This window comes from Streptomyces sp. NPDC006544, assembly GCF_040611715.1.
Classification (GTDB): domain Bacteria; phylum Actinomycetota; class Actinomycetes; order Streptomycetales; family Streptomycetaceae; genus Streptomyces.
This window is the reverse complement of sequence record NZ_JBEXOV010000011.1, coordinates 1-57,302: the sequence shown is the minus strand read 5'-3', so window position 1 is coordinate 57,302 and position 57,302 is coordinate 1. Positions and strand designations below refer to the sequence as shown.

Genomic DNA, 57,302 nt, shown 5'->3' with positions numbered 1-57,302 from the left:
AGAGGGTCGCCTTGCTGGACTTCGTACGGGCGGCGACCGCGTCCATGGTCAGCGCCTCGTAGCCGACCTCGCGGAGGAGGTCGAGGACCGCCCCGTGGAGTTCGGCTTCCCGCTCGGGGGTGATCCGGCTGCGGCGCGACATGACTTCTTCGACCATCTCGGCGCTCCTCCCGGCCTGCCATCCGAACGAAACCGTTTCGTACGGATAAGACGATACCCCCGCACTCAGCGAAACGAAACCGTTCCGTTTCGTTTCGGCAGTGGCGTCGGTCACGCCCCCGCCGCTCCGGGCCGCGGCTCCGGCGGGTCCGGCCGGCACGCACAGGGACACCTGTACGAGTTGCCAGCCCCCCTCCCCGCGGAAAGCATTGGGGGGTGAGTCACGACGCGGCGTACCTCCGGTTCCCCCATCTCCACGACGATCTGCTCTGCTTCGCCACGGAGGACGACCTCTGGGTCGCACCCCTGGTTCCCGCCGGCGAGCCCGCGGGCCGGGCCTGGCGGATCACCGTCGACCGGACCCGGGTGGGCCACCCGCGGTTCTCCCCCGACGGCACGCACATCGCCTTCACCACATGGCGCAGCCTCGACCCCGAGATCCACCTGGCCCCCGTCGCGGGCGGCCCGGCCCGGCGCCTCAGCTACTGGGGCTCCACCGACACCCGGGTCTGCGGCTGGACCCCGCCCGACAAGGACGGCCGCAGCGACATCCTGGCGGTCTCCTCCCACGCCCAGCCCTTCTCCTACTTCTCCTGGGCCTACATCCTGCCCACCGACGGCAGCCCCGGCGGCAAGCTCCCGTGGGGGCCCGTCTCCGACATCGCCGTGCACGAGGAGACCCACGGCGGTGAGGGGAACGGAGAGGGCAACGGCGAGCGGCGCACGCTGCTGCTGACCGGCAAGCCCCCGCACGAGCCCGCCGCCTGGAAGCGCTACCGCGGCGGCGCCACCGGCCGGCTGTGGCTGCACGGCGAGCGGCTGCTGGAGGACATCGAGGGCCACCTGGACTCCCCGATGTTCGTGGACGGCCGGATCGCCTTCCTCTCCGACCACGAGGGCATCGGGAACGTGTACTCCTGCCTGCCCGACGGCACGGACCTGCGCCGGCACACCGACCACGCGGAGTTCTACGCCCGGCACGCCTCCAGTGACGGCTCCCGGATCGTCTACCAGTGCGCCGGCGACCTGTGGATCGTCGAGTCGCTGGCCCCCGGCGCCGTCCCGCGCAAGCTGGAGGTCCGCCTCGGCGGCCCCCGCGCGGGGCGCCGTACCTACCAGGTCTCCGCCGCCAGCAACGTCGACTCGATCTCCGTCGACGCCACCGGGCGCGCCAGCGCCGTCGTGGTGCGCGGCAGCCTGTACTGGCTCACGCACCGCGACGGGCCCGCCCGCACCATCGCCGACACCCCGGGAGTGCGGGTCAGGCTGCCCGAGATGCTCGGCAGCGGCGGGCAGGTGGCGTACGTGACGGACGCGGAGGGCGAGGACGCGGTCGAGATCGCCTACCTGCCCCGGGCCTCGGGGGACCGGGCGCCGCGCCGGCTCGCGTCGGGCGAGCTGGGCCGCGTACTGGAGCTGGTCTCGGACCCGGAGGGCGAGCGGCTCGCCATCGCCTCCAACGACGGCCGGCTGCTGCTCATCACGGTGCCCGACGACGAGGCCGACGTCCCCGGCGCCGAGGAGTCCGCCGGGCATGCCGTCGAGCTGATCCGGTCCGAGAACGGGCCCGTCACCGACCTCGCCTTCTCCCCCGACGGCTGCTGGCTGACCTGGTCGCACCCGGGCATCGGCCGCTCGCTGCGCCAGATCAAGATGGCCCGGATCGCCGGGCCCGGCGCGCACACGGTCGTGGACGTCACGAGCGGCCGCTTCGAGGACGAGAACCCGGTCTTCACGTCGGACGGGCGCTACCTCGCCTTCCTGTCGTGGCGCGGTTTCGACCCCGTCTACGACGTGCACACCGGCGACCTGTCCTTCCCCCTCGGCTGCCGCCCCTACCTGGTGCCGCTCTCCTCGGCGACACCCTCCCCCTTCGCGTTCTCCCCGGACGGCCGCCCGGCGGCCGGCGGGCTCGACCCGGCCGAGGGCGACTCCGGCGACGGCACGGTCACCGTCGAGGCGGAGGGACTGGAGAGCCGGGTCACCCCCTTCCCGGTGTCGGCGTCCAAGTACTCGGCCCTGTACCCGGTCAGCGGCGGCGGGCTGGTGTGGCTGCGCTGGCCCATCTCGGGCGCGCTGGGCGAGACCTTCGCGAACCCGGCCGACACCAGCGGCAAGCCGACCCTGGAGCACTTCGACCTCGTCAAGGCCCGCAAGACGGAACTGGCCGCCGGACTGGACTGGTTCGCGGTCAGCGGCGACGCCACCCGCCTCGTCGTCAACGACGACGGGGACCTGAGGGCGGTCCCGGCGACCGAGTCGGGCGACAGCGACTCCACCGTCTACATCGACCTGCGGCGCATCCTGCACGAGGTGGACCCGGCGGCCGAGTGGCGCCAGGCCTTCGAGGAGGCCGGGCGGCTCATCCGCGCGTACTTCTGGGAACCGGACATGTGCGGCATCGACTGGGACGGGGTGCTGCGCCAGTACCGTCCCCTGGTCGAACGGGTCGCCTCACCCGACGAGTTCGCCGACCTCATGCGCGAGGTCCTCGGCGAGCTCGGCACCTCGCACGCCTACGTGTCCCCGGCCCGCCGCAACGAAGGGCCGCCGCACTACCAGCGGGCCATCGGCCTGCTCGGTGCCAACCTCTTCCCCCGCGACGGGGCCTGGGTCGTCGGCCGGATCCTGCCCGGCGAGTCCTCCGACTCCAAGGCCCGCTCCCCGCTCGCCGGCACGGGAATCCGGGAGGGCGCGGTCCTCACCCACGTCGACGGCCGGCCGGTGGACCCGGTCGCCGGGCCCTACCCCCTGCTGTCGGCGGCGGGCGGCACCACCGTGGAGCTCACCTTCGAGCCCGCGCAGGGCCAGGGGCGTGCCCGCCGGGTCGCCGTCGTGCCGCTGATCGACGAGCGGCCGCTGCGCTACCAGGACTGGGTGGCCAAACGCCGCGCGGTGGCCCGCGAGATCAGCGGCGGCCGGTGCGGCTACCTGCACATCCCCGACATGGGCGGCTCGGGCTGGGCGCAGTTCAACCGCGACCTGCGGGCGGAGATGTCGAAGCCGGCCGTGATCGTGGACGTGCGCGGCAACGCGGGCGGGCACATCAGCGAGCTGGTGGTGGAGAAGCTGACGCGCTCGATCCTGGGCTGGGACCTGACGCGCAACGCCCAGCCGGTCTCCTACGCCTCCAACGCGCCCCGGGGTCCGATCGTGGCGCTGGCCGACGAGGCCACCTCCTCCGACGGCGACATGATCACGGCGGCCTTCAAGCTGCTGGGGCTCGGCCCGGTCGTCGGCCAGCGCACGTGGGGCGGGGTGGTCGGCATGACCGGCCGGCACACCCTCGGCGACGGCACGGTGATCACGGTGCCGATGAACGCGGCGTGGTTCCCCGAGTACGGCTGGTCGGTGGAGAACCAGGGCGTGGAGCCCGACCTGCCGATCCTGCGGACCCCGCTGGACTGGGCGGAAGGGCGCCACGCGCAGATGGACGACGCCGTGCACCTGGCGCTGGAGCTGCTGGAACAGGATCCGGCGGCGGTGCCGCCCGGGTACACGGACGTACCGGACCGGCGGCGGCCGGAGCTGCCTCCGCGGGAGTAGGACCCGGGGCGCGGGCGGAGCACGCGAAGGGGCGCGGCCCGGGAACGGGTCGCGCCCCTCGACGCCTCACGTCAGTCAGCGCGTCAACGGCCTACTTGTCGAAATTCTCGTCGAAGGCGTCCCGGGCCCTGTCCTCGCCCCGGTCACCCGTCCGCGTGGCGCGCTCGGAGGTCTCGTCCTGCGGGCCGGCGGCCGCCGCCGCCCGCGCCTTCTCCTCGAGGCTCTTCGCCTTGTCCTGGAACTGCTCCTTGATGCCCATGCTTCTTCACTCCTGGAGGGGGTCCGGGGATGGGGTCCCGACCAGGCTTGCACAGGCGGATATACCTCGCATTCCGATCACCGGCCGGGTGTGCGCGCCTGTTCGTCCGCCGCCCCGCCGGCCCCCACAAGCCCCTTGGAGACGCTGGCCAGTCGCGGCTCGAACCGCTTCATCTCCCGCTGTCCGACCGTCGCGATGATCCCCGGCAGGTACCCGCGCACCCCCTGCATGCCGCGCAGCCACCCCTGGGCGTACACGTGCGCGGAGCGCCGCTCGATGCCCGCCACGATCCGGTCGACGGCCGGCCCCAGCGGGTACGTCCGGTTCGACGGCCACGGCAGCCGCTGGCGCAGCTCGCGCATGACCTCGTTCTCGTCGGCGCCGCGCACCATGTCGGTGTCGGTCCACGACAGGTAGCCGACGCCGACCTTGACGCCCTTGTAGCCGACCTCGGCGCGCAGGCAGTGCGCGAAGGCCTCGACGCCCGACTTGGAGGCGCAGTACGCCGTCATCATCGGCGCCGGGGTGATCGCGGCGAGCGAGGCGATCTGGAGGAAGTAGCCGCGGCTCTCCATGAGTACGGGCAGGAAGGCGCGGGCGGTGACGGCCCCGCCGATGAGGTTGACCTCGATGACCCGGCGCCAGGCGTCGGGGTCGGAGTCCACGAAGGGCCCGCCGGCCGCGACGCCCGCGTTGGCGACGACGACGTCCACCTTGCCGAAGCGGCGTTTGACCTCCTGCGCGACCCGGGCCATGGCCTCGTGGTCGGTGACGTCCGCGTACCAGTGGTCGCTCTCGGTGTGCAGGCGCTCGGAGACCTCCTTGAGGGCTTCCGGCTCGAGGCCGACGAGGGCGACCTTGGCGCCGCGCGCGGACAGTTTGCGGGCGAGCAGCTCGCCGACCCCGCGGGCGGCGCCCGTGACGACGGCGACCTGGCCTTCCAGACTCCTGCGAGCACTCACGGCGTCTTCTCCTTCGCGTCGTTGTGGTTCTGTGCGACGTACAGCCGGGCGAGCTCGCGCACGGCGGCGGTGACGGCTTCCGGGGCCTCGACGGGGGTCATGTGCCCCATCCCGGTCAGTTCGGTGAGGCCCACGCAGTGCGGCAGCGCGGCCGCGAGTCCCCGGGCGTGCACGAGCGGCGTCAGCCGGTCGTCCGTGCCCGCGATGACCGCGGTGGGCACGGTGAGCGCGGCCAGCTGGGCGTCGAGGTCCAGCCCGGCCAGCACTCCGGACCAGGCGTGGCGCACCCTGGCGGGGCAGGCGTGGACGATCCGGGCGCAGGCCTCGACCGCGTCGGGCGCCGATCCGGGGCCCATCGTGGCGTACTTCAGCACCGCCCTGGCGACGGGGGTGACGGGCCCCAGCGGGGCGCGGGCGCCGAGCACGGCCCCGGTGAGGCGGGTCCTCGCGCGGCCGGGACGCCACGGCAGGACCAGCGACTGAGCGACGAGCCGACCGCTGCCGGTGCTGCACAGCAGCGCGGCGGCGGCGTGTTCGGCGAACTCCGGCCGGCCGGCGGCGGCCATGACCGTCATCCCGCCCATGGAATGGCCCGCGACGAGCGCCTTCTCGCCGGGGGCGAGCGTGGCCTTCAGGACCGCGACCAGGTCGTCGGCCAGTGCGGTGGTGCTGTAGCCGGCGGCGTGGGCGGCGGCCGGGCTGCGGCCGTGGCCGCGCTGGTCGTAGGCGATGACCCGGTGGTCGGCGGCCAGGGCCCGTATCTGTGCGGCCCAGAACGCGGTGGAACACGTCCAGCCGTGCGCGAGCACGACGGCCGGCGCCCCGTCCTCGCCGTGCACCTCGGCGTGCAGGCGGGAGCCGTCGGCGGAGGTGACGACCAGCTCGTGGCGGGCGGGCGGCGGGGCGTAGCGCCCGGCGGTGACGTGCGTCAGGCGGCTCACGCGGCGCTCTCCCCGGCCGGGGCGGGGACACGTTCGCGCTCCCGATGGCGGACGACCTCGTACTCGCCCAGGTCCACGCCGAGCGTCTCCTTGCGGAACTCGCCGGTGGTCCCCGGCCAGACGGTGGTGTTGCGTCCCTGGGCGTCCAGGTACCAGCTGGTGCAGCCGCCGGTGTTCCACACCGTCCGCTCCATCCGCGCCTGGACGTGCCGGTTCCAGGTGTTGACCGCCGAGGGCCTGGCGGCGAGGGCGACCCGTCCGGCCGAGCCCCGTCCCCCGAGCACGTCCAGCTGCCGCAGGTAGTCCGCCATGTAGTTCAGCTGCGACTCGATCATGAGGATCATCGAGCTGTTCCCGAGCCCGGTGTTCGGCCCGATGATCGTCATCCAGTTCGGGAAGCCGGCCGCGGTGGCTCCGCGCAGCGACTGCATCCCGTCCTTCCAGACCTCCGCGAGGGTCTTGCCCTCCGCGCCCACGACCCGGTCGGCGATCGGCATGTCGGTGACGTGGAAGCCGGTGCCGAAGACGATCGCGTCGGCCTCGGTCTCGGTCCCGTCGGCGGCGACCAGGACGGAGCCGCGGATCTCCTTCAGCCCGGAGGCGACGAGGTCCACGTTCGGCCGGGCCAGCGCCGGGTAGTACTCGCTCGACAGCAGGATGCGCTTGCAGCCGATGCGGTACGAGGGCGTGAGCTTGGCCCGCAGCGCGGGATCCTTGATGGAGCGCGCCATGTTGGCCTTGGCGAGGGATTCCACCAGTCCGAGCTGGCCCGGCCGCTTGGTGAAGGCGCTGACCTGGAGCTCGCGGATCCCCCAGAGCAGCCCGCGGCGCGCCGCCCGGGTGAAGGGGAGCTGGCGGTGGAGCCAGCGCTCCACGGAGGTGATGGCCCGGTCGGTGCGCGGCATCACCCACGGCGGGGTGCGCTGGAAGAGGGTGAGCCGCTCCACGTCGGGCGCGATGGCCGGGACGATCTGGATGGCGGAGGCGCCCGTACCGATCATGGCGACGCGCTTGCCGCGCAGGTCGTAGTCGTGGTCCCAGCGGGCGGAGTGGAAGACCTTGCCGGGGAAGCCGGCGAGTCCGGGGACCTCCGGCATCTTCGGGTCGGACAGCGGGCCGGTGGCGGAGACGACCACGTCGGCGGTGAACTCCCCGCCGGAGGTCTCGATCTCCCAGCGCAGCGCGTCCGCGTCCCAGCGCATCATCCGGACCTCGTGGTTCAGCCGGATGTGGCGACGCAGCCCGAAGGTGTCGGCCACGTGCTCCAGGTACTCCCGGATGGCCGGCTGGCCGGAGAAGGTCCGGGGCCAGTCCGGATTGGGCGCGAAGGAGAAGGAGTAGAGGTGCGAGGGCACGTCGCAGGCGCACCCGGGGTAGTTGTTGTCGCGCCAGGTCCCGCCGACGGAGTCGGCCCGCTCCAGTACGACGAAGTCGGTGATCCCCTCCCGTCGCAGCCGCACGGCGGCGCCCAGTCCGCCGAATCCGGACCCGATCACCGCCACTCGTACGTGCTCGCGCCCGTCCATGCCACCACCCATGCCCGCCGCCTTCGGATTCCCATGCTGCCAGCAATCACTGGCACAATCGGGAGAGTAGAGCAGGCCCGTACTCATGGGTAGGGGTCGCGCCGGGAAAGTTACCGCGAGTACGGCCTAGGCTGCGCACGTGCCGGACAATGCGACGCACGACGCAGCACGGAACGCACCACACGACGCGGCGCAGGACGCAGCGCGAACGACGGAGGCAAGGACCACAGTGCGCGAATACCGCACGGAGGAGTTGGCCGAGGCCGCCGGCATCCCCGTACGCACCCTGCGCTTCTACCGGGAGCGCAAGCTCCTGCCGCCGCCGCGCCGCGAGGGCCGCATCGCCTGGTACGACGAACACCACCTGGCCCGGCTGCGCACCGTCGCCGCCCTGCTGGAGCGCGGCCACACCCTCGGCGGCATAGCGGAGCTGACCGTCGCCTTCGAGAAGGGCCGCGACGTCGGGCAGCTCGGAGAGCTGCTCGGCATGGGCTGGTCCGAGGAGACCCCGGTCCGTCTGACGCCCGAGGCCCTCGCCGACTACTTCGAGGGCGAGGTCACCCCCGAGAACCTGGCGGCCTCGCTCGACCTCGGCTACCTCGCCACCGACGGGGAGGAGATCGTCCACGTCAGCCGCCGGCTGCTGGACGTCTCCTCGGCACTGGTCCGCGAGGGCGTGCCCCTGGCCGCCGTGCTGGAGACGGGCCGACGGGTGCGCGAGCACGCGGACGCGATGGCGGCCCTGTTCGCCGAGCTCATCTCCACGCACATCTCGCAGGAGGCGGTCCCGCGCCTGCGCCCGCTGGCGAAGAGCGTGGTCGACGCCGAGCTCACGATGGCGATGGACCGCCTGCGCCCGCCGGCGTCCGGTCAGACCCCGAGCTCGTAGACCACGGTCACGGGCGCGTGGTCGGACCACCGCTCGGGGTGGGTCTCGGCCCGCTCCACGAACGCCTTGACGGCCTTGGCGGCCAGCCCGGGGGTCGCCACCTGGAGGTCGATGCGCCAGCCGGCGTCGTTGTCGAAGGCCCGCCCGCGGTAGGACCACCATGAGTACGGGCCCTCGGTGTCGGGGTGCAGGGCGCGCACGACGTCCACGTACCCGGCGCCCTCGTAGACCTCACCGAGCCACTCGCGCTCCTCGGGCAGGAAGCCGGCGTTCTTCCGGTTCGTCTTCCAGTTCTTCAGGTCGGCTTCCCGGTGGCAGATGTTCCAGTCGCCGCACACGAGGACCTCGCGCCCGTCCGCGGCCGCCCGGGCCTTCAGCTCCTTCAGATGGGCGAGGAACTCACCCATGAACCGGTACTTCTCGTCCTGCTTCTCGGTCCCGGCCTCCCCGGAGGGCAGGTAGAGACTGGCCACGGTCACACCGGGCAGGTCGATCTCCAGGTACCGCCCGGCGCCGTCGAACTCCGCGCTCCCGAATCCGACGCGCACCCGCTCGGGCTCCCGGCGCGTGTACAGCGCGACCCCGGCGCGGCCCTTGGCGGCGGCCGGCGCGAAGACGGTGTGCCACCCCTCGGGGGTGCGCGCCTCGTCCGGAATCTGCCCCTCCTCGGCCCGCACTTCCTGCAGGCAGACGACGTCGGCGTCCGACCCGGCGAGCCACGGGGAGAACCCCTTCTTGGCCGCGGCGCGGATCCCATTCACATTCACGGAGGTCACGGTCAGCATCCCTGCACGATAGCCGGAGCGTTCCGTAGGCTGTCCGGATGTCTCAGGAGATCCAGCTCCGCGTCACGTCGTACGACCACCCCGACGCGGTCAAGCTCAACGACCAGGTGCAGATCGAATACCAGGAGCGCTACGACGGTGAGGGCGACGTCACGTTCCTCGACCCGGCGATGTTCGCCCCGCCGAGGGGCCTCTACCTCCTGGCCTACGACGCTTCGGGCACGGCGATAGCCAGCGGCGGGTGGCGCGCGCAGGAGGCGAACGACGAGGGCTACGCGGACGGCGACGCCGAGCTCAAGCGCATGTACGTGGTCCCCGAGGCCCGCGGCCTCGGCCTGGCCCGCCGCATCCTCGCCGCGCTCGAGGCCGACGCCCGCGCGGCCGGCCGCCGGCGCATGGCCCTGGAGACGGGCGACCAGCAGCCGGAGGCCATCGCCCTCTACCTCTCCTCGGGCTACGCCCTGTCGGCCAAGTTCGGCCACTACCGCTTCCACGACTCCAGCCGCTGCATGACGAAGTCCCTGACCCCCGCGTGACCCACGGCTCCTCCCGAAACGGCTGACGCGGCCCGAAACGGCCCGAAGCGCCCCTTCCGGCCCCGCCCCCGGCCCCGCCCCCACTCCCGGCCCCGCCCGGGCCCCGAACGCCGCGCCGAACCACGGGCGCCCGCAGGCGACTTCGCCCGCGTCCGCCCCCGCGGGGACCGGCCGCGGGCGCCCCCGGGCATCCGGCGCGGACGCTTTCACGGTGAGATAGGGCACATCACGTGCGCTCACCGCGCGTCAAGTCACTGCTGATCAGCGGCGAAACGCCCCGGGCGGGCCCGGCGCGCGGGCCGCCCACCCCGGCCCCCACGGTTCGGACCGCTACCATCTGCACCCGCACAGCCTTTCGCATCACTCGCGCGTCCGTGTGATTCCTGGCAGTGGGTACGTACGGACATCAAGGGGCAGGGAGGGCGTGGGGTGAGGCGCCGTACGGCGATTCTGAGCGGCGGCGCCGCCGTGATCGGAGCTCTCGGCTACACGGGCCTGCGGGCTTCGCAGGACGCCGACGCCTTCTCCGCCCGGCAACTCGTCGACCGCGACCTGACGCTGCGCGACCCCGCGGCCTCGCCCTCGGCCCGCGCCGTGTTCCGCCTGCTCGCCGACCTGGAGAACGCCGCCCGGACCGGACGCCCCCGCGCCACCGTCATCGGACAGCACGTCGAGCTCCAGAACGAACTCAACAATCCCGAGTACGGCGACTACCGGGGACTGAAACAGCCCGGCTACTACTACCGGAAGTCCGCCGACATCGCCGGCAAGTACCCGGGGTTCGTCGAGCTCGACCTCGGCCCCGGTTACGAGGCGGAGGGCTGGGGCGTGGACCGGCAGCGTTCCTACTCCTCCGCCTGGCCCTCCGGCCGCAAGGAATGGGCGTACGTCGACGACGTCGTCGACCTCGCCGTCGGCGTGTGGTCGGGGCTGCCGCGCGGCGACGACGGCACGTACAACCGGGACGGCAAGGAGAACCGCAGCGACGGCTCCGCCTCCGAGATCCCCGGCAACGGCGGCAAGCCGGCCGGCCTCGTCGGCATGTCCTTCCATCAGCCGTGGCCCGGCAGCAGGCTCAAGGGCTACCAGGAGACGCTGCGCCGCAATTCGCCGGCCGCCGAGGACTCCGGCTGGATCGACCGGCTGCTGACCCCGGGCACGAGCGAGCACCGGGCGCTCCTCCTCGACTTCTCCTTCCTCGCCGACCACCTCGGCTACCTCGCCTCGCACGACGTGCCCGTACTGCTGCGCCCGTACCACGAGATGAACGCCGGGGCCAAGGACGGCTTCTGGTGGTCCGCTCTGGCACCCGAGCAGTACAAGAGGCTCTGGCGGACGCTGTACGCGTACCTGGTCAAGGACCGCGCACTGCACAACCTGATCTTCGTCTGGTCCCCGAACGCCTGGGACCACGTGCACGGCCACGAGCCGTGGGACTACTACCCGGGCGAGCAGTACGTGGACGTCGTCGGCGTCGACGACTACAGCGGCAGCCCGCAGAAACCCTTCGGCGGCGGCGCGTGGACCGAGAAGTGGTACGACGGCCTGGCCGACTACCGCAAGCCGCGGATGATGGCCGAGTCCTTCCACGTACCGGTCGCCGGCAACCGGCCCCGGACGCTGGAGAAGACCCCCTGGGTGATCTGGACGGTGTGGGGCCAGGGCCTCACGCAGAAGAACCTGTCGGGTCCCCAGGACACGAACACCACCGCTGACGTGGCGGCCACGTACGACTCTCCGCGCGTCCTGACCGGAGGACCGAATTCGGGCGGTTCAGGCCGGATTTGGGAGTCGCTGCGGCCGACGTGACAGGGGCCGTCCCGGCTGGTTTCGTGCCCTGGGACACCTGAACTCCACACTGCGCTGCGACAATGCGAACGGTTGCGCCGGGAGAACCGCGCGACCGACCGTCCAGCTCCTGCTTCCCATCCAGTTACTCCAGACGAGGTGAGAGTCATATCCGGCACCACGGGTTCGGCCTCCGGCCGAGCTTCCCTCGAAGTACCGCGCATGCACCGGGTCGCCGCCTACATGGCCCTGGCCTGGGCGGTCGTACTGCTCTGCTGGGCCTCGTACAGCTGCTTCTGGCAGGTCGGCATCGCCGACTTCGCCAAGGGGATCGTGTACTACGGCCTCGGTGACGGCTCCGGCCGTGCGGACACCGGCAACCTGAACTGGGCCGTGGTGTACGTCATAGCCGGCCTGCTGATCCTGCGGGCCAACTCCTGGGCCCGCGGCCTCGCCTGCGGCGCCGCGCTCATCGAGGGCTACAACCGGCTGCGCAGCCTCACCGGCGCCCTGTTCGACAGCCGCCAGCAGGGCTGGTTCCTGGACACCACCGAGGGCAACCTGAAGCTGGCGACGTTCAGCGCCGGGGTCGTCATCACCACGACGCTGGTCATCCTGCTGATCAAGGAAGCCGCCGTGTACGAGCCGTGGGTGCCGCCGACCAACCGCTGGACCCAGCAGGCCCAGGAAGCCCAGCTGGCCCACCAGGCGCAGCAGGCGCAGCAGGCACAGCAGCAGCCGCAGGCTCAGCAGCCGCCCCAGGTGGCCCAGCAACTGCCGCCGCAGGCGCAGCAGCTCCCGCCGCAGGGCCCGTACGGCTCTCCGCCGCCGCAGGGCACCTACGGATACCCGCAGCAGGGCCATTACGGCTACCCGCAGCCGGGTCAGCAGACCCCTCCGGGCCCCCAGGCGCCGCAGGCCCCTCAGGCGCCCCAGCCGTTCCCGAACCCCTATCAGCAGCCGCAGCAGCCCGCCGCCCCCCACCCCGGAGCGCAGCCGCCGCAGTCACCGCAGTCCGGCAACTAGCCGCCGGTCCGTTCCATGTCGCCTCACTCGGAGAACCGTCCAATGACCGCCACCACCCGCGCGGACATTCCCACCACCCGGCACGGGGCCAGGATGGTGCAGCGCCACGCCTCGTGGAAGCCCGGCATCCTGCCCTTCCTCGTCCCGTTCCTGGTGCTGCTCGGTTTCGGCATGTGGTCGTACCTGCCGAACAGCACTCCGATGGCGTGGGTGCTGACGATCGTCTGGTCGCTGCCCGTGGTCGGCGTGATGGTCGGGCTCCAGGGTGCGCTCCTGATCCGGCGCCGGGTGAGGCGCTCCGACGAGATGGTCCCGGCGGCGCCCGCCGAGGAGGACTTCCTCATCGCCCTGGTCCCGACCATCGGGCGGCACGACACCTACCCGGCGCTGGAGCGGTCGGTCCTGTCGTACGTGGAGCACCTGCCGCACTACTTCCCGCACTTGCGGATCGACGTGCTCACCGAAGAGGGCTGCGAGGCGGCGGAGCGGATCCGGCAACTGGAGGACCGGAGCCCGCTGGTCCGCGTCGTGACCGTGCCGAAGGCGTACGTCACCGCCAACGGCACCCGCTTCAAGGCCCGTGCGAACCACTACTCGCACGAGCTGCGCATCGCCGAGGAGGAGGCCCTGGAGAACGTCTGGGTCCTCCACATGGACGACGACACCGCGGTCGGGCCGGACACCGCCGCCGCCGTCGCCCAGTTCATCAACCGGCAGCGCAGGGCGCACCCGGACGAGACCAAGCACATGGCGCAGGGCATCCTGACCTACCCGCGTGAGAACGCGGTCAACATGTTCACCTGGCTCGCCGACGCGGTGCGCCCCGCCGACGACATCGCCCGCTTCCGGGCGCTGACCGGCACGGGCACCCCCGTGGCGGGCGTGCACGGCGAGCTGCTCCTGTTGCGCGCCAGCATCGAGGCGACCATCGGCTGGGACTTCGGCCCGAAGGCCATCGTCGAGGACGCCCAGCTGGCGCTGAACTTCTGCCGCTTGTACCCCGGGCGCAGCGACTGGTTCAACGGCCGCTGCTACGGCGCCTCCCCGGCCACCGCCCGCGACTTCATCAAGCAGCGCGAGCGCTGGGCCTGGGGCCTGGTGGCCCTCTGCTTCAACCGGACCATTCCGCTGCGCTACCGCTGGTTCCTCGCGATCTGTGTGACCACCTGGATCCTCGGCCCGCTCCAGCACATCGGCGCGGTCCTGCTGATCGCCTGGTTCACCGGCAACATGAACACCTCACCGGTGGCCCAGTCCGTCGTCGTGCTGTGGTCGCTCAACTTCGCCTACGTGGTCTGGACGTACTGGGAGGGCCTGCGGCTGAACGCCCTGGTCTCCATCAGCGGCCGGCGCAAGTGGTGGGAGCCGATGGTCGTCGTCGGCCTCATACCCCTGTTCTCGATTCTGGAAGGGCTCGGCGGATTCCGCGGATTCATCAAATTCGTGCGGCGTGAAGAGAACAAGTTCGTCGTCATCGCCAAGCCCGCCTGACCCTTCCCCCAGGAACCCCACTTCGATGAAACGCTCCCGCATCCCCCTCCTCGCGGTCTTCCCGGTCACCGTCATCACCGGCGTGATCATCGCGCCGCTGCTGTTCGGCAACCATCCCCTGCGGTGGTCGGCCGGGTCCGCCCTGCCCCATCTGGTCGTGAGCAACGAGCAGATCCGCGCCGAGGCGGCGCGCAAGGCGGCGAGCGACAACAAGCCGTCGGCCGAGACCAAGGCCGCCGACGCGGCCGCGGCCGTGATCGCGTCCGCCCCGACCGCCACGGTGGAGAAGCCGTGGAAGGCCGGCATGCCGCAATGGGGCGTGCAGATCTACTGGGAGGACGACCCCGAGCAGACCACCGCCTACCTCACGGAGAAGGCGAAGGTGCAGGCGAAGTACCTGATCGACCTGAAGGCGAACTCGGTCTCGGTCTCCTTCCCCTTCTTCACCGGTACCAGCACTTCGACGGAGACGGCCGCAGGTCCCCGTACGCCGAGCCCCGAGCGCCTCGAGACCGTGCTCCAGGTCTTCCAGGAGGCGGGGCTGCGCACCACCCTGCGCCCGCTGATGGACGAGAAGTCCCTCGGCGGCATGCCCAACTGGCGCGGCAACATCAAGCCGTCCGACCGGGACGCCTGGTTCGCCTCGTACACGAAGTTCCTCGGCCCGTACCTGACCGTCGCCCAGAAGCACAAGGTCGCCTCCTTCACGCTGGCGACCGAGCTGAACTCCCTCGAGGGCGATCCCCACTGGAAGACCCTCGCCACCGCGGCGGAGAAGACCTACTCGGGCGAGATCGGCTACGACGCCAACTACGACAACTACGTGGCGGGCCGGATCAACATGCCGGTCGAGCAGCTCGGTGTCGACGCCTACTTCCCCGTGAAGGTGCCCGACGACGCTCCGGTGGAGGACCTGGTCAGCGGCTGGAACGGCTGGCTGGACAAGAAGACCACCGGTCCCCTCCCCGAGATCGTGATCTCCGAGGCCGGTATCGGCGCGATGACGGGCGCCTACCACTACCCGGGGGACTTCTACACCACGCGCGCCCTCAACACCCAGGTGCAGGCCAACTGGTACGACGCCGTCTGCCGGGTCGTCAAGGAGCGCAAGATGAAGGGCGTCTACTGGTGGTCGATCTACTTCGACGACAACCCGCTGGCCAAGCCGGACGGCAACGCGTCGCGCCTTCACTTCGCCGGGCGCCCGGACTCCGAAAAGGTCATCCGGGATTGCTTCGGCTCGGACTACACCCTCACTCCCAGCCCCTGACACACCTCTCGGCTCCTTGGTTGCGCACGTGAACCCGACGAGAGTCGCACCTCCTGACCGAAGGCAGAAACTGAAATGAGCGAGGCGATCCTCCTCGTCGGCGGCAAGGGCACTCGACTGCGCCCGCTGACTGTTTTCACCCCCAAGCCCCTGCTGCGGGTGGCAGGCGTGCCCTTCCTCACCCACCAGCTGGCCCGTGCGGCGAAGGCCGGAGTCACCCGCATCGTCCTCGCCACCTCCTACCTCGCCGAGCTCTTCGAGCAGGAGTACGGCGACGGTTCCGGCCTCGGCCTGGAGCTGGTCTACGTCACCGAGGAGGCTCCCCTCGGCACCGGCGGCGCGATACGCAACGCCGCCGAGCACCTCACGAGCGCGCCGGGTGACCCGGTCCTGGTGTTCAACGGGGACATCCTCTCGGGTCTGGACATCGCGGCACTGCGGGACGGCCACAAGGCCTCCGGCGCGGACGTGAGCCTCCACCTGACCCGGGTGGACGACCCGCGGGCCTTCGGCCTGGTGCCGACCGCCCCCGACGGCCGCGTCCTGGCGTTCCTGGAGAAGCCGCAGACCCCGGAACAGATCATCACCGACCAGATCAACGCGGGCTGCTACGTCTTCACCCGCTCGGTCATCGACACCATCCCGGCCGGCCGTGAGGTGTCCGTCGAACGCGAGACGTTCCCCGGCCTGCTGGCCTCGGGCGGCTACCTGCGCGGAGTCGCCGACGACAGCTACTGGCTGGACCTCGGCACCCCGGCGGCCTTCGTCAAGGGGTCCGCGGACCTCGTACGGGGCCTGATCGACTCCCCCGCCCTGCCCGGCCCCGTCGGGGACGCACTCGTCCTGTCCGGTGCCCAGGTGCACGAACTGGCGGTCCTGAGCGGCGGCACCGTGGTGTGCGAGGGCGCCGTGGTCGAGGCCGGCGCCGAGGTCGACGGCAGCGTCGTCCTGCCGGGCGCCGTGGTCGCGCGGGGCGCCCACGTGCACCGCTCCGTGGTCGGCCGCCAGGCCTCCGTGGGCGCCGGGTCCGCGGTGCGCGAGGCCGTCGTCGGCGACGGCGCGGAGGTGGGCCCCTACAACGAGCTCCCCGCCGGCCTGCGGATCGACTGCGGCGTCAGCCTGCCCGCCCAGGCCGTCCGCGTCTCCGCCCCCGTCATGGCCTGACGCTCCCCGGCCCGGCCGAGCGGCTCCCCACCCGGATCGGGCGGGGAGCCGCTCGGCCGTCCGCGGTGACGCCGGGAAAGCAGACCACTCCTGGGTCGTCTGCACGGACCACGACCTCTGGGCCACCAAGGTCTGCGGCCCCCACACCCTCGTCGAGGCCCTGCTCTCGGACCCCGAGCTCGAAGCCCTCCGCCTGCCCTGGACGACGTAGCGCCGCACAGAACACCCCGAACATGCCCCACAAACGCCGAGATCCCGCCCAGCCTTTCGGCTGAACGGGATCTCGAGACGATCCTTGAGAGCTACTCAAGAACTGTCGTTTGTGGACCTGTGGGGATTTGAACCCCAGACCCCCTCGATGCGAACGAGGTGCGCTACCAGACTGCGCCACAGGCCCTTGCGACGTGTGAAACATTAGCATCCCCGCGCGGGTGCTCCAAAACCGATACCGGGGAGCGTCCGCGCAGGTCACCGATCACTCGTTCGCGGCACGCGGCCGCTCGTCGCCCTCGTACTGGTCGAACAGGGGGGTGCGGGCCGCGTCGCGCCCGCGGGGGCGGGACGCCGGGGGCGTGGGGGGTGCGGGCTGGGCGCGCAGGCGCGGTTCCGTCGGCTCGGCCGTGCTGGAGCGGGTCGCGCTCCAGGCGTCCGGGGCGGCCGGGCCACCGGTGGCGCGCGGGGCCACCGGGGCCGTCACGTACGTCGGCAGCGGGACCGGGACGGGCTCCCAGCTGTCACCGCGGGCGGGGCCGCGTTCGCGCTCGCGCTGCTGGTCCACCCACTCCGCGTGGTCGGTCTGCTCGACCAGGGCGCGCCGGCCGGCCTCCTGGGGGGAGACCGGTGGCGCGGGATCCGGTTCGGAGCCGGCCGCGGCCTCGGACTCGCGGCGGCGCGGGCGGTTCTCGCGCAGCCGGCGGGCGGCCGCCTCGGCACGCCGCCGGTCCATCGTGAACTCGTAGCGCCGACGCTCCTGGACCCGCAGGTGCACGATGTACGTGCTCAGCAGCAGGGCGGGGAGGGCGGGGGCCCACAGGTACTGGAGTCCGCCGACGGCGGCCACGACCGCGCCGAGGGTGAAGATCAGGAAGAGCAGCGCGGTGGTGCGCCGGCGCCGGGCCAGGACGACCAGGCGCTGCTCGCGGCGGGCCCGCTCGGCCCGGTCCGCCCGCTCCGAGGCGGCCGCTCTCGGCTCCGCCCGGGTCGGCGCGGGCACGACGACGGCCCGGGCGTCGTCGACGTCCACGGAATTCACCGTTTCCGTCGCTGCGTCCGGGTCCGCGGGGGGCTGGTGCCGCGCCTCCTCGTCACCGCGCTCACGCAGTCCCTTGGCGTAACGGCGCTCCATTCCCGCCCGGCCGGAAAGCAGCCGGATGGCGGTGGAGAAGCGTTCCGTCGGACGGGCTTCGTTCAGCTCGTCCTGCCTCCGGAGCCACATGGGCACCAAGTAGGCGGCCCAGGCCCCGACAATGACTGCGTAGATGAGGCCGCTGCTGCTCACACCCCACACCGTAGAGGGGCGCGGGCGGGCGGATCCGCCAATTGGGACGGCGTGTCGCACGATCTCGCTGATATCACGGACTTTTTTTGTGATTTCTCGGATCAGGTTATGGGCGAATCGGTCGCTGACCGAAAGAATTCGAACACATATCGGATTTACATTAACTCTGGGACGCGGGACCGTGCGAGTGACGCTGCTTGTGCCAGCGGCGCAGGAGTCCGTCCCGCGCCTCCTCCGCCGTCAGCGCGTACACGAGGTGGTCCCGCCACGCGCCGTCGATGTGCAGGTAGCGCGGCCGCAGACCCTCCTCGCGGAAACCGAGCTTCTCCACCACCCGGCGGCTCGGGCCGTTCTCCGGGCGGATGCACACCTCGATCCGGTGCAGTCCGACCTTCGTGAAGCAGTGGTCCACCGCCAGGGCGACCGCCGTCGGCATGACCCCCCGGCCCGCCACCTCGCGGTCCACCCAGTAGCCGACGTGGCCGGCGCACATCGAACCCCAGGTGATCCCCGCGACCGTCAGCTGGCCCACCAGGCGCCCCTGGTACTCGATGACGAAGGGCAGCATGCGCCCCGCGTTCGCCTCCGCCCGCAGGTGGCGGACCATCTGGCGGTACGTCGGGCGCTGGACCACCGGCCCCCAGGGCGCGGGCGGCGGAATGGTCGCCTCCCACGGGCGCAGCCAGTCGCGGTTGCGGCGGTTGACCTCGCGCCAGGCGGTCTGGTCGCGCAGCTTTATCGGCCGGAGGGTGACATCGCCGTCCGCCAGCGCCACCGGCCAGGAGGGGCCGTTCAGCTCGCGCTCCCGGGTCTGCCGGCGGGCCGCGGGTGGTCTCCGCCCCGGATCTGGTCGACGGCGTGGAGCAGGATCCGGGACAGGACGGCGATCCCGTCGCGGACCCCGCCCGTCGAGCCGGGCAGGTTCACGATCAGGGTGTGGCCGGCCACGCCCGCCAGCCCCCGCGACAGCGCCGCGGTCGGCACCTCGGCCAAGGACTCGGCCCGGATGGCCTGGGGGATGCCCGGGATCTCGTAGTCCAGTACGCGGGCGGTCGCGTCCGGGGTCCGGTCGGTCGGGGAGATCCCGGTGCCGCCGGTGGTCAGGATGACGTCGTACCCGGCGGCCACGCCCTCGCGCAGCGCCGCCTCCACGGGGTCCCCGTCGGGGACGACGCGCGGGCCGTCCACCGCGAAGCCGAGCGAGCGCAGCCCCTCGGCGAGCACGGGGCCGCCCCGGTCCGCGTACACGCCCCGCGAGGCCCGGTTGGAGGCCGTGACCACCAGCGCGCGCGGGGAGCCCGCGGCCGCGGCCGGAACCGGCGCGGACTGCGGCGCGGACTGCGGTGCGGACTGCGGTGCGTGGCCCGGGCCGTGGCTGTGGCTGTGGACCTCGCCGCCGCGCGGGGCGTTCACGAGCGGGCCCAGTCGCCGGACTTGCCGCCCGTCTTCTCCTCGACCCGTACGTCCGTGATGACCGCACCCTTGTCGACGGCCTTGACCATGTCGACGACGGTGAGCCCGGCGACCGCGACGGCCGTCAGCGCCTCCATCTCGACGCCCGTGCGGTCGGTGGTCCTGACGGTGGCGAGGATCTCGACGGCGTCGTCGGCGACCGACAGGTCGACCTTGACGCCGGAGACCGCGAGCGGGTGGCAGAGCGGGATCAGGTCGGGGGTCTTCTTCGCCCCCATGATCCCGGCGATCCGCGCGGTGGCGAGGGCGTCGCCCTTGGGGACGCCCTCGCCGCGCAGCAGCTCGATCACGCGGGGGGAGACCAGCACGCGTCCGCTGGCCCGCGCCGTCCGCGTGGTGACGTCCTTCTGCGAGACGTCGACCATCCGGGCCGCGCCGGCCTCGTCGAGGTGCGTCAGCGTGGTGCCGGCGGCGGCGCCGGCGCCGCTCTGCTCAGGGGGTACGGGGGTCTCCCCCGGGGAATGTGCTGCCATGTCTGCGTGCCGCTCCCGTCCGGGCCCCGCAAGGGCCTGTGTGGTGCAACACGCTACCCGCATCCGGCCGGCCTCAGCCGAGCAGGACCACCTCGAGCTCGGCCCCGGGCTCCACCGAGGTCACGTCCTCCGGTACGACCATCAGGGAGTCGGCGTGCGCCAGCGCGGCGATCAGGTGCGAGCCCGATCCGCCGACCGGGCCGACGGTGCCGCTCGCCGCGTCGTACTTGCCGCGCAGGAACTGCCGGCGGCCGGCCGGGGAGCCGATCGCCTTGTCGGCCGCCAGGACGGCGCGCACGCTCGGCCGGCTGACCTCGGAGGCGGGCAGTCCCATGAGGGCGCGGATCGCGGGGCGCACGAACAGCTCGAAGGAGACGTAGCAGGACACCGGGTTGCCGGGCAGGGCCAGCAGCGGGGTGTGGTCGGGGCCGATGGTTCCGAAGCCCTGGGGCTTGCCGGGCTGCATGGCGAGCTTGCGGAAGTCGATCCCGGCCCCGTCCACGTCCTCGTCGCCGGTGGAGACGGCGGTGAGGGCCTCCTTGACCACGTCGTACGCGCCGACGCTGACCCCGCCCGTGGTGACCAGCAGGTCGGCCCGGATGAGCTGGTCCTCGATGGTGGACCGCAGGGTGTCGGCGTCGTCGGCGACGGCGCCGACGCGGTAGGCGATGGCTCCGGCGTCCCGTGCGGCGGCGGCCAGCGCGAAGCTGTTGGAGTCGTAGATCGTGCCGGCGCTCAGCGCCTCGCCGGGCTGGACGAGTTCGCTGCCGGTGGACAGGACGACGACGCGCGGGCGCGGCCGCACCCGCACGGTGCCGCGCCCGATGGCGGCCAGCAGCGCGATCTGCGGCGGCCCGAGCACGGTGCCCGCGGCGAGCGCGAGGTCCCCGGCCTGGACGTCGCTGCCGCGCGAGCGGACGTGCGCCCGCGCCTCGGCGGCGCGGTGCACCCGCACCTCGCCTGCGGCGCCCTCGGGCGACTCGCTGGCCGGGGTCATGGCGGAGGCCGCGCCCGCGCCGCTGCCGCCGTCGGTCCACTCGACCGGTACGACGGCCTCGGCGCCGGGCGGCAGCGGGGCGCCGGTCATGATGCGGGCGGCCTCGCCGGGGCCGACGGTCGGCAGGTCTCCGCTGCCGGCCGCGACGTCCCCGATGACCGTCAGCACCGCGGGGAACTCCTCGCTCGCGCCCTGGACGTCGGCGGTCCGGACGGCGTATCCGTCCATCGAGCTGTTGTCGAAGGGCGGGAGGGCCACGGGCACGGTGACGTCCTCGACCAGGACACAGCCCTGGGCGTCGAGCAGCTGGAGCTCGATGGGCTCCAGCGGCCGGACGGTGGCGAGGACGTCCGCGAGGTGCTCGTCGACCGACCAGAGGCGCTGACGGCTGCCGGCCGGTCGGGGGTCCTGCGGTGCGTCGGTCTTGCTCAAGGTGCTACATCTCCTCCGTGACGTAACGGTGAAGCCAGGTGCGGAACTCCGGGCCCAGGTCGTCACGCTCGCACGCGAGGCGGACGATGGCCCGCAGGTAGTCCCCGCGGTCCCCGGTGTCGTAGCGGCGGCCCCTGAAGACCACGCCGTGCACCGGGCCGCCGATGGTCTCGTCGGCGGCCAGCTTCTGCAGGGCGTCGGTGAGCTGGATCTCTCCGCCGCGGCCCGGCTCGGTCTCCCGCAGTATGCCGAAGATCGCGGGATTGAGGACGTACCGTCCGATGACCGCGAAATTGCTGGGCGCGTCCACCGCGTCCGGCTTCTCGACGAGCCCGGTGACGCGGACGACCCCGTCCTCGTCGGTGCGCTCCACGGCGGCGCAGCCGTAGAGGTGCACCTGGGACGGGTCGACCTCCATCAGTGCGACGACGGTGCCGCCGGTGCGCTGCTGGATGTCGACCATCTGACGCAGCAGCGGGTCGCGCGGGTCGATGAGGTCGTCGCCGAGGAGGACGGCGAAGGGCTCCTCGCCCACGTGCGGTTCGGCGCAGAGCACGGCGTGGCCCAGGCCCCGCGGGTCGCCCTGGCGGACGTAGTGCATGGTGGCCAGGTCGCTGGATTCCTGGACCTTCTTGAGCCGGTCGTCGTCGCCCTTGGCGATGAGGGCGGACTCCAGCTCGTAGTTGCGGTCGAAGTGGTCTTCGAGAGCTCGCTTGTTACGGCCCGTGATCATGAGGACGTCGTCGAGACCGGCCGACACGGCTTCCTCGACCACGTATTGGATGGCCGGCTTGTCGACGACCGGGAGCATTTCCTTGGGTGTCGCCTTGGTCGCGGGGAGGAAGCGAGTACCGAGGCCCGCGGCCGGGATGACGGCCTTTTTGATCACGGGGTGCAACTGAGTCATGAGCGGAACGATAGTCGGTCGGAGAACGGGCCCGGCGAGATCCTGATGAAGAATGTTCATATATGTACCAGAACAGCGAGGTATGAGACGAACGTGGCACAGAACCAGCCGTTGTCCGGTCCGGCACCCGCCAAGGCGGCCCTGCGCCGGGAACTCCTCGCCGCGCGCCGCGCCTTGTCCCCCGACGCCCTCGCCGCATCCGCGCGCGCGCTGTCCCGCTCCGCGTCGCGACTGCCCGAACTGGCCGACGCCCACACCGTGGCCGCGTACGTCTCCGTCGGGACGGAACCCGGCACGCGCGAGCTGCTCGACGCGCTGCGGGCGGCCGGGAAGCGGGTGCTGCTGCCCGTCCTGCTGCCCGACAACGACCTCGACTGGGCGGTGTACGAAGGCCCTGAGAGTCTGGCCGGGGCCGCGCATCCGGGCAAGATGCGGCTCCTGGAACCGGCCGGAGCACGCCTCGGGTCGGAGGCGGTGACCGGCGCCGACGCCGTGCTGCTGCCCGGACTCGCCGTGGACCGGCGCGGGATGAGGCTCGGACGGGGCGGCGGGTCGTACGACCGGGTCCTGGAGCGGCTGGAGCGCGCCGGGGCGCATCCCGCGCTGGTGGTGCTCCTCTACGACGACGAGGTGGTCGCGCGGGTCCCGGAGGAGCCGCACGACCACCCCGTGCGGGCGGTGGCCACCCCGTCGGGGGTGGTGCGCTTCTGAGGCCCCGCGCCGCTAGGGCGTCAGCTTCAGGGTGTCGACGGTGGCCCTGTCCACGGCCTCCTTGCCGAAGGGCCAGTCCAGCAGTTCGCCCTTGGCCCACAGGGTCGTCTGGTCCGTGTAGTGGTCGTGGTACGCGTGCCCCGAGGCGCCCGTCAGGTTGATCCAGCGGGACTTGTCGAGGTCGTTGAGGTTCACGACCATCCGCATCGACGGCACCCAGGTGACCCCGTACCCGCTGGAGGCGTTCCAGCCGGTCGCGTTGACGGTGGCCTCACCGCCGCCCAGGTTCCACGGGCCGCGGTTGAGGAGCCACTGCAGGTACCCCGGGCCCTCGGTGCCGATCGTCTGGTTCTTCAGCATCAGCTGGTGCATCCGGCCCCAGCTCCAGGTCGACTGGTCCTTGCCGAGCTTGGCGGTCAGCTCCCAGCGGGCGTCCTTCATGGCCCGCGCGAAGAGCTGGTCGCGGGTGGTGGTGGCGGCCTCGCCCCGCCCGGCGGCGGGCGTCCGCCACCACTCGGAGCTCTCGTTCTTGACGAGGCGGCGGACCACCTCGAACCAGCGGTCGCCGCCGTCCGGCTGCGCCGAGTCCGCGGCGCGCGTACCGCATTCGCGGATCATCTTGGCGAGGTCGTCGGCCGGTCCGGTCGTCTGCTCGGGGACGTTCATGCAGCTGCCCTCGACGCGCAGCTCCTTCGGCATCTTGTCGCCGAAGGCCAGCTTCAGGATGTTGCGCCAGACCGCGTTGAAGTACGCGGCGGCCGCCGAGTCGGGCTCCTGGGTGTAGTTCCAGCCCTCCAGCAGCTTCTGCGCGGAGCGGACGTCCGGGTCCGAGACGTCGATCTTGGCCAGCATCGGGGTCAGCAGCGCGGCGATCTCGCTGCTGTTGTCCATCTGCATGGTGCGCATGTCGTCGGTGGAGATCTTGCCGCTGTCCTTGGTCTTCGCCTCGATGAGGTCGTTGATCCGCTGGCTGCGCGCGCCGTAGCCCCAGTCGGTGGTCAGCAGGTACGGGTACTTGCCCGCGCCGGACTCGGTGACGGCCTGGTTCGCGGTCACGATGTAGCCGCGGCCCGGGTTGAGGTCGTACGGCATCTCGTCCTGCGGGATGTAGCCCGCGTTGCCGTCCTTGCCGCCCTTCCAGGCGTACTTCGAGTCCCAGCCGGGCGTCGGCATCCGGCCGTCCGCGCCGCCGCCGCGGATCGGGATCCGGCCCGGGGCCTGGTAGCCGATGTTGCCGTTCGGACCCTTGTTGTCGGCGTAGATCAGGTTCTGCGACGGGACCTCGAAGTCGCGGGCCGCGGCGCGGAAGCCATTGAAGTCCTTGGCCTGGTCGATCTTGAAGACGGCGTCCATCGACTTGCCCGGGTCCAGTGCGGTCCAGCGCAGCGCGACGCCGTAGCCGTTGCCGCGGTCGGGCGCGGAGCTGGCGACGGGTGCGCGGGCACCGACCGAGGCGATCTCGTCGCTGCGGTCGGAGATCAGCGGGCCGTTGCCGGTGCTCCGGACCGTGATCTTCTTCTCACCGCCACCGGCGATCTTGATGACCTCGTCGCGGACGGTGAAGGGGAGGACCTTTCCGTCGTAGACGTAGCCCTCGGGCCTGACCTGCTCCAGGTAGAGGTCGGTGACGTCGGCGCCGAGGTTGGTCATGCCCCAGGCGATGTCGGCGTTGTGTCCGATGACCACGCCCGGCATGCCGGAGAAGGTGTAGCCGGCCACGTCGTACTGGCACTGGGCCGAGGCCGCCCGGCAGTGCAGGCCCATCTGGTACCAGACCGAGGGCAGCTGCGGGGAGAGGTGCGGGTCGTTCGCGAGCAGCGGCTTGCCCGTGGTCGTGTACTGGCCCGAGACGACCCAGGAGTTCGAGCCGATGCCGCTGCCGGCCGGGCCGAGGATCGCGGGGATCTTGTCGAGGGTGTCGGCCAGTGCGCTCATGTTGGTGCGCAGGCCCACGCTCGCGCCCTGCGCGGTGGCGTTGCCCGCGAGGCCGGTCGGGCCGTCGGCGGCGTCGCCGGTGCGGGCGGAGGCCTGGGAGCCGACGGCGCTGCCCTGGCCGCCGGAGCCGGGGGATCCCGCAGAGCCGGAGCCCGGTCCGGCCTGGGGCGTGTACTTGCCGCCCTTGACGGAGCCGCCCTCGACGATCGCCTTGTTCCGGTCGAAGGGGTAGGGCGGGTAGAGGTCGTCGATCTGCGCCTGCGAGAGCTTGCCCGTCATCAGCGCGCGGTCGATCTCGTCCTGCATGTTGCCGCGCAGGTCCCACGCCATGGCCTTCAGCCAGGCCACCGAGTCGACCGGGGTCCACTCCTCGACCCGGTAGCCGCCGCTGAGCTTGAGTGCGGCGTGCTCCACGGAGAGGTCCTTGCCGGACTTCCCCTTCAGGTACGCGTTGACCCCGTCGGCGTAGGACTGGAGGTTCTTCTTCGTCTCCGGGGACAGCTTGGTGTCGTACTCCTGCTGCGCGACCTGGCGCCAGCCGAGCGTGCGCAGGAAGGCGTCCGTCTCGACCTGGCCGGCACCGAACATCTCCGAGAGCCGCCCGGAGGTCATGTGCCGCCGTACGTCCATCTCCCAGAAGCGGTCCTGCGCGTGCACGAAGCCCTGCGCGCGGAAGAGGTCGGCGTCGGTGTCGGCGTAGAGCTGCGGGATTCCGCGGGCGTCGCGCTTGACGTCCACGGTCCCGGCCAGGCCGGGCACCCGAAGGGAGCCGGTGGTCTGCGGGAACGAGGCGCGCACGCTGTCCACGCTCCAGTACGCCCCGTAGCCGAGGCCCGCGAAGAGCGCCAGGACCAGGACGAGCACGATCAGACGGGCGCGTCGTCCCTTCTTCTTGACGGAAGGGGCGGTTTCGTTGGCGGGCATCGCTGTCCTTAGAGGGGCAGGGTGGTCCTGGGAGTGCTGGGAGCAACCATAGGCGCAGGACCCGGTGCGTTGATCCGCCAGGGGTCGAGGTCGTGAGGACAGAGCTCCGTGGGCGTTTCACAATGTGGTTGTCGAGTAAAGGGCGCGTCAAAGATTAGGTAAGGTAACGAAGTACTTGCCGTCCGTGCCCGTGCCGGAACGATCCGTCAGTGTGACGTCCGTCGTCCCGTCATCGCCAGGCACGTCGAGGAAAGGGCCGCCCGCTGACTGTCCACACGCTCAATGAGCTCCTGCTGGTCTGCTCGCTCGTGCTGCTCGTCGCCGTCGCGGCGGTGCGCATCTCCTCACGCAGCGGCCTCCCCAGCCTGCTCGTCTACCTCGGGATAGGCGTCGCCATCGGCCAGGACGGCATCGGCAACGTCGTGTTCGACAACGCCGAGCTGACCCAGGTCATCGGCTATGCGGCGCTCGTCGTGATCCTCGCCGAGGGTGGTCTGGGCACCAAGTGGAAAGAGATCAAGCCGGCCCTGCCGGCCGCGATCGTGCTCTCGCTGGTCGGCGTCGCCGTCAGCGTGGGCGTGACCGCGGCCGGAGCGCACTATCTGGTCGGACTCGAATGGCGCCAGGCCCTGCTGATCGGCGCGGTCGTCTCCTCGACCGACGCGGCGGCGGTCTTCTCGGTCCTGCGCAAGGTCCCGCTGCCCTCCCGGGTGACGGGTGTGCTGGAGGCCGAGTCGGGGTTCAACGACGCCCCCGTGGTCATCCTGGTCGTGGCCTTCGCGACCGTCGGACCGGTCGACGACTGGTACGTCCTCATAGGCAAGATCGCCCTGGAGCTGGCGATCGGCGTCGCGATCGGCCTGACCGTGGGATTCCTGGGCGCCTACGGCCTGCGGCACGTGGCCCTGCCCGCCTCCGGCCTGTACCCGATCGCGGTCATGGCGATCGCCATCACGGCCTACGCGGCCGGCGCGATCGCGCACGGCTCCGGCTTCCTCGCCGTGTACCTGGCGGCGATGGTCCTCGGCAACGCGAAGCTGCCGCACTGGCCCGCCACCCGGGGATTCGCGGACGGACTCGGCTGGATCGCCCAGATCGGCATGTTCGTGCTGCTCGGCCTCCTGGTCACCCCGCACGAGCTGGTCCACGACTTCTGGCCGGCCGTCATCATCGGGCTGGTGCTGACCATGGTGGCGCGGCCGCTGGAGGTCTTCGTCTCGCTGCTGCCGTTCCGGCTGCCCTGGCAGGAGCAGGCCCTGATGTCGTGGGCCGGCCTGCGCGGCGCCGTGCCCATCATCCTGGCGACCATCCCGATGGTGTCCGGGATCGAGGGCAGCGAGCGCGTCTTCAACATCGTCTTCGTGCTGGTCGTGGTCTACACCCTGGTGCAGGGCCCGACCCTGCCCTGGCTGGCGCGCAAGCTGGAACTCGGGGACAGCGGCGAGGGCGCCTCCGACCTGGGCATCGAGTCGGCGCCGCTGGAGAAGCTGCGCGGCCACCTGCTGTCCTTCGAGATCCCGCCGGCCTCTCGGATGCACGGGGTCGAGGTCAGCGAGCTGAGGCTGCCGCCGGGAGCCTCCGTCACCCTGGTGGTCCGGGACGCGGAGAGCTTCGTGCCGGCGCCGTCGACCGTGCTGCGGCACGGGGACGAGCTGCTGGTGGTGGCCACGGATCCGGTGCGCGACGCGGCGGAGGCACGGCTGCGCGCGGTGGCCCGCGGTGGAAAGCTGGCGGGATGGCTGGGAACCGGCGGGGCGAGTACCGCGGGCTAGCACCGGGCTGGAACGCCGGATCGGAGCGGCACTCTCATCCGGCCGCCTTCGATTGCTTTTGCCCTCGTTCACCCTGGTTCACCCGTGGCCTGAATGCGAAGTTCCGGCTAATCCCAGGTGGTGAGATGTGCTGTAGCTCGAATCACAGGACATATAAGCCGATCTGCCTGTACGATAAAGGGACACATCGAACCAACTCTGCCTGACGCAGAGCTGGCGCGACCGCAAAGCGGCCGTGGCACCCTCCCGCAGTGGGCGCCCAGGTATCACTCGGTTCTGCGCAAGAGGACAGCTCTCGGGGCTCCCACATGTACGGGTGCGACCGCTCACAAGGCGGCGCATCGTCCGCAGACGGGGAGTTCTACCAGGCAGCGGAAAGGCCAGGCCGTGACATCCGCGGTCACGACCGACAAGTCCGCCCGCCCCGGCTACGGACAGCTCCTGCGCACACCCGGCGCCCTCGGCTTCGTCCTCCCGGGATTCGCCGCGCGACTCCCCTTCGGCATGCTGACGATCAGCATCCTGCTGCTGGTCCAGCACGCCACCGGCTCCTACGGCAGCGCCGGCATCGTCGCCGCCGTCACCGGTGTCTCCATGGCGCTGTTCGCTCCCGTCATGGGCAAGCTCATCGACCGCCACGGCCAGAGCGCCGTCCTGGTCCCCGTCGCCCTCGCTCACGCCACCGCGGTCAGCTCCCTGGCGGCGCTCGCACTGCTGGGCGCGCCCGTCTGGGCGCTCGCACTGGCGGCCGTCCCCGCCGGCGCGTCCGTCCCGCAGGTCGGCCCCATGGTCCGGTCCCGCTGGGCGGCCAGGCTCGAGGGCTCCCCGCTGCTGCCGACGGCCGCCGCGTTCGAGTCCGTCACCGACGAGTTCACCTTCGTCGTCGGCCCGGTGCTCGCCACCGCGCTGTGCACCGGCATCAACCCGGCGGCCGGCCTGGTCACCGAGGCCGCGCTGACCCTGATCGGCGGCCTGGTCTTCGCCGCGCAGCGCAGCTCGCAGCCCAAGCCCGTCGCCCGCCCGGCGCACGGCGAGAAGCACGCCTCGGCCCTCTCGTTCCACGGCCTGCGCGTCCTGATCGTCGCCTTCGTCGGCATCGGCGCCGTCTTCGGCGGCATGCAGGTCTCGCTGGCCGCCTTCTCCGAGGAGATCGGCAACCCCGGCGCCAACGGCCTGCTTTACGGCGTCTTCGCCGCGGGCAACATGATCGCCGGCATCGCCTGCGGTGCGATCGCCTGGAAGATCGGCCCGCGCCGCCGCCTGATCCTCGGCTACGTCGGACTCACCGCGGCCGCCTCGGTCCTGTGGGCCGCCGACTCGATGATCCTGCTCGGCGCGCTCGGTCTGGTCGTCGGCCTGTGCATCGCCCCCGCGCTGATCACCGGCTACACCATGGTCGAGCAGCTGATCCCGGCGACCTCGCGCACCGAGGCCTTCACCTGGCTGACCGGAGCGGTCGCCTTCGGGCAGGCCGGCGCCGTGATCCTGGCCGGCCGCCTGACGGACGCGCACGGATCCTCGTACGGGTTCCTCGTGCCGATGGTGGCCACGGCGCTCGCGCTGACCATCCTGCTCGTCCTGCGGGCGAAGCTGGCGCCGAGGGCCCCGAGCCGGGTCGTCGGCTCGTCCCAGCCGGCCGCACCGGCCGCGCCGACCGTCGTCCGGGCCGCCCCGGAGGCACCCTCCACGGGTGTGAACGAACGTGGTCTGGGTCACCGCGTGCCGGTGACGGTGGACTGATCGGCCGGAATACGTCACCATGGAGCGTCGTTAGCACTCATTGAGTGAGAGTGCCAGGAGGAAATTCGTGCCGACCTACCAGTACCAGTGCACCGAGTGCGGTGAGGGCCTTGAGGCCGTGCAGAAGTTCACCGATGACGCACTGACCGTGTGCCCGAGCTGCGACGGACGCCTGAAGAAGGTGTTCTCCGCGGTCGGCATCGTCTTCAAGGGCTCCGGTTTCTACCGGAACGACAGCCGCGGTGCCTCGTCGAGCAGCACCCCCGCCTCGAAGCCGGCGTCCACGCCCGCCGCCGCCCCGGCCGCGTCGTCGTCGACGGCGTCGTCGTCTTCGGCCTCGACCTCGTCGTCGAGCAGCTCCGCCGCCTGACCTGCACAACGAGCTCCACAGCCTGATCCGGGGCCCCGCCGTCCTTGCCGACCGCGGGGCCTTCGGCATGCCCCCGTAGGGTGGGCCGCATGGCGAATGCAGAGATCGGTGTCATCGGCGGATCGGGCTTCTACTCCTTCCTGGAGGACGTCTCCGAGATCCAGGTGGAGACGCCCTACGGACCCCCCAGCGACTCCCTGTACCTCGGCGAGCTGGCCGGCCGGACCGTGGCCTTCCTGCCCCGGCACGGCCGCAGCCACACCGTCCCCCCACACAAGATCAACTACCGGGCGAACCTGTGGGCCCTGCGCTCGGTCGGAGTCCGCCAGGTCCTGGGCCCCTGCGCGGTCGGCGGTCTGAGGCCCGAGTACGGCCCGGGCACGCTGCTCGTCCCCGACCAGCTGGTCGACCGTACGAAGTCCCGCGCCCAGACCTACTTCGACGGTGAGCCCCTCCCGGACGGCTCCGTCCCCAACGTCGTGCACACCACCTTCGCCGACCCGTACTGCCCGGTCGGCCGGTCGGTGGCGCTGTCCGCGGCGCGCGGGCGGGAATGGGAGCCGGTGGACGGCGGCACGATGGTCGTCATCGAGGGACCGCGCTTCTCGACCCGCGCCGAGTCCCGCTGGCACGCGGCGGCCGGCTGGTCGGTGGTCGGCATGACCGGCCACCCGGAGGCGGTCCTCGCGCGCGAGATGGGGCTCTGCTACACCTCGATGGCGCTGGTCACGGACCTCGACGCGGGCGCCGAGACGGGCGAGGGGGTCTCCCACACCGAGGTCCTGAGGGTGTTCGGCGAGAACGTCGGACGACTGCGCGAGGTCCTCTTCGACGCGGTCGCGGCCCTGCCGCCGACGGAATCCCGCGCCTGTCTGTGCACCCACGCCCACGACGGGTGGGACCTGGGGATCGAGCTCCCGTAGGCGGGGAGCGCGGACGCGGCCGGGGCGCCGGGCCGCGCACCGGGTGCCGCGTACGGACAGCACGTACGGACAGCACGTACGGACAGCACGTGCGGATCCGCCCCGTCCGGTGCCCGTGCGGCCCGGGACGGGGCGGCCCTCGCTCACGGCGCTAGCGCACGGTGAAGCGGGTCTGGACCACCTTCCCGTCCACCAGGACCTCGGAGGCCATGATCGAGGCCGTGGCCGGGTCCCGCACGCTGAAGTTCAGCGCGAAGGTGCCGTCCAGACCGATCATCCGGGTCACACAGGGGTCGGCGGTCTTCGTCCCGTCCGCCTTCCGGCCGCTCACCGCCACCGTGGCCACCGGGGCGAAGCTCCGTCCGGTGACCTGGACGACCGTCCCCACGGGACCGCTGTCCGGGGAGAGCGCGTACGAGGGCGCCGGCGCCGGCGGGGTGCCGCCGACGGTGAAGCGGGCCAGCGCCTTCCTCCCGTTCACGAGCCACTCGCGGGCCTGGAGGGCGACGGTGGCCGGGTCGTTCACGGTGAAGGTCTGGGAGAAGCTGCCGTCGAGGCCGACCACCTTGGTCCTGTAGTTGTCCGCGCTCCTGGAGCCGTCCGGCTTCAGCCCGTCGATCTCGACGGTGCTCACCGGCGCGAAGCCCTGGCCGACGACCGTGACCTTGGTGCCGGCCGGCCCGGTCGACGGGGAGAGCGTGATGAAGGTCTTCGCCACCGTGAGCGGGGTGGTGACGTGGAGACCGCCTGCGGCGACCTGGACCTGGTAGGACCCCTCGGTCACCGCGGAGGCGAGGGTGACCGTACCCGCCAGGGCTCCGGAAGCGTCGACGCCCAGGTGCGTCGCCCGCAGCCCCGCGGGGGCGCAGCCGGAGCCGTCGGCCGCGCACAGCGCGGCGGTGACGGCGGCGCCCGCGGGCCAGCCGGCCCCTGAGAGGTTCACCGTGGCGCCCGGTTTCACCGTGGCCGCGCCCGCGACGAGGGTGACGGGGTGGGCGGTGACGGTGAAGGGGACGTTCGTCTCGGTGCCTTCGACGGCGCCCTCGTCGGTGTGGAGGAAGGCGATGGCCGGGTCGCTGATCGTGAACTCGGTGGTGAAGGTGCCGTCGGTGGTCGTACCCGGGTAGACGGCGGTGTCGTCGAGGGTGTTGCCCGCGGCGTCCAGCGCCACCACGTTCAGCTGCTGGTCCTGGTGGTAGTTCCTCCCCGACACCGTGATCACGCTGCCGACCGGAGCGTGATCCGGGCTCGCCGTCAGCTGGTACGGGCCCGCCGGTACGTACGCCTTGACCTCCAGCGGAGCCCTCGCCTGCTTCGTACCGTCGCTGACCTGGACGGAGTACGAACCGTCGGCGAGCGTCCAGGAACTGGCGAGGGCGATGCTGCCGCTCAGACCGCCCGAGGCGTCGATGGTCAGGGTGCCGGAGGAGATCCTGGCCGCGTCGCAGTTGCCGCCCGCCGCGTCGCAGAGCGTGGGGGTCGCGGTGGCGCCCGGCGTCCAGCCGCCGCCGGCCAGGGCCACGGACGTGCTCGGTTTCACCGGACCGGTGGGCGCGGACACCGTCGCCTCCGTGTTCCCGCCGCCCTGCGCGGTCACGGTCGCCACGGTCCCGCCGCCGGCGGTGACGTCGCAGGGTGTCTGGTAGGTGCCGCCGAAGACCACGGTGGTGGTCCGGGTCCGCAGGGGGGCCAGGCTGACCGCGCCGGACGCGGTGGCGGGAAGGAAGAAGTCGCCTTCGAACGGGGGCAGGACGACGGCCTGGCCGCTGGTGTAGTCGAGGTTGACCGTGGGCCCCTGGACGGTGACGGTCCCGGTGGCCCCGCCGGACAGGGTGAGGTCGATCGCCGGGGTGGTCGGGATGTTGCTGAGGTTGGTGGTGCTCTTCGCCGGACCGGCGCCGAGAGTGATCTTGGCGTGGACCTTGCCGCCCGGCGGAACGCTGGTGCTGGTCAGTTCGACGGTCATGCTCTGCGGACCGGTGGCCTCGCCCTGCCCGGCGGGCAGGGAGCAGTGCACGGTGGGGGTGACGGTGCCGGCCTGGGCCGCGGGAGCCAGGGCGAGGCCGCCGGCGGCCAGAAGCAGGGCGATGCCGCCCGTGGCCAGTGGCGCGCGCCGCAGCAGTCTTCGGTGCGAGAGCATCCGATCTCCCTTGGTGGGTGTGGGGTGGGTACGGCTCGGGGTGGGGGGTGGAGGGGTGGGGCGGGCCGGGACCCGAACGCGGGTTCGCGCGGGGCCCCGGCCCGGCGGTGCGGTGGGTGCGGGCCGGTACGGGTGGTGCCGGCCCGCGCCGGGTGGTGCGTCAGGACAGCGAGAGCGTGAGCGTCGCCGCGTAGTTCCCGCCGGGGACGACCGCCGGGGTGTGGAGGTTCAGCCCGGCGGAGGCGTCGAAGACTCCGCCGACCGGCTGGCCGCTGCCGGAGCGCAGTTCACACAGGCCGGCCGGGGTCGCGCCGAGCGCTCCGGGTGCTCCCGCGCTGGGTGTGCCGACCGCGTCGGCGTGTGCCGAGCAGGACGGGGTCCAGCTCACGGCGGCCGCCGGGATCACGGCCGTGCCCCCGCCGGCGGCGGTGAAGTCGCCGAGCGTTCCGGTGAGTGACCAGCCGGCGGTGCCGCCGCGGGCGTCCGAGACCTCGATCGGATTGAGGGTGCCGTGGACGTCGTGGCTCGTGCCGTCCGCCTGGATCGACCCGAAGTGCACTTCGGCTCCGGCCTGGCTCATCGAGAGCGGTCCGGGGGTGACGGAGAACGTGAACTTCTGGGTGCCGGTGCCCCCCTCGCCCGGACCTCCGCCGGTGGTGACGGTGAAGGGCACCTTGGTGTCGGTGCCCTCCAGGCCGCCCTCGTCGGTGTGGAGGAAGGCGATGGCCGGGTCACTGATCGTGAACTCGGTGGTGAAGGTGCCGTCGGTGGTCGTGTTCGGGTAGACGGCGGTGTCGTCGAGGGTGTTGCCCGCGGCGTCCAAGGCCACCACGTTCAGCTGCTGGTCCTGGTGGTAGTTCCTGCCCGACACCGTGATCACGCTGCCGACCGGAGCGTGATCCGGGCTCGCCGTCAGCTGGTACGGGCCCGCCGGGACGTACGCCTTGACCTCCAGCGGAGTCTTCGCCTGCTTCGTACCGTCGCTGACCTGGACGGAGTACGAACCGTCGGCGACGGTCCAGGAGTTGGCGAGGGTGACGCTCCCGCTCAGGGTGCCCGCGGCATCGATCACCAGGGGACCGCCGGTGAGCTTCGTCGCGTCGCATCCGCCGCCGCCCGCGTCGCACAGGCTCGCCGTGGCCGTGGCCCTCGGGGTCCAGCCGGTGCCCGACAGGGGTACGGAGGTGCTCGGCTTGACCGGGCCGCTCGGCGCCGACACCGTCGCCTCCGCGCCGCCGCCGCCCTGGACGGTGACCGCGGCGACCACGCCGCCGCCGCTGACCACGTCGCAGGGGGTGTTGTAGTTCCCGCCGAAGACCACGGTGGCCGTGTTCATCTTGACGGGGGTGAACTCCACCGGCCCGGAGGCGGTCGCCGGGACGAAGAAGTCGCCCTCGTAGGGCGGGATCACGATCGGGGCCGGCTGCATGGGGACGTCCACGGGGACCGTCGGTCCCTGCACGGTCACCTTGCCCGTGGCGCCCCCCGACATCACCAGGTCGATCGACGGGGTGGACGGCACCTGGTCGAGCTTCATCGGACTGACCGCCGGGCCGGGGCCCAGGGTGATCCTGGCGTGCACCTTGCCGCCGGGCGCCACCGTGGCCGGGGACAGCTCGACGGTGACGTCCTGCGGGCCGGAGGGGTCACCCTGACCGGCCGGCAGTACGCAGTGCACGGTGGGGCGGATCGTCCCCGCTTGCGCCGTGGGTGCCAGCACCGCACCCGCGAGGGCGAGCACGGCGGCCATGCCTCCCCCCGCCGTCACCGCTCTGCGGACCACCGGACTTCGCTGGAAGAACACCTGATCTCCTCATGGACGAGTAGGAGTTCCGGCCCGCTCGTGGATGAGCCGGCCGGCCGTGCGAGCGGGCGAGCGGGCGAGCGGGCGACTCGAGGTGACCGACCGGGCCGGCCACGAGCGCCCGATTTCCCTTTCGCTCAATTTCCGCACCGAGAGCACCGGAAGCACCGAATGCCTCCGGCATGCCGGAATGAACAAAGAGAGCATCCAGTGCGGCACGTTTTGCCATCCTGCGCCTCAAAGCCACTCTGCGGATATACAGCTGAAATCGAGCCTCGGTCGACCACACCGCGTTCATTCCGCTCGGTGGCCCTGTAACACCCACCCTCTCTTTGCTACATAAACACCTGGGTACCGCCCTGACCTGACCAAACGCAGGCAGCCCGGAGCGGCCGGACGGAAATCCGAAGCTTCCGGAGCGCACAGCGTGGCGCAGCGGAGTACAGAAGGGAATAGCCGAGGTGACGGTACGTCAGATACGCTTTACGGGCCCGCCCGAAAAGTCAAGCATCGGGTTTGGGGTCGCCCTCGCTTTACACCGCCGAACCGCCTCCGTGAGCGAAAAGAATTCTCCCGCCAAGCCTTGACTCCCACCCGAAAGCGCGGCTTCACTGCAATTCGGGATGCTGGATCCAGCCACACCCGGGCCCCGAGGAACGGGGCGCCATTGAGCCCCCCGGATGTCCGCCCGGGATTCCCGTCCCGTCACCAAGCGGCGCACTTCCGTCTCGGCGTGCCCGCTGCTCCTCCGGAACGCCTCATGTCCGTCAGGACCTCGAAGGGAGCACCATCATGTCCCGCCTCAAGATCGCCACCCTCGCAGCCGCCGGTGCGGCCGCGATGACGGCCTCGATCGCGCTGTCGACCAGCGCGTACGCGGTCGCACCGGCCACCACGACCGCCACCTTCAACTGCACCACCTGGGGAAGCGGCAGCGTGACCCTCACCGCCACCGACACGAGTGGCGTCAAGAAGCTCAAGCTCGCCTCGACCGCCATCAAGGTGCCCGCGGGCACGGCTCCGATCGGCGCCAACACCATCACGACCGTCGTCAAGGTGACGAAGAACGGCGTCGCCGGAACCACGCAGTTCTCCGGCACCGTCAACCCGCCCATGGTCGCGGGCGGTTCGGTGACCGTCGGCCCGCTCCCGCTCACCACGGGCACCCTGGCCGCGGGCGACAAGACCAACGTCGCCCCATTGGCCGGAGCACCGGGCGCGGCCAACTTCACCGTCTCGATCACCCCGCCGGGGGTGCCGAGCATCTACTGCACCGCGACCAGCGCGCAGGCGTCGGACTTCACCTGGTAGCGGCCGGCAGCGGCGGCGCCCGACAGCACACGGTGGCGACCGGCGCCACCACGCGGTGACACCCGGCCGCATCGGCGGGAAGGTGGCCGGCCGGACCCCCGGCCCGCCACCTGCTCCCCGGCCGTCCCCGGGGCGTCCCCCGGCCGTCCTGGCGCGTCTCCAGACGTCTCCGGACGTCTCCGGATGTCCTCGGACGTCCCCCGCCTCGCCCGGGCTCCCCCCGGGCCTTTCGCTTCCCACAGGCCGGCGGGAGACCCCTGGGCGGCGCCTCGGACAATGACGGGGTGACCGACGCCACCGATGACCGGATCATCATCGCCCTCGACTTCGACCGCCGCGCCGAAGCCGAGGCCCTCGTGGACCGCCTCGGGGATGCCTGCGGGTTCTACAAGGTCGGCCTGGAGCTCCTCACCGCCGCCGGGCCTGACCTCGTACGCGAACTCGTCTCCCGGGGCCACGGGGTGTTCCTCGACCTGAAGCTCTTCGAGATACCGAACTCCGTGGCCGGCGCGGTCCGCGCGGCCGGATCGCTGGGCGCCTCCATGGTCACCGTGCACGCCATGGGCGGTACGGGGATCCTGACGGCGGCGGCCCGGGCGGCGCGGGAGTTCCCCGGCCTGAAGGTGCTCGCGCTGACGGTCGTCACGAGCATGACCGGGAACGACCTCGCCGACATCGGCATCGCCGCGGGCACCGACGAGCAGGTCCTGCGGCTGGCCCGGCTCGCGGTGGACGCCGGGTGCGACGGGGTGATCGCCGCGCCCCGGGAGACGGGGCCGCTGCGCCGCCTGCTGGGGCCGGAGCGACTGATCGTCACGCCGGGGGTGCGGCTGTCCGCCGGAGTGCCGCCCGGCGGGGGCCCGCGGGGCGGGGAGGCACCGGACGGGGCGCCGGCGGGCGCGGAGACAGGCGACGAGACGGGCGCGGATGCCCGCGCCGGGACCGCGGGGGCCGCCTTCGCGGCCGGGGCCTCGTACGTCGTGGTGGGCCGGTCGGTGACGCGCGCGGCGGATCCGCTCGCAGCGCTGCGACGGATCGCGGCGGGCGGTTAACTCCTGCGGGTGACGCGGATATCCACAACCTGGGGATCGTCCACAGGGCCGGGCGGGATCGGGCGGAACGGCGGATCGTGAGGGGCGTCCGGGCGCTGGGTCCGGACATCGGATCGCATCCCGTCTGGTGGTGGCCCCATGAACGCGAAGTCCCGCGCCTTTCCCCCCTCTTCCTCCCCCTCCCCCTTCTCCCCTTCCTCCTCCCCCGCTTCCGCTTCCACTTCCTCACCCTCTTCCGCTTCCTCCTCCGCGACCGTCCCCGTTCCGGCTCACGCCTGTCACGGCGGGCCCGTCTCCCGGTCCGCTTCCGCCCCGTGTCCCCCCGCGCGCCCCGTACCGCCCTTTCCCCCGCTCCACGTGGGCCGGGGCGGGGACCGCCTGCGCAGGGCGGTGCGGCGCCGGCGGCGCGGCGCCGCGGCCGGGCTGGCCGTGGTGGCGGCCGCGCTGGTGGTGGGCGGGACCGAGGCGCAGGCCTCACGGGGCTCCGCGCCCCCCGCCGTCCGGGCTTCCCGGGGGGCGGCGCCCCCGGCGGTGGCGCGGATGGTGTCGGCCCCTGTGCGCATCGCGGACGCGGGGACGGTGCGTCTGCTGCGGCCCGGTGACCGGGTGGACGTGGTGACGGCGGAACGCACCGGCCCGCCCCGCGTGCTGGCCTCGGGGGCGAGGGTTGCCGAAGTGCCCGATCCGGACAAGGGTGTCGGGGACGGCGGTGCGCTGGTGGTCCTGTCCGTGCCCCGGGAGACCGCGCGGGCCCTCGTGGGGGCGGGCACCGTATCCCGGCTGGCGGTGGCGGTGTGTTGATTCGCACGAACGCGCGGCCAAGTCACCGCGGGACGGGGGTCGATGGGACACGCCGGGCCCGGACTGCCGTAGCTTTCGGAACCGTTGGCTCCATGTTCGGCAGATACGAAGAAAGGCTCAGTGGTGAGCGAGAAGAAGAAGGTGAGCGTGCTGGCAGGCTTCAAGGCCTTCCTGATGCGCGGCAACGTGGTCGACCTGGCGGTGGCCGTGGTCATCGGCGCCGCGTTCACGAACATCGTGAACTCGGTCGTGAAGGGCCTGATCAGCCCGGTGATCGGCCTCGCCGGCACGCAGAGCCTGGATGCCTACAAGAGCTGCATCAAGGATCCCTGCGGGATCGGCGCCGACGGCAAGGCGACGGGTGTGGAGCTCCTCTGGGGCTCGGTGCTCAACGCCGCGCTGACCTTCCTGATCACCGCCGCGGTGGTGTACTTCCTCATGGTGCTGCCGATGGCGAAGTACCTCGCCCGGCAGGAGGCGCGCCGCAGGGCCAGGGAAGGCGTGCACGAGACCATCGAGATCACCGAGCTGGAGGTCCTCAAGGAGATCCGGGACGCCCTCGTCGCCCAGCGGGGCGCGAACGGCGGTGGCGGCGTGGCGCCGGGGTCGCGCGACGCCTTCTGACCGCCCCGGCGGCTCAGACGTGGTGCGGCGGCTTCTCGTCGAGGAAGCGGGCCAGGTCGGCCGCGCTCCCTCCGGCGGGCGGCCGCTCGCCCCACCCGCGGTCGGTGTCGTCGGAGGACTGCTGGTCCAGCGGGTCGTCGAAGACGAGCCGCGGCGCGGGCTTCGGCTTCGGCTTCGGAGCCTGCTGCGCGGGCTCCGGGTCCTGGGGGACCTGCGGGTCGGTGGCGGGGGCTTCGCTCATGCCTCCAGGGTACGGCCGCCCCCGCCACCGGCCCCGCTCAGCTGGGAGCCTCGGCGCCCTTGCGGGCGTAGAACCACCAGCACACCGCCAGGCTGGTGGCGTAGAACCCGATGACGATGAACATCCACAGTGCGTTGGTGACCGCCATGGCGGCGAACATCGCGGGGTTGAAGGAGAAGCCGTAGGCGGCGATGGCCGAGGAGAAGCCGGTCACGGCCCCCGACTCCATCTCCGACTGCTTCATCGCCGCTGCCCGCGCCTCGGCGCCCCTGCCCTCGGCCTGCTTCATGTGCTGGTCCCGGAAGATCACCGGGATCCGCCGGAAGGTCGAGCCGTTGCCCGAGCCGGAGGATCCGCCGCCACATTAAGTACGAGGCCCCGGGGATGACGAGGACCTTGACGCCCCAGATCCGCATCTCGTACCCGGGGCCCGTCGCGCTGTCCCCGGGCAGCAGGGCGGAGTCGAAGGCGCGCAGCAGGCGGCTGCCGAGCACGATCGCGATGACGAGCAGGAGCGAGACGACCGTGCCGGCCGGGGTGGCCCGTGCGGTGACGGACCGCCCGGTCGGAGACGGGGCCCGGGGCGCGGAGGGGGGCGGTGGGGGCGGCGCGGCTTCGAGGACATCTGAGGGCTCGGACACAGCACCACGCTAGGCGTTCTGTACCGATTCAGCCCGTTTTACCTAGGGCATCGGTGCGCCGTCCGGGTGACGTCCGTCGGCCGCCGCCACGGCCCCGGCGCCCCCCGGGCGAACCCCCGGCGACCCACCGGCGGCTCAGACTGATCCCCGGGCGTCCACTGCGTGAGCGACAGGACGTGGTCCCGCCGCCGCCCCCGGTCCGTTGGTGCGGCCCGCGCAGAGCCTCAGGGCTCGGTGCCGGCCGGTGCCGAGCCGCTACGAGTCCGCCCGGGGCACGCGGGCGGTGAGGGCCGCGCGCCTCGCCTGCCGGACCCCGCGGAACTGCTGTCCTGGACGGCATGGCTCTGGTGTACGTACCCATGACCGCCCGCAGCAGGGACGAGAGCCACCGGGCCTCGACCCCGCTGGAGCTGTTCTTCGACCTCTGCTTCGTCGTCGCCGTGGCCCAGGCCGGGGCGCGGCTGGTGCACGCGCTCGCCGAGGGCCATCCCGGCACGGGCGTGATCGGCTACTTCTTCGTCTTCTTCGGCGTGTGGTGGGCGTGGATGAACTTCACGTGGTTCGCGTCCGCCTACGACTGCGACGACGTGCCCTACCGGATCGCCACGCTGGTCCAGATCACCGGCGTGCTCGTCTACGCGGCGGGGGTGAGCCAGGCCTTCGACCGCAACGACTGGACGGTGGCCGTCATCGGCTACCTGATCATGCGGGTGGCGCTCACCGCCCAGTGGCTGCGGGCTGCCGCCGGCGAGGACGGCGAGGCCCGCACGGCGAACCTGAAGTACGCGGCCGGGCTGGTCGTCTGCCAGGCCGGGTGGGTGGCGCTGCTGTTCGCGCCGGACGCCACGAAGCGCTGGCTGTTCCTGCTCCTCGCCGCCGCGGAGCTCGTGGTCCCGGTGTGGGCGGAGCACGGACATCCGACCCCGTGGCACGCGCACCACATCGTGGAGCGGTACGGCCTGTTCACGATCATCGTGCTGGGCGAGACGATCGCCGCGAGCACGGTGGCCGTGAAGTCGGCGATCGACGAGCACGAGGCGCTGGGCGAGCTGCTGCCCCTGGCCGCCGGCGGGCTGCTGATCGTCTTCGCCGCGTGGTGGATCTACTTCGCGGCCCCGATGCACGAGCGGCTGACGTCCAACCGTGAGGCGATCCCCTGGGGTTACGGACACCTGCTGGTCTTCGCGTCGGGCGCGGCGATCGGCGCCGGCATCGAGGTCGCGGTCGAGCACGCGGTCGGCAAGGCCCACATCTCCCAGGCCGCCGCGAACGCGTCCGTCACCGTCCCGGCCGCGCTCTTCCTGCTGATGGTCTGGCTGCTGCACTCCCGCCACTTCAAGCAGGGCCCCGCCCAGCAGCTGACCCTGCCGGTCGCCGCCGTCGCGGTGCTCGCCTGCGCCTGGGCGGGCACGTACGCCGTCCTGTACGCGGGCCTGGTCTCGGCGGCGGCCGTCGCGGCCGGCCTGGCCCTCGCGGTCCGCGCCGGCCGTCCGGCCGCGTGACCGCGTGACCGCGTGACCTGACCGTCCCGGCCGCATGGCCGCGTGACCGTCCGGCCGCACGGCCGCGTGACCACATGGCCGCGCCGTCCCGGACGGAGTCCCGGGGCGGGCGCCGGGACCCGGGGCCGTCACTCCGGCGCCGCTCCGGCCGTTCTCAGCGCAGGACGCCACGGCGACAGGAAGAGGCTGCTCGAATGACACTCCCCCCACAACGGCACGGCACCGGAACCGACCCCGGCACGGAACTGGCCGACCCGGCCTTCTGGAAGGCTCCGCCCGCCCACCGCCTGGCGGCCTTCGCCCGTCTGCGCGCCCTCGACTCCCCCGTGTTCGTACCCGAGGGGGCCACCGGGCACTGGGCCCTCGTACGGCACGCGGACGTGCAGGAGGCGAGCCGGCTCCCCAAGGTGTTCGCGAGCGCGCCCGGCGTGACGACGCCCGAACCGGCCCGGTGGGTGCGGGCCCTGTTCGGGGACTCGATGGTCAACCTGGACGGCGCGGACCACGCGCAGCTACGCAAGATCGTGCAGCGGGCCTTCACGCCCCGGCTGCTCGCGGCGGCGGAGGAGGACGTCCACGCGGTGGCCGCCCGGATCGTGGACGACGTACTGGCGCAGCGGCCCGAGGAGTTCGTCTCGGCGGTGGCCTCCCGGCTGCCGCTGGAGGTCATCTGCAACATGATGGGCATCCCGGAGCGCTACCGCGCCGAGATCGCCGACCGCGTCAACCACGCCTCCGAGAACATCGGCGTGGAGCGGGGCCTCGCCTCCCGGCTGCGGATGCCCGGCCGCGGGCTGCGGGCCCTGGCCCGCATGCAGCGGATGGTGGCGGGAATCGGCCGTGAGCGGCGCAAGAACCCGACCGACGACCTGATCTCGGCGCTGGTCACCGCGAATGTGGACGGGCAGGCCCTCGGCGCCCGCCAGCTCGGCGCGTTCTTCTCCCTGCTGATGGTGGCCGGGGTGGAGACCACGCGCAACGCCATCACGCACGGCCTGACCCTGCTGACCGACCACCCGGACCAACGCGATCTGCTGCTCGGGGACTTCGAGAAGCACGCGGACGGCGCGGTCGACGAGATGATCCGCCACTCGACGCCGATCATCCAGTTCCGCCGGACGGTGGTCGCCGAACACACTCTGGGCGGACGCCTGTTCACGCCCGGCGAGAAAGTGGTGCTGTACTACGCCTCCGCCAACCGTGACGAGGACGTCTTCCCCCGGCCCGACGCCTTCGACATCACCCGCTCTCCCAATCCCCACCTGGGATTCGGCGGCGGCGGCCCGCACTTCTGCCTGGGCGCGCACCTGGCCCGGGTGGAGATGAAGGCCCTCTTCCGCGAGCTGCTGACCCGTCCGGTCGCGCTGCGCGCGGTCGGCCTGCCCGATCTCGCGGGCTCCAGCTTCGACAACCGGGTCCGCTCGCTGCGCTTCGCCTTCGAACGGCCCTGAGGGCCGGCGGGCAGGCCGTCGGGCAGGCCCGGCGCCCGGCGGCCGGGGCGGGGGGGCCGCCGGAGCGGCGAACGCCGGGGTGCGGGCGGCGACTACCGCTGCAGGCGGCGCACCGCGAGGACCGCGTGGGCGCTGCCGGTGAGCACCGCCTCGTCGCCCGCGAACGCCTGCAGCGTCTCCGCCGAGACCGGCCGGCCGGGGGCCGCCTCGGGCCAGGCCCGCGTGGCGAAGAGGAAGTAGGCCTGCCCGCTGTCGTCCGCCGCCTTGACCCACTCCGGCGGCGCGGTGCACTTCGCGTTCATGCCCGGGAGGGTCAGCGCGATCTGGTTGCCCTCCAGGAGGATCTGCACCGGGAAGCCGGCCGGGTTGCGGACGCCGTCCATCACCACGTCACCGATGGGCAGGCCGATCTCCTCCAGCAGACCGCGGGCGGCCGCCTCGCTCGCCGCCGGCCCGTCGGGTCCGTCGCCGAGGATGTAAGCGAGGAGGTAGGGAATGTCGTGGGCCTCTTCGGGGTCGCCGATCCACGCGAGCACCGAAAGGGTGCCGAGCTTGGAGCGGTCGAGTTCGGCCTGGGTAGAAGTCATGCGCCGCACCTTAGTGGCCGCCGCCCCGCCCCTTTGACGCCGTTTCACCCGGCCGGGCTAGACGGCCCAGAATCCACCTCCGGAATTCGCCTGCATGTTCGCGTCCTGGTACTGGAGCCGCACGATGCGAGTGTTTTCCGGGATTTCGAACACCACCCAGCCTTCGGCCCGCTCACCCACCGCGAGGGAATCGAAGACGATCGGTTTGCCGGTCGTGAGCTCACCCGTGGGCACCACCGCGTGGCGCTGCCCCGCGCCGTCGAGCGCCCACATGCGCCCAAGAGCCCCGTACGAGGCCCCGCCGACGTTGACGAAGGACATCGAGGCGGCCACCCAGCGCTTGCCGGCGGCCGGGGCGAAGTTCTTCTCCACGCTCACCGCCGGGTCCACGTACGCGTTGAGCACCACCTGCAGGTGACGGCCGACCTCCTTGCCCTTGACCCGTACGGAGTCACCCACGTGGGCGTCCTTCGACGCCGCGCGCGCGGCCCCGCCCTCCTCCGCCACGGGATCGTCCCCGGCGCCCGGCGCGCCGTCGTCCACCGGTACGGCGGGCGCCGCGGCCGGGGCGAGCGCGGCGCCCTCCGGGGCGCCGGAGCAGGCCGTGGCACCGAACAGCAGGAGCGGGAGGAGGGCGGCGGCGGCGAGTGCGGAAGCCGACGGCGTGCGGATGGAGGACTGACGCATGCGGGATCCCTTCGGGGATCTTCGGGAACGTATCGCGGCCAGTTTCACGCGCCCGAGCAGGCAATTGCACTCACCGACACGAGCAGGCGGAACGCATTGCCCTCCATATGCCAGCACAATGCGTTCCGGCGGAATTCCACAATCCCGCGCAACCCCCGTCCAACAGGAGGAACGATGTCCGCGTCCGGCCCCCGCATGGCCCTGGCCGCATTCGCCGCACTGGGCGCCACGGCGGTATTCACCGCTCCGGCGAATGCCGCGCCCTACGGAAATGACATTTACGTATCTTCGGAGGCCCACATCGCCGAAGACGGCACGATCCACCTCTCCGGCGCCTACCACTGCACCGCCCCGTCACGCTCCGGGACGGTTCAGATCAAGGCGACCGTCGTCCAGGACGACGTCCGCCTCAGCATCGGCGCCGGCGAGGCCCGGTGCGACGGCACCGAGCACGGGTGGTCGGCCCACGGCACGCTCCGGCTCACCCCGAGCATCCACGCGGGCGAGGCGATGGCCGAGGCCCGGCTGCAGGAGGTCCGGTTCGGCCGCCTGCTGCCCCGTTCGGTCGACACCATCGCCGAGTACGCCCACCCGGTCACGGTGATCGACCACCGGTAGACCGTCCCCGTGCGCGACGCCCCGTCCGGTAGCCGCCGCTACCCGGACCCGGGCGTCGGCGCGTCGGCGGGCCGCTGGGGGCCAGTGGCGTCCGCGGCGCCCGGCGCGGGCGCGGGCGCGGGTTCCGGAGGCGGCCGGACGCCCGGGCGTCCGCGGTGTCTTGGCGTCAGCGGCACTCGGGCGCGACGCCCGTCATCGACATGAAGGCCACCGTCTGGCACCCCGGGTCGGCGTGCGGGCGCCCGGTCGTCCAGTCCACCACCTTCGGAACCCCGGCGGCGAACAGCAGCAGCGCCAGGACGCCCGTCACGGCGCCCCTGTTCAGTCGGCGCACGGCGGAACCCGCAGCACGCGCACCACCGGCAGGACCCGCGGGACCCGCAGGACCACAAGAATCCGTTCCTGTTCCATGGACCGCATCTTCGCCCCGCCCCGCGCAGTCCACAACTCGGCGTGAGCCGTCGGTCACGGTGCGCTGCGCGCCGCGTGGCCCGCCGCGTCGAACTCGCACCACACCGCCTTGCCGTCGCCCCGGGACTCCACGCCCCAGTGCGTGGCCAGCGCGTCCACCAGCAGGAGTCCCCGTCCGGTGGTCGCCGACTCCCCCGGCGTGCGCCGCCGCGGCCACACGCTGGAGCGGTCCTTGACCCAGAGCCTGATCCGCCGGACGGGCTCGGGCAGCACCTCCATCGTCAGCACCGCTCCGCCCTCCGTGTGCAGGAGGGCGTTGACCAGCAGCTCTCCCGCCGCCAGCTCCACGTCGTCGGCGAGCTCCGGCATGCCCCAGTCGCGCAGCGCCTGCCGCAGGGCGTAGCGGGCCTCGGAGAGCCCTTCGGGGTCCGCCTGGTGGACGTACTGGTGGATGCGCGGGGCCCGGTGGGTGCCCGGGTCGGGGGCCCGGCGCAGCACCAGCAGGGCCACGTCGTCTCCGGAGCCCCAGCGCTCCCACAGCCGGTCCGAGAGGTGGTCGGCGAGCGCCCCGGCCTCCTGGGGGCCGCTGCGGACCGCGTGGGCGAGGGCGTCCATGCCCTGGGTGATGGCGGTCCCGGGCTCCTCCACGAGGCCGTCGGTGCACAGCACGAGGGTCTCGCCGGGGACCAGGTCCAGCCGGGTCTCGGGGAACTCCTCCTGCTCGAAGACCGTGGCCAACCCGAGCGGGAGGCCGCCGCGCACGTTGGGCCAGCCCGTTCGCCCGTCCGTGTGCCGGATCAGCGGTCCGAGGTGGCCCGCGCGGACCGCCCGCACTCCTCCGCTCTCCAGGTCCACCTGCGCGTACATGCAGGTCGCGAACCGTTCGGTGTCGAGCTCGGCGAGGAAGCGCGAGGCGCGGGCCAGCACCGTGGACGGGGGATGGCCCTCGCCCGCGTAGGCGCGCAGCGCGATGCGCAACTGGCCCATGATGGCGGCGGCGTGCGTGTCGTGGCCCTGTACGTCGCCCACCACGATCCCGACGCGGTCGCGGGGCAGCGAGATCACGTCGTACCAGTCCCCGCCGACCTCGCGCCCGCTCCAGGCCGAGTGGTAGCGCACGGCGATCTCCCCGCCGGTGATCTCGGGGATCCGGCGCGGGAGCATGGCGGCCTGCAGCATCGTGGCGAACTCGCGCTCCTGGTCGAAGAGCAGCGCCCGCTGGAGCGACTGCGCGACGATGCCGGCCAGGCCGAGGCAGAGGTTGCGCTCCTCGGGGCTGAACTCGGTGCGCCGCCGGTAGAAGAGCACCAGCCCGCCGATGGACTTGGCCTGGGCGATGAGCGGCAGGTACGCGGCGGCGTCGTACTGGATGCGGTTGAGGTAGTCGGAGAGCAGCGGGAACTCGCCGGAGAGCTCGGCGAGCGAGGTGACGAAACGTGCCTTCCTGGTGAGCACCGCCTGCGACAGCGGCAACGAGCCGTCCAGCCGGGTGAACTTCCGCTCGCTGAGGATCTCCAGGGACTCCCCGCTCAGCGCGATGATCTTTATGGTGCCGCCCTCGACCAGGCCCAGCGCCAGGCCGTCCGCGCCGAGCCGTTCCAGCGCGCCCGCGCCCGTCAGGGTGGCCGTGACGTCGTCGACCGTCACCGCCCGCGACAGGGCCTCCGTGGTCCGCTGCACGATCGTGGCCTGCTGGGCGCGCGCCGACTCCAGCTTGCGCAGCACCGTGAGGTGGGCGAGCTCCGCCGTGGCGTCCCGGACGATGCCGAGGATCCGCACGGGCCGGCCGTCACCGTCCCGCACCACCCGGCCCTGCGTGTGCGTCCACTGGTCGCGGCCGTCGCGCCGCTGCACCGTGAAGTACTGGCCGTACGTCTCCTCCCCGCTCTCCAGCGCCGCCAGCACGGTGTCCGCGAGCCGCGCGCCGTCGTCGGGCGGGATCCGCAGTCCCAGGCCCTCGGGGGTGTGGTCGAACTCTTCCGGCTCCAGGTCGAAGACCGTCATGCCCGCCTCGTCCAGCACCAGCGTCCCGGCGACGAGGTCCCACTCGAAGCTGCCCATGCCGTTGAGCGCGAGCCGCTCGCCGGGGCCGGTGAGGGGGCTTGTGGACCTCTGCGCATCCGGTCTCTTGTCGCGTCGCTCCGCCGCTGCCACGAGACTCACACCACCTAACGGCCGGGCCAGCACGGCTGGGAAATGAGCCGCTCCCACTCTTCGTCAGGATGCCCCGGAAGGGTGCGTCCGGCCTCTCGCCAGCGGGTGACGAGGGAGAGGTAGATCGCCGTCGCGGGGTCGTACGGGGCCTGCGGGTACCGGCCGCTCCCGTACGCGGCCTGCTGCCCGTACGAGGGCTGGCCGTACGAGGGCTGGCCGTACGCCGCCTGCTGCCCGTACGAGGGCTGCGCGTACGGGGACTGCCCGTACGGGGCGTGGGGATGCGGGTACGGGGCAGCCTGCGGAGGCTGGTGCGGGGGCCCCGGCCTCGTCGTGGCGGGCTGTTCCCCGCGGCTGGCCGGAATCCTCACCCAGCCGCGGCCCTGTGCTCGCTCATCGCTCATCACGGACCCCTCTCACACTCTGTGCCCGGCCGCCGGTGCCCGGTCGGCCCGGGTCGCATCGCCGGAACCCGCCAGCGGGCCCCGCGCGCCCAGACGCCTGCGGACTCCTGCCACCAGTCTCCCCGCCGTGAAGCCGGCGCCGTGCACGAATCGCATGGAAGGGCCGAACGAGGGAGCCGTCAGCAGCCCCGCGAAGAACAGCCCCGGCCACGAGGACTCGAAGCCGGGGCCCAGCTCCGGCGTCCCGCTCTCCGCGACGGTCCTCAGCGCGGCCCGCAGTCCCGCGTCGAGCAGGTCCAGACGGGCCAGGTCCGGGGTGAACCCGGTCGCCGCGATCACATGAGCGGTGTCCAGTACGACGGACTCGCCGGCCGCGGTGGTCAGCCCGAGCCGGGTCCGCTCGCCGGCCGCGACCGCCCGGTGCAGCCGGTGCCCGAGCAGGACGGGGACCCGCCGCTCGAAGCGCTCGCGCAGCCACCAGGCTCCGGCGGGGCCCAGCGCGGTCGCCGCGATCCGCTCCCGGGTGGGCGCGGGCAGCCTGCGCACCGCCCAGGGCAGCTCCGACCAGGCCCAGCTGCGCCAGCCGGTGCCCAGTCCGCTGTGCGGCTCGCGCAGGGCGCGCAGCGGGGGCCGCCGCAGCGGCTGCGGCACCGTGTTCCAGTTCAGCCGGGAGCGGCGGGCCACCAGGCACGGCCGGGCCCCCTGCTCGGCGAGCAGGGCCGCGGTCTCGAGGGCCGCCTGCCCGGCGCCGAGCACGGCGACCTCGCGGCCGGCGAAGCGGGTCAGGTCGCGGTGGCCGGTGCTGTGCGAGTAGTGGGCCGGGGGCAGCTCCCGGAGCGCGTCGGGGTACCGGACGAAGGGCATGACGCCCACGGCCAGCGCCACCGTCCGGGCGAGCAGGGGCGGCCCCTCGGCGGTGCGGACGCGGAATCCGTCGCCTTGCGGGGTGACTTCGGTGACGGTCGCCTCCTCCACCGGGGGTGCGGCATGGCGGGCGAACCAAAGCCCGTACGCACTGAACGTCCCGATGGGCAGCGGAGTTCCGTGTTCGGCCGCGATCCCGCGGCTTTCGCAGTACTCGGCCAGGGTGTAACGCCCGCCGGGCGCCGAGAGGTTGGAGGCCCACGGCTCCGACTTCAGGTACATGCCCTCGGGCATGTGATCCCGCCAGGAGGCCATGGGCCGCCCGAGCACCCGCACCCCGAGCCCCGCACCGGCGGCATGGGCGGCGATCGACAGCCCGTACGGGCCCGCTCCGATGACCACAAGGTCGTCCATCCGCGTCACCGCTGTCCCTCCAGTCACATGGCCCTCCCCGGCTTCTCCGATTTCTCGGACGTCTCGCACTTCTCGGACCACGTCGACCCCGGCCCGTCATCCCGTCACCCGTCGCCCGTCACCGGTCACCGGTCACCGGTCACCGGTCACCGGTGCGACCGGCTCCGCCCGACCACGTCACCGGGCCGACCGGGTCCAGGTCACCGCGTCACCGCGTCACCGGCCCGACCGGCTCCGCTTCACCGCGTCACCAGCTCGTCCGGCTCCGCGGGAGCCTCCGGCGGGCTGGGCCGCGAGGCACCCGGGCCGCCGGCCGCCGCCGCCCCCGCCGGCAGGTCGCCGCCGCGCTGGCGCGGTGCCCTCGCCACCGCCCGGGCCGTGCGGCGGCCCTGGGCGGGGACCCCGCGCAGCGCCCTCGCGGCCTTGCCCGCACCCCGCCCCAGGAAGGCGGCGAGCATCGCGAGGAACGGCCGCAGGTCGTCGGCGGCGAACCAGGCCGCCTCCACCCGCCCCCGCTCCCCGCGCGGCAGCGCCCGTACGGACCGGTCGGCGTCGGCGTCGGCTCCGGGACCGGCGACGGCTCCGGCGGCCGCCGCAGCGGGCACGGCCGGGGCGCGGCGCGGGAGGGAGCGGGAGCGGACGGCCGACAGCAGCGCGTAGTTCTCCGCCACGAAGACCCGTCCCGGCCCGCCCGAGGGTTCGGGGACCCGCTGGCCCGTCAGGTCCAGGTACATCGCCTGGACCACGTCCAGGCCCGCCGCGTCGGTGAAGAGCCGGAACTGCGCCCCCGGACGGGGGTTGAAGTCCACCAGCCGGAAGACGCCGCGCTCGTCGCGGCGGAAGTCCAGGTCGAGGATCCCGTGGTAGGCCAGCCGCTCGGCGAGGCGCAGTCCGGCCTCCTCCACCGCCGGATCCGGCAGCCACCGCCCGACCGCCGTGAGCCCGGTCCGCACCGGCCAGGACATCTCCTTGCGGCCCGACCCGGCGATGAGCGGGTGGCCGCCCCGGCTGAACGCTCCGTGGAAGAACCAGTCGGTGTCCGGCCCGGCCGGCAGGAACCGCTGGAGCAGCAGTCGGCTCCCCGCCTCCGCCGAGCGCTCGTACAGCCTCCGTGCCTCGGCGGCCGAGTGGACCAGGGTGGTGCTGCGCAGGTCCGTGCCCGAGGGCAGCAGCCAGGGCCGGCTCCACTTGGCGATCACCGGCAGGCCCAGGCGCCACGCGGCCTCCGCCGCCTCGGCCCCGCCGGCCGGGATCACGGTCTCCGGGTGCGGGACGTCCCAGCGGGCGCACAGCCGGGACAGCTCGGCCTTGTCCGCCACCCGCGCGGGCAGGTTGTCGGGCTGATGGGGGATCCGGAAACGGTCCGTCAGTATCGGTGCGACCCGGGACACCGCGATCGCGCTCAGGTCGTCCATCGCGATGAGCACGGCCGGGCGGCCGATCCGCTCGGAGACCCCGGTCAGGCACTCCAACAGCGCTTCGGGCGCCTCGGGGTCGAGTCCGCCGGACGGCCCGGGGTGCGCGGCGCGCAGGTAGCGCGAACGCCCCATGGGACCTCCCCCGGACTCGACGACGGCATGGACCTCCACGCCCTTGCGCCCGAGCGATCTGACGGCGCCGAGGGTTCCGTGGTGGAACGGATTCCGATCGAGTCTGAGCAGCACTGCGGGCACTTGGTTGGGATGCGCGTGCATGAGAACGGTGTCTTTCACCTAGTCGGACCAAGCGGGGAGGATGCGCACCTGCGAATGGCCTAGGCGGACGTCACCGGACAGGCCATTCGTCAGATCTGATGTCTAACGTCTCTCGTAAGCACACCGGTTCAGGAAAGCTCGGGAGAAGCCATGGCCAGACCACGCCGCCGACTGGCGAGCACCTGCATCGGCACGGTGACGGCCGGGCTGCTCGCCACCGGGGCCGCCCTCGCGGCCCCCGAGGAACAGGGCGCGGGCTCCGACATCGCCATGGGCGCCTATCTCGACTACGGGCCGCCGGGAGTGGCCCGGATCCCGTTCCTGTCGCGCTGGCTGGGCGGCAGGGAGATCCGGGTCGGGCACACCTATCTGCCCGGTGACCGCTGGTCCGGCATCGAGGGCAACGTCGACTTCCTGGAGGACTGGGCCGACTGGCGGCTCGACGGGGACGACCGGATGTTCGTCCTCAACGTGCCGATGCAGGAGCGCAACGAGGCCCGGGTCCCGGACTACCAGGTGGCCCAGCTGATCCGGGCGGGCGCGGACGGCCAGTACGACCGGCACTTCAGGAAGCTCGCCGAGCGACTGGTGGCGCTGGACGTCCCGGACACCGTGATCGTGCTCGGCTGGGAGATGAACGGGACCACCTACACCCACCGCTGCGGACCCGATCCGGAGAACTGGAAGGCGTACTGGAAGCGCGTCGTCAACACGATGCGCGCGGTGCCCGGCCAGAAGTTCAAGTTCGATTTCACCCCGAACCGCGGCACGGACGCGATCGGCTGGACCAAGTGCTACCCGGGCGACGACGTGGTCGACATCGTCGGAATGGATTCGTACGACCAGGCTCCCGGCCGGAGCTTCGACGAGCAGATCAGCCAGCCGTACGGGCTCCAGCAGCACGTGGACTTCGCGAAGGCACACGGCAAGCGGATCTCGTTCCCGGAGTGGGGGCTCTTCCGCAACGGGGACAACCCGGAGTACGTGCGGCGCATGCTGAAGTGGATCGAGCAGCAGAAGCCGCTTTACCACACCATCACCGACTACTGCCCGCACGGCGTGTGGCAGTGCAAGCAGAACCCCCAGTCGGCGAAGGTCTTCCGCGACGCACTGACGCCCGAGAAGCCCGGCCCGGTGATCCCGACCCCGGTCGTCCCGACCCCCGTGATTCCGACCCCGGTGGTCCCCACCCCGGTCATCCCGACGCCCGTGGTGCCGAGCCCGCAGATCCCCACACCGGAGATCCCGACGCCGGTCGTCACGCCGCCGCCGATTCCCGTGCCGAGCCCGGCGGCCCCGTCCCCCGAGGTCCCGTCCCCCGAGGTCTCGAGCCCCGTCACCCCGAGTCCCGCCGTCCCCAGCCCGGCCGTCCCCAGCCCCGCCGTCCCCAGCCCGGCCGTCCCGAGCCCGGAGCCCCCGGTGCCGGTCGAACCGAGCCCGGCCCTCCCGTCCCCCGAGGTCAGCCCCGGGGTCCCCGAGGTCCCGGCGAGCCCCGCCCCGACCCCGAGCCCCCTCGTGCCCGACCCCGTCGTCCCGTCCCCCCAGGTCCCGTCCCCGGCCCCCTCGCCGGTCGTGCCGAAGCCCCAGCCCGAGAAGCCGCCCGTCAACAGCACGCAGTGGTGCGTGCCGCTCAACTTCGGCGAGTGGCTTTCCAAGCTGGTCGGCAGGCAGTCGGTCTGCGTCAAGATCGACTGGGGCAGGAACTCCGGTTTCTGGCCCTTCTAGACGGGACGGCGGGGTCATCGGACCCGCAGTTCGTTGAGCCGTGCCCGCCAGTCCCGGGCGGCGGGCAACGCCTCGCGCAGCACGTCCACCGCCCGCTCGCGCCCCGCCACCTGCGACTCGTGCAGCCGCAGCAGGGGTGCGAGCGCGGCCGTGGACAGCAGGAGCCGCTGGTTGACGACCGTCCGGGGCCGCCAGTGGTTCTTGTACGGTTCGCTGCCCCGCAGGAAGCTCACCACCGGGCGGCCCTCGGCGAGCGCGCGGTTGGTCTCGTAGCGCAGCAGCAGCGTCGTCACGTCGACCTTCCGGTCGCGCAGGTCCGGGTCGGCCCCGTAGAGGTAACCGCCGCTGAGCGCGCCCGACAGCAGGGTGAGGTTGGCGGCCACCACCTTCCCGTCGAGCCGGAACTCGGCCAGCCGCCCCTCCCCGGCCCGCACCATCCGCCGGGTCGCCCGGGTCAGGTGCTCGGCGAACCGCGGCTTGAGGTGCTCGGGGGTGACCCCTCGGCCCCGCCACTGCTTCTCGTGCAGCCGCAGCAGCGTCCGTACCGCGCGCGGTACTTCCTGCTCGGTGACCTCGTGCTCCTCGATCCCCGCCGCGTCGCTCTTGCGGAGCTTGGCCCGCACCCGCTGCGCGCCGGAGGACGGCATCCGCTTGACCAGCTCGTCGAAGGGCATGGCCGGCAGCTCCATGCACGTGGAGTCGGTGAGCCTGCTGCCGATCCCGGGCCAGGCCGCGTACACCGCCTCGGCGGCCGCCCCCGGCCGGACCTCGCGCAGGTCGACGACCGCGCCCCGGGCCGCCCGGTGCAGGCCGTGGGCCAGCGCGGGGACGACCTGGCCGGCGTACCGCTCGGCGACCAGCACGTCGAAGTAGTCGGTGATGCCCCCGCCGAGCGGCACGAGCAGCGGCAGCGGCCGGTGCACGAGCATCAGCGCGGCGGCGCCGACCAGCTCCTCCCCGCGCCGCACGAGGACGATCCGCAGCCGGCCGTCCTTGCCGTAGGACAGCCACCAGGAGTGCAGCCAGGCGTGGCTCTGGAAGGGGGTGGCGGTGGGACAGCCGCGGACGAGCCGGTTCCACGGCTCTTCCAGCGCGGCGAACTGCCGGGGGTCGCGGCACAGCGTCACCGACAGGGCCCCGGTGGAGCCCGGAGTCATCGCACGGACTCCTTCTCCTTGGTCTCGCTGTGATCGCCCTGCGCGGGCAGCGAGGCGAACTCACCGAGGGCCGGGACCACGGCGTCCGCGTCCTGCGCCCTGCGGCGCCCGGCGGGCCGGGCCAGCATCCACAGGCCGCCCAGCAGCCCGCCGGCGCACAGCCCGACGGCCCCGCCGAGGGCGGGGGAGGCGGAGGCCGGCTCGGTGGGGGCGACGGCCTGGTTGAAGAGGAGCAGCTGGACGCCGGTGTTCTTCGCGGCCTGGTTGCTGCTCAACGACAGCGCGTCGGCCACCGCGTTGGCGATGTCGGCGGCCTCGGAGGGGCTCTTGGCGGTCCCCGTGATCGCGATCATCGGTGATTCGGGAGAGGTTTCGGCGCGGACCTGCGTGCGCAGCTGCCGTACGCCGATGCCCGCGCGGGGCTGGGCGTAGGCGAGGGTCGAACTGCTGGTGGCGATCCGGGCGTAGGCCTGGGCGAAGCCGAGGGCGGTGGCCGGTTCCGTGGTGTCGTCGGGGACGGCGACCACGTAGCTGGTGGCGGCGTACTCGGGCGCCTTGAGCACCCCGTACGCCCCGCCCGCGGCCAGCCCCAGCAGCGCGGCGACGGGCAACGGCCACCACGCGGGCGGCGGCAGCAGCCGGACCCGGCGGCGGTGGGTGGACTTCTTCTGCTCGGCGGTGTCCGCCATGTGCGTGCCTCTTTCCTGGTGGAGGGGTGGTGGTTTCGGATCCCCGGTACGGGACCCCTGCGGGAGCGCGGTCAGCCGGCCTCGCCGCCCCCCGGCGCCGTCCGCGGCCCGGTCGCCGGCCCCGGCACGGAGGCCGTCTCCAGGCCCGGTACGGGGTCCCTCCCGGCGGCGGCCGCGGGAGGCTGGGGCGCGGGTGTCCGGGAGCCGGTCCCCGGCGACGGCGCCGTGCCGTCGGCACCCGCCGTGCGGCCCCCGGCGGGCGGGGCGGTCGCCACGAGGTCGTAGACCGACAGGAGCTGCCGGGCGCTGCGGGCGATGTCGTAGCGCCGCACCACGGCGGGCGGGGGCAGCCTGCGGGCGCCCGCCTCCATGTGCCCGCGCAGCGCGGCGACCAGTTCCTCGGTGTCCGTGCCGATCCGGCGCGCCCCCGGCGCCTGCGTCGCCGGCAGGTCGTCGATCGCCGGACAGGTGACGTGCAGCACCGGCAGCCCTGCGGCCAGCGCCTCGATCACCGCCAGCCCGAACGCCTCCTCCCGCGACGGGGACACGAAGACGTCCATCGCGGCGAGCAGCGCCGGGATCCCCGGCGTCCGCCCGTCGGCGCTGTCGCCCAGCGGGTCCCGCTCTCCCAGCAGGTGGATCCGGCTCTGCGCCCCCAGTTCGGCGGCCAGCGAGCGCAGCGCGGCCCGCTCCGGGCCGTCCCCGGCCAGCAGCAGGTGCGCGCCCGGCAGCGCCGCCACCGCCCGCACCAGCACGTCGAACCGCTTGCCGGGCACCAGCCGCCCGACCCCGCCGACGACGAACGCCCGCTCGGGCAGGCCGGTCCGGGCCCGGGTGACCCGCCGTACGCCTTCGTCGAAGCGGAAGCGGCGGGCCTCGATGCCGTTCGGCACCACGTGGACGCGCCCGGCCGGTACGCCCCAGCCCTCCAGCCGGGCGGCGACCGTGTCCGACACGGCCACCGTGGCCGCGCCGAGCCGTTCGCTCGCCAGGTACAGCGCCCGTACCCCGCTCGACAGCGGCCGGCCCTCGATCTCTCCGTCGCCCAGGGAGTGTTCGGTGGCCACGACGCGGCCGACTCCGGCGAGCCGGGCCGCGAGGCGCCCGTACACGCAGGCCCGGTACAGGTGGGTGTGCACGAGGTCGTACCGGCCGCGCCGGATGAACCTGACCATCCTCGGCAGCGCCCGCAGGTCCCGGTTGCCGCTCATCCCCAGGTGCGCGACCCGGACCCCGTCCGCGCGCAGCCCCTCCGCCACCGGGCCCGGGTTGGTCAGCGTCAGGACCTCGCACGACATCGGCATGTGCCGCAACAGCAGCCGAAGTTGCTGTTCCGCACCGCCGACGCCCAGGCCGGTGATGATGTGCAGCACCTTGTCCGCGGTCACAGGTGCACCGCCCGCCGGAGCTCCCGCACCCGGTGGCGCAGCTGCTTGATCCCCAGCCGCGGGCCGCCGTCGGCCTGGCTGATGTGCGTACGGGGCAGCGCGTGCGGCCCGGCGAGCCGTCCGGGGTCGATCGCGCAGGCGTACGCGTACCCGGCGTCCTTGGTCGCGGCGACGACGCGGGCGTCGAGGTGCCCGTACGGGTAGCAGAACCCGGCGGGCAGCGTTCCGGTCAGCTCCCGGATCAGCTCGCGGCTGCCCCGCAGTTCCTGCTGCAGCACGTCGTCGGAGGCCGCGGTGAGGTCCTGGTGGAGCAGCCCGTGCGAGCCGACCTCCTGCCCCGCGGCGGCGGCTTCGCGGATGCCTTCGGCGGTGAGCAGGGCCTTGCGGGGGCCGAGCGGGTCCCACACGTTGTCCACGCCGAGACGGCCCGGCAGGACGAAGAGGGTGGCGGTGAAGCCGAAGCGGCGCAGCAGCGGCAGCGCACAGGTCAGGAAGTCGGTGTAGCCGTCGTCGAAGGTCAGGCCGACCAGCCCGGCGCCGCGCCCCGCGGCACGGGCCCGGAGCAGCTCGCCGACGGACACGCCGCGCAGGCCGCGGGAGCGCAGCCACCGCAGCTGGGCCTCCAGCGCGCGCGGGGTGACGGTGATGCCGTACGGGTCCTCGGCGGGATCGGTGAACTCGGCGACGGAGTGGTACATCAGGACCCACGGCGATGCGGTCCGGCGGGCGGGAACCGGCGCGGCGGCGGCCGCCGTATCGGTGTCAGCGGACATTGCGGAACCTCTGGGTGAGCTGGGAGGTGAGGTGAGCGGTGAGCTGGGCGAGCTGCCCGGGCAGGGCGATGATCTCCAGCGCCCGTATGGCCATGCCGGTGGCCCCGAACATGGCCGGGACCAGCAGGCAGCCGAGGGCGGCGCTGACCAGCGGGTCGGGGATCATCGGACCGGCGATCCAGCCGGTGACGCAGGCCGCGACGGCGGCGACCGAGAGCCGGCCGATGCTGATCGCGACCCGGCGGACCTGGATCGCGATGATCCGCGAGCCGAGACCGGTGAGCAGCAGCACGGCGGTGGTGGAGATGCCCGCGGCGTTGGCGGCGGCGATCCCGTAGATGCCCCACCAGCCGACGGCGAAAGCCCCGGCGACGATGTTGACGAGGAGCCCGGCGCCCATCGCGAGCGCCGGGAACCAGGTGGGCCGGGCGGTCGAGAAGAAGGGCCGGGACAGGGCCCCGACGAGGCAGTGACCGAGCAGCCCGAGGCCGTAGACCCGCATGACGGAGGCGGTGGCCTCGGTGTCCTGATGGGTGAAGGCGCCGCGTTCGAAGAGCACTTGGATGATCTGGGGCGCGTACCCGATGACGAGGGCGGTGCCCATGAGGACGGCGAGGGAGGCGAGCGCCAGGTCCTGCTCCACGCGCCGCCGGGCCTTCTCGCGTTCGCCGCCGGCCATGGCCTGGGCGACGACGGGGAAGGTGACGGTGCAGATCATCAGGGACAGCACCATCGGCATCTGCGCGACCTTCTGCGCGTAGTTGAGGTGCGAGATGGCGCCGGACGGCAGCGAGGCGGCGAGGAACCGCTCGACCAGCACCTGCGACTGCCGGAAGACGGCGAAGAAGATGACCGGGGCGATCACCCCGAAGGCGATCAGCGTCGGCCGGTCCCGGTCGCGCTGGCTGCGCGGCGCGCCCTTGGCGCGGGGCGGCCCGAAGCCGACGTTGCGGATGAAGGCGGGCAGTTGGACCAGCGCCATGAGCATCCCGCCGACGGCGACCCCGGCGGCGGCGGCGCGCACCCCCCACAGGGCGTGCAGGGCCACCATGGTCCCGATGATCCCGACGTTGTACGAGACGTAGATGGCGGCGGGCGGGACGAAGGACCGGTGTGCGCGCAGCGCGGCGCTGAAGTAGCCGGCGATCCCGAAGGACAGCACGGTCAGAGCGGTCATCCGGGTGCATTCGACGGCGAGCCCGGGATCCGGCAGTCCGGGGGCGAGCAGGCCCACCACGAGCGGCGCGGCGACGATGAGCACGGACGCCACGGCGGCGAGGAGGACGGCCAGCCGGGGCAGCGTGGCCCCCACGAGCAGGCGTACGGGATCCTGCGCGCGGGCCTCCTTGCGGGTGAGCCCGGCCCGGCTGGCGGCCCGGCGGGCCAGGGCGTGGCTGAACGCGGGCACCATCAGCAGCGCCATGGCGTCCTCGATGAGCAGCGTCGAGGCCATCTCGGGGACGGTCCAGGCGATGAGGAAGGCGTCGCTGTCGTGTCCGGCGCCGAAGAGGTGCGCGATGGTCTGGTCCCGCACCAGCCCGAACACGGCTCCGGCCGCGGTCAGTCCGGCGGTCACGGCGGCCGCCTTGGCCAGTGCGCCCGTCGCGCCGGCGCTGCCGCTCGCCGTGCGGCCCGCCCCGCGGCCCGGGGCCCGCGGGGTCCGGGGGCCCGGC

Annotated in this window: 49 protein-coding genes, 1 tRNA gene and 2 pseudogenes (1 of these 52 running past the window's edge); 21 read left to right on the top strand and 31 right to left on the bottom strand. The window is 72.7% G+C overall.

Going from position 1 to position 57,302, the window contains the following annotated elements; all coding sequences use genetic code 11:
* A protein-coding gene (locus ABZY44_RS08090; protein WP_356651131.1) for a TetR/AcrR family transcriptional regulator crosses the window boundary here: on the bottom strand, positions 1–157 show its start. Its footprint begins 434 nt before the window's first position; 157 of the gene's 591 nt are visible here — the first part of the coding sequence; its start codon is at positions 155–157; the stop codon falls past the left edge of the window.
* Between the two features lie 218 nt (positions 158–375).
* Here ABZY44_RS08090 and ABZY44_RS08085 point away from each other — a divergent pair, with 218 nt between their 5' ends.
* Positions 376–3,705 carry a S41 family peptidase gene (locus ABZY44_RS08085; protein ID WP_356651129.1) on the top strand — a complete coding sequence of 1,110 codons (3,330 nt, stop codon included), beginning with the start codon at positions 376–378 and terminating at the stop codon, positions 3,703–3,705.
* Positions 3,706–3,796: 91 nt separating this feature from the next.
* On the opposite strand, the gene ABZY44_RS08080 is transcribed toward ABZY44_RS08085, so the two are convergent.
* The 4 genes from ABZY44_RS08080 to ABZY44_RS08065 form a co-directional block, all read right to left on the bottom strand.
* Positions 3,797–3,964 (bottom strand): hypothetical protein, encoded by a 168-nt coding sequence (locus ABZY44_RS08080; protein ID WP_356651127.1) that lies wholly within the window; start codon positions 3,962–3,964, stop codon positions 3,797–3,799.
* A 77-nt stretch (positions 3,965–4,041) separates the two neighbouring features.
* Positions 4,042–4,926, bottom strand: a complete 885-nt coding sequence (locus ABZY44_RS08075; protein ID WP_356651125.1) for an SDR family oxidoreductase — start codon at positions 4,924–4,926, stop codon at positions 4,042–4,044.
* Entirely contained in the window at positions 4,923–5,867 is a 945-nt protein-coding gene (locus ABZY44_RS08070) for an alpha/beta hydrolase (RefSeq protein ID WP_356651123.1), read from the bottom strand. The genes ABZY44_RS08075 and ABZY44_RS08070 overlap by 4 nt, the downstream gene beginning before the upstream one ends.
* Positions 5,864–7,393 (bottom strand): NAD(P)/FAD-dependent oxidoreductase, encoded by a 1,530-nt coding sequence (locus ABZY44_RS08065; RefSeq protein ID WP_356651222.1) that lies wholly within the window; start codon positions 7,391–7,393, stop codon positions 5,864–5,866. The genes ABZY44_RS08070 and ABZY44_RS08065 overlap by 4 nt, the downstream gene beginning before the upstream one ends.
* A 229-nt stretch (positions 7,394–7,622) precedes the next feature.
* Between ABZY44_RS08065 and ABZY44_RS08060 the strand changes: the two genes are divergently transcribed.
* Positions 7,623–8,282 carry a MerR family transcriptional regulator gene (locus ABZY44_RS08060; protein WP_356651121.1) on the top strand — a complete coding sequence of 220 codons (660 nt, stop codon included), beginning with the start codon at positions 7,623–7,625 and terminating at the stop codon, positions 8,280–8,282.
* Here ABZY44_RS08060 and ABZY44_RS08055 read toward each other — a convergent pair.
* On the bottom strand, positions 8,264–9,067 hold the full coding sequence (locus ABZY44_RS08055) for an exodeoxyribonuclease III (RefSeq protein ID WP_356651119.1): 804 nt from the start codon (positions 9,065–9,067) through the stop codon (positions 8,264–8,266). The two genes, ABZY44_RS08060 and ABZY44_RS08055, sit on opposite strands and share 19 nt — an antisense overlap.
* A 38-nt stretch (positions 9,068–9,105) precedes the next feature.
* Between ABZY44_RS08055 and ABZY44_RS08050 the strand changes: the two genes are divergently transcribed.
* The 6 genes from ABZY44_RS08050 to ABZY44_RS08025 all read left to right on the top strand — a co-directional run bounded on the left by ABZY44_RS08050 (position 9,106) and on the right by ABZY44_RS08025 (position 16,342).
* On the top strand, positions 9,106–9,603 hold the full coding sequence (locus tag ABZY44_RS08050) for a GNAT family N-acetyltransferase (RefSeq protein WP_356651117.1): 498 nt from the start codon (positions 9,106–9,108) through the stop codon (positions 9,601–9,603).
* A 429-nt stretch (positions 9,604–10,032) separates the two neighbouring features.
* Positions 10,033–11,412: a glycosyl hydrolase gene (locus tag ABZY44_RS08045; RefSeq protein WP_356651115.1), complete on the top strand. Its 1,380-nt coding sequence runs from the start codon at positions 10,033–10,035 to the stop codon at positions 11,410–11,412.
* A gap of 138 nt (positions 11,413–11,550) precedes the next feature.
* Positions 11,551–12,417 carry a hypothetical protein gene (locus ABZY44_RS08040; RefSeq protein WP_356651113.1) on the top strand — a complete coding sequence of 289 codons (867 nt, stop codon included), beginning with the start codon at positions 11,551–11,553 and terminating at the stop codon, positions 12,415–12,417.
* Between the two features lie 42 nt (positions 12,418–12,459).
* Positions 12,460–13,908 carry a glycosyltransferase family 2 protein gene (locus tag ABZY44_RS08035; protein ID WP_356651111.1) on the top strand — a complete coding sequence of 483 codons (1,449 nt, stop codon included), beginning with the start codon at positions 12,460–12,462 and terminating at the stop codon, positions 13,906–13,908.
* Positions 13,909–13,933: 25 nt separating this feature from the next.
* Positions 13,934–15,178 (top strand): hypothetical protein, encoded by a 1,245-nt coding sequence (locus ABZY44_RS08030; protein ID WP_356651109.1) that lies wholly within the window; start codon positions 13,934–13,936, stop codon positions 15,176–15,178.
* 75 nt (positions 15,179–15,253) lie between these two features.
* Complete coding sequence (locus ABZY44_RS08025; RefSeq protein WP_356651107.1) at positions 15,254–16,342, top strand: NDP-sugar synthase; 1,089 nt, start codon at positions 15,254–15,256, stop codon at positions 16,340–16,342.
* Positions 16,343–16,665: 323 nt separating this feature from the next.
* On the opposite strand, the gene ABZY44_RS08020 is transcribed toward ABZY44_RS08025, so the two are convergent.
* The 7 genes from ABZY44_RS08020 to galU all read right to left on the bottom strand — a co-directional run bounded on the left by ABZY44_RS08020 (position 16,666) and on the right by galU (position 22,122).
* Positions 16,666–16,739 (bottom strand) — tRNA-Ala (locus ABZY44_RS08020).
* Positions 16,740–16,817: 78 nt separating this feature from the next.
* Positions 16,818–17,840, bottom strand: coding sequence for a hypothetical protein (locus ABZY44_RS08015; protein WP_356651105.1), 1,023 nt, complete (start codon positions 17,838–17,840; stop codon positions 16,818–16,820).
* Between the two features lie 160 nt (positions 17,841–18,000).
* Positions 18,001–18,615, bottom strand: a complete 615-nt coding sequence (locus ABZY44_RS08010) for a GNAT family protein (RefSeq protein ID WP_356651103.1) — start codon at positions 18,613–18,615, stop codon at positions 18,001–18,003.
* Between the two features lie 17 nt (positions 18,616–18,632).
* Positions 18,633–19,124, bottom strand: coding sequence for a MogA/MoaB family molybdenum cofactor biosynthesis protein (locus ABZY44_RS08005; RefSeq protein WP_356651220.1), 492 nt, complete (start codon positions 19,122–19,124; stop codon positions 18,633–18,635).
* A 125-nt stretch (positions 19,125–19,249) separates the two neighbouring features.
* Positions 19,250–19,786 (bottom strand): cyclic pyranopterin monophosphate synthase MoaC, encoded by a 537-nt coding sequence (moaC, locus tag ABZY44_RS08000; protein ID WP_356651101.1) that lies wholly within the window; start codon positions 19,784–19,786, stop codon positions 19,250–19,252.
* 73 nt (positions 19,787–19,859) lie between these two features.
* Entirely contained in the window at positions 19,860–21,215 is a 1,356-nt protein-coding gene (gene glp / locus ABZY44_RS07995; RefSeq protein ID WP_356651099.1) for a gephyrin-like molybdotransferase Glp, read from the bottom strand.
* Between the two features lie 4 nt (positions 21,216–21,219).
* Positions 21,220–22,122 (bottom strand): UTP--glucose-1-phosphate uridylyltransferase GalU, encoded by a 903-nt coding sequence (gene galU / locus ABZY44_RS07990; RefSeq protein WP_356651097.1) that lies wholly within the window; start codon positions 22,120–22,122, stop codon positions 21,220–21,222.
* A 93-nt stretch (positions 22,123–22,215) separates the two neighbouring features.
* On the opposite strand from galU, the gene ABZY44_RS07985 reads away from it, so the two are divergent.
* A complete protein-coding gene (locus ABZY44_RS07985) occupies positions 22,216–22,833 on the top strand; it encodes a 5-formyltetrahydrofolate cyclo-ligase (RefSeq protein WP_356651095.1) in 618 nt (205 codons plus the stop codon).
* A 12-nt stretch (positions 22,834–22,845) separates the two neighbouring features.
* Here the strand turns inward: ABZY44_RS07985 and ABZY44_RS07980 are convergent, their stop codons facing one another.
* Entirely contained in the window at positions 22,846–25,692 is a 2,847-nt protein-coding gene (locus ABZY44_RS07980) for a penicillin acylase family protein (protein WP_356651093.1), read from the bottom strand.
* Between the two features lie 263 nt (positions 25,693–25,955).
* Here ABZY44_RS07980 and ABZY44_RS07975 point away from each other — a divergent pair, with 263 nt between their 5' ends.
* The 4 genes from ABZY44_RS07975 to ABZY44_RS07960 all read left to right on the top strand — a co-directional run bounded on the left by ABZY44_RS07975 (position 25,956) and on the right by ABZY44_RS07960 (position 30,497).
* Positions 25,956–27,464, top strand: a complete 1,509-nt coding sequence (locus ABZY44_RS07975) for a potassium/proton antiporter (RefSeq protein WP_356651218.1) — start codon at positions 25,956–25,958, stop codon at positions 27,462–27,464.
* 387 nt (positions 27,465–27,851) lie between these two features.
* Positions 27,852–29,204, top strand: a complete 1,353-nt coding sequence (locus tag ABZY44_RS07970; protein WP_356651091.1) for an MFS transporter — start codon at positions 27,852–27,854, stop codon at positions 29,202–29,204.
* A 67-nt stretch (positions 29,205–29,271) separates the two neighbouring features.
* Entirely contained in the window at positions 29,272–29,574 is a 303-nt protein-coding gene (locus ABZY44_RS07965) for an FmdB family zinc ribbon protein (RefSeq protein ID WP_356651089.1), read from the top strand.
* An 89-nt stretch (positions 29,575–29,663) separates the two neighbouring features.
* Positions 29,664–30,497, top strand: coding sequence for an S-methyl-5'-thioadenosine phosphorylase (locus ABZY44_RS07960; RefSeq protein WP_356651087.1), 834 nt, complete (start codon positions 29,664–29,666; stop codon positions 30,495–30,497).
* Between the two features lie 151 nt (positions 30,498–30,648).
* On the opposite strand, the gene ABZY44_RS07955 is transcribed toward ABZY44_RS07960, so the two are convergent.
* Both ABZY44_RS07955 and ABZY44_RS07950 read right to left on the bottom strand, forming a co-directional pair.
* Complete coding sequence (locus ABZY44_RS07955) at positions 30,649–32,637, bottom strand: hypothetical protein (RefSeq protein WP_356651085.1); 1,989 nt, start codon at positions 32,635–32,637, stop codon at positions 30,649–30,651.
* Positions 32,638–32,797: 160 nt separating this feature from the next.
* Complete coding sequence (locus ABZY44_RS07950; RefSeq protein ID WP_356651083.1) at positions 32,798–34,441, bottom strand: hypothetical protein; 1,644 nt, start codon at positions 34,439–34,441, stop codon at positions 32,798–32,800.
* A 792-nt stretch (positions 34,442–35,233) separates the two neighbouring features.
* Between ABZY44_RS07950 and ABZY44_RS07945 the strand changes: the two genes are divergently transcribed.
* The 4 genes from ABZY44_RS07945 (at position 35,234) to mscL (ending at position 38,229) form a co-directional block, all read left to right on the top strand.
* A complete protein-coding gene (locus ABZY44_RS07945; RefSeq protein ID WP_356651081.1) occupies positions 35,234–35,752 on the top strand; it encodes a hypothetical protein in 519 nt (172 codons plus the stop codon).
* Positions 35,753–36,036: 284 nt separating this feature from the next.
* Positions 36,037–36,804 carry an orotidine-5'-phosphate decarboxylase gene (pyrF, locus tag ABZY44_RS07940; RefSeq protein WP_356651079.1) on the top strand — a complete coding sequence of 256 codons (768 nt, stop codon included), beginning with the start codon at positions 36,037–36,039 and terminating at the stop codon, positions 36,802–36,804.
* 357 nt (positions 36,805–37,161) lie between these two features.
* Positions 37,162–37,605: a hypothetical protein gene (locus ABZY44_RS07935; RefSeq protein WP_356651077.1), complete on the top strand. Its 444-nt coding sequence runs from the start codon at positions 37,162–37,164 to the stop codon at positions 37,603–37,605.
* 123 nt (positions 37,606–37,728) lie between these two features.
* Positions 37,729–38,229, top strand: a complete 501-nt coding sequence (mscL, locus tag ABZY44_RS07930) for a large conductance mechanosensitive channel protein MscL (RefSeq protein WP_356651075.1) — start codon at positions 37,729–37,731, stop codon at positions 38,227–38,229.
* A 13-nt stretch (positions 38,230–38,242) separates the two neighbouring features.
* On the opposite strand, the gene ABZY44_RS07925 is transcribed toward mscL, so the two are convergent.
* The 3 genes and pseudogenes from ABZY44_RS07925 to ABZY44_RS07915 all read right to left on the bottom strand — a co-directional run.
* The gene (locus ABZY44_RS07925) at positions 38,243–38,470 is read right to left on the bottom strand and encodes a hypothetical protein (protein ID WP_356651073.1); all 228 of its coding nucleotides are present in this window, start codon (positions 38,468–38,470) and stop codon (positions 38,243–38,245) included.
* Positions 38,471–38,507: 37 nt separating this feature from the next.
* Positions 38,508–38,759 (bottom strand): hypothetical protein, encoded by a 252-nt coding sequence (locus ABZY44_RS07920; protein ID WP_356651236.1) that lies wholly within the window; start codon positions 38,757–38,759, stop codon positions 38,508–38,510.
* A gap of 157 nt (positions 38,760–38,916) precedes the next feature.
* Positions 38,917–39,030: pseudogene (locus tag ABZY44_RS07915) on the bottom strand (MFS transporter); the annotation flags it as partial.
* 419 nt (positions 39,031–39,449) lie between these two features.
* Here ABZY44_RS07915 and ABZY44_RS07910 point away from each other — a divergent pair.
* Positions 39,450–40,613, top strand: a complete 1,164-nt coding sequence (locus tag ABZY44_RS07910) for a low temperature requirement protein A (RefSeq protein WP_356651071.1) — start codon at positions 39,450–39,452, stop codon at positions 40,611–40,613.
* Between the two features lie 194 nt (positions 40,614–40,807).
* Entirely contained in the window at positions 40,808–42,064 is a 1,257-nt protein-coding gene (locus ABZY44_RS07905; protein ID WP_356651069.1) for a cytochrome P450, read from the top strand.
* Between the two features lie 92 nt (positions 42,065–42,156).
* Here the strand turns inward: ABZY44_RS07905 and ABZY44_RS07900 are convergent, their stop codons facing one another.
* Together ABZY44_RS07900 and ABZY44_RS07895 are read right to left on the bottom strand one after the other, a co-directional pair.
* A complete protein-coding gene (locus ABZY44_RS07900) occupies positions 42,157–42,651 on the bottom strand; it encodes a DUF5949 family protein (RefSeq protein ID WP_356651067.1) in 495 nt (164 codons plus the stop codon).
* A gap of 57 nt (positions 42,652–42,708) precedes the next feature.
* Positions 42,709–43,338 (bottom strand): DUF4352 domain-containing protein, encoded by a 630-nt coding sequence (locus ABZY44_RS07895; protein WP_356651065.1) that lies wholly within the window; start codon positions 43,336–43,338, stop codon positions 42,709–42,711.
* Positions 43,339–43,512: 174 nt separating this feature from the next.
* On the opposite strand from ABZY44_RS07895, the gene ABZY44_RS07890 reads away from it, so the two are divergent.
* Complete coding sequence (locus ABZY44_RS07890; protein ID WP_356651063.1) at positions 43,513–43,956, top strand: DUF6299 family protein; 444 nt, start codon at positions 43,513–43,515, stop codon at positions 43,954–43,956.
* Between the two features lie 166 nt (positions 43,957–44,122).
* Here ABZY44_RS07890 and ABZY44_RS07885 read toward each other — a convergent pair whose 3' ends face one another.
* From ABZY44_RS07885 to ABZY44_RS07865, 5 genes are all read right to left on the bottom strand, one after another.
* Positions 44,123–44,290 (bottom strand): hypothetical protein, encoded by a 168-nt coding sequence (locus ABZY44_RS07885; protein ID WP_356651061.1) that lies wholly within the window; start codon positions 44,288–44,290, stop codon positions 44,123–44,125.
* Positions 44,291–44,421: 131 nt separating this feature from the next.
* On the bottom strand, positions 44,422–46,521 hold the full coding sequence (locus tag ABZY44_RS07880) for a SpoIIE family protein phosphatase (RefSeq protein ID WP_356651216.1): 2,100 nt from the start codon (positions 46,519–46,521) through the stop codon (positions 44,422–44,424).
* Between the two features lie 14 nt (positions 46,522–46,535).
* Positions 46,536–46,925, bottom strand: coding sequence for a hypothetical protein (locus ABZY44_RS07875; RefSeq protein WP_356651059.1), 390 nt, complete (start codon positions 46,923–46,925; stop codon positions 46,536–46,538).
* A gap of 12 nt (positions 46,926–46,937) precedes the next feature.
* On the bottom strand, positions 46,938–48,203 hold the full coding sequence (locus ABZY44_RS07870) for an NAD(P)-binding domain-containing protein (RefSeq protein ID WP_356651057.1): 1,266 nt from the start codon (positions 48,201–48,203) through the stop codon (positions 46,938–46,940).
* A 239-nt stretch (positions 48,204–48,442) separates the two neighbouring features.
* On the bottom strand, positions 48,443–49,897 hold the full coding sequence (locus ABZY44_RS07865) for an ATP-grasp domain-containing protein (RefSeq protein ID WP_356651055.1): 1,455 nt from the start codon (positions 49,895–49,897) through the stop codon (positions 48,443–48,445).
* Positions 49,898–50,167: 270 nt separating this feature from the next.
* Between ABZY44_RS07865 and ABZY44_RS07860 the strand changes: the two are divergent.
* Positions 50,168–51,199 (top strand): annotated as a pseudogene (locus ABZY44_RS07860) (glycosyl hydrolase); the annotation flags it as partial.
* Between the two features lie 437 nt (positions 51,200–51,636).
* Here ABZY44_RS07860 and ABZY44_RS07855 read toward each other — a convergent pair.
* The 5 genes from ABZY44_RS07855 to ABZY44_RS07835 form a co-directional block, all read right to left on the bottom strand.
* Positions 51,637–52,779, bottom strand: a complete 1,143-nt coding sequence (locus ABZY44_RS07855; RefSeq protein ID WP_356651053.1) for a GNAT family N-acetyltransferase — start codon at positions 52,777–52,779, stop codon at positions 51,637–51,639.
* Positions 52,776–53,468 carry a lipopolysaccharide biosynthesis protein gene (locus ABZY44_RS07850; RefSeq protein WP_356651051.1) on the bottom strand — a complete coding sequence of 231 codons (693 nt, stop codon included), beginning with the start codon at positions 53,466–53,468 and terminating at the stop codon, positions 52,776–52,778. The genes ABZY44_RS07855 and ABZY44_RS07850 overlap by 4 nt, the downstream gene beginning before the upstream one ends.
* Before the next feature lie 71 nt (positions 53,469–53,539).
* The gene (locus tag ABZY44_RS07845; RefSeq protein WP_356651049.1) at positions 53,540–54,856 is read right to left on the bottom strand and encodes a glycosyltransferase; all 1,317 of its coding nucleotides are present in this window, start codon (positions 54,854–54,856) and stop codon (positions 53,540–53,542) included.
* Complete coding sequence (locus ABZY44_RS07840; RefSeq protein ID WP_356651047.1) at positions 54,853–55,629, bottom strand: polysaccharide deacetylase family protein; 777 nt, start codon at positions 55,627–55,629, stop codon at positions 54,853–54,855. Before ABZY44_RS07840 ends, ABZY44_RS07845 begins: the two co-directional genes overlap by 4 nt.
* A partial coding sequence (locus tag ABZY44_RS07835) for a lipid II flippase MurJ (protein ID WP_356651045.1) occupies positions 55,619–57,302 on the bottom strand: 1,684 nt, incomplete at its 5' end. The genes ABZY44_RS07835 and ABZY44_RS07840, both read right to left, overlap by 11 nt.

What these genes read in the sequence shown, in the direction of transcription:
- ABZY44_RS08080 (WP_356651127.1), bottom strand. Translation starts at nt 3,964, where the DNA reads ATGGGCATCAAGGAGCAGTTCCAGGACAAGGCGAAGAGCCTCGAGGAG.
- ABZY44_RS08065 (WP_356651222.1), bottom strand. Translation starts at nt 7,393, where the DNA reads ATGGACGGGCGCGAGCACGTACGAGTGGCGGTGATCGGGTCCGGATTC.
- ABZY44_RS08055 (WP_356651119.1), bottom strand. Translation starts at nt 9,067, where the DNA reads ATGCTGACCGTGACCTCCGTGAATGTGAATGGGATCCGCGCCGCGGCC.
- ABZY44_RS08050 (WP_356651117.1), top strand. Translation starts at nt 9,106, where the DNA reads ATGTCTCAGGAGATCCAGCTCCGCGTCACGTCGTACGACCACCCCGAC.
- ABZY44_RS08035 (WP_356651111.1), top strand. Translation starts at nt 12,460, where the DNA reads ATGACCGCCACCACCCGCGCGGACATTCCCACCACCCGGCACGGGGCC.
- ABZY44_RS08030 (WP_356651109.1), top strand. Translation starts at nt 13,934, where the DNA reads ATGAAACGCTCCCGCATCCCCCTCCTCGCGGTCTTCCCGGTCACCGTC.
- ABZY44_RS08025 (WP_356651107.1), top strand. Translation starts at nt 15,254, where the DNA reads ATGAGCGAGGCGATCCTCCTCGTCGGCGGCAAGGGCACTCGACTGCGC.
- moaC (WP_356651101.1), bottom strand. Translation starts at nt 19,786, where the DNA reads ATGGCAGCACATTCCCCGGGGGAGACCCCCGTACCCCCTGAGCAGAGC.
- galU (WP_356651097.1), bottom strand. Translation starts at nt 22,122, where the DNA reads ATGACTCAGTTGCACCCCGTGATCAAAAAGGCCGTCATCCCGGCCGCG.
- ABZY44_RS07980 (WP_356651093.1), bottom strand. Translation starts at nt 25,692, where the DNA reads ATGCCCGCCAACGAAACCGCCCCTTCCGTCAAGAAGAAGGGACGACGC.
- ABZY44_RS07960 (WP_356651087.1), top strand. Translation starts at nt 29,664, where the DNA reads ATGGCGAATGCAGAGATCGGTGTCATCGGCGGATCGGGCTTCTACTCC.
- ABZY44_RS07955 (WP_356651085.1), bottom strand. Translation starts at nt 32,637, where the DNA reads ATGCTCTCGCACCGAAGACTGCTGCGGCGCGCGCCACTGGCCACGGGC.
- ABZY44_RS07945 (WP_356651081.1), top strand. Translation starts at nt 35,234, where the DNA reads ATGTCCCGCCTCAAGATCGCCACCCTCGCAGCCGCCGGTGCGGCCGCG.
- ABZY44_RS07925 (WP_356651073.1), bottom strand. Translation starts at nt 38,470, where the DNA reads ATGAGCGAAGCCCCCGCCACCGACCCGCAGGTCCCCCAGGACCCGGAG.
- ABZY44_RS07920 (WP_356651236.1), bottom strand. Translation starts at nt 38,759, where the DNA reads ATGAAGCAGGCCGAGGGCAGGGGCGCCGAGGCGCGGGCAGCGGCGATG.
- ABZY44_RS07910 (WP_356651071.1), top strand. Translation starts at nt 39,450, where the DNA reads ATGGCTCTGGTGTACGTACCCATGACCGCCCGCAGCAGGGACGAGAGC.
- ABZY44_RS07905 (WP_356651069.1), top strand. Translation starts at nt 40,808, where the DNA reads ATGACACTCCCCCCACAACGGCACGGCACCGGAACCGACCCCGGCACG.
- ABZY44_RS07900 (WP_356651067.1), bottom strand. Translation starts at nt 42,651, where the DNA reads ATGACTTCTACCCAGGCCGAACTCGACCGCTCCAAGCTCGGCACCCTT.
- ABZY44_RS07895 (WP_356651065.1), bottom strand. Translation starts at nt 43,338, where the DNA reads ATGCGTCAGTCCTCCATCCGCACGCCGTCGGCTTCCGCACTCGCCGCC.
- ABZY44_RS07890 (WP_356651063.1), top strand. Translation starts at nt 43,513, where the DNA reads ATGTCCGCGTCCGGCCCCCGCATGGCCCTGGCCGCATTCGCCGCACTG.
- ABZY44_RS07875 (WP_356651059.1), bottom strand. Translation starts at nt 46,925, where the DNA reads ATGAGCGATGAGCGAGCACAGGGCCGCGGCTGGGTGAGGATTCCGGCC.
- ABZY44_RS07870 (WP_356651057.1), bottom strand. Translation starts at nt 48,203, where the DNA reads ATGGACGACCTTGTGGTCATCGGAGCGGGCCCGTACGGGCTGTCGATC.
- ABZY44_RS07865 (WP_356651055.1), bottom strand. Translation starts at nt 49,897, where the DNA reads ATGCACGCGCATCCCAACCAAGTGCCCGCAGTGCTGCTCAGACTCGAT.
- ABZY44_RS07855 (WP_356651053.1), bottom strand. Translation starts at nt 52,779, where the DNA reads ATGACTCCGGGCTCCACCGGGGCCCTGTCGGTGACGCTGTGCCGCGAC.
- ABZY44_RS07850 (WP_356651051.1), bottom strand. Translation starts at nt 53,468, where the DNA reads ATGGCGGACACCGCCGAGCAGAAGAAGTCCACCCACCGCCGCCGGGTC.
- ABZY44_RS07840 (WP_356651047.1), bottom strand. Translation starts at nt 55,629, where the DNA reads ATGTCCGCTGACACCGATACGGCGGCCGCCGCCGCGCCGGTTCCCGCC.